54 protein-coding genes (2 of these 54 cut by a window edge) are annotated in these 56,832 nt (G+C 71.5%); 35 read left to right on the top strand and 19 right to left on the bottom strand.

What is annotated here, in order from left to right; translation table 11 throughout:
• Positions 1–628: the start of an amino acid deaminase gene (locus tag F1615_RS03540; protein WP_149547380.1), read on the bottom strand. 644 nt of this gene lie to the left of the window's left edge; the window shows 628 of its 1,272 coding nt (coding positions 1–628); its start codon is at positions 626–628; the stop codon falls past the left edge of the window.
• A gap of 202 nt (positions 629–830) precedes the next feature.
• Between F1615_RS03540 and F1615_RS03545 the strand changes: the two genes are divergently transcribed.
• From F1615_RS03545 to F1615_RS03565, 5 genes are all read left to right on the top strand, one after another.
• Positions 831–1,991 (top strand): sugar kinase, encoded by a 1,161-nt coding sequence (locus F1615_RS03545; RefSeq protein ID WP_244328644.1) that lies wholly within the window; start codon positions 831–833, stop codon positions 1,989–1,991.
• The gene (locus F1615_RS03550) at positions 1,988–2,746 is read left to right on the top strand and encodes an IclR family transcriptional regulator (protein WP_149547381.1); all 759 of its coding nucleotides are present in this window, start codon (positions 1,988–1,990) and stop codon (positions 2,744–2,746) included. Before F1615_RS03545 ends, F1615_RS03550 begins: the two co-directional genes overlap by 4 nt.
• Positions 2,747–2,759: 13 nt before the next feature.
• Entirely contained in the window at positions 2,760–3,170 is a 411-nt protein-coding gene (locus F1615_RS03555) for a RidA family protein (RefSeq protein WP_149547382.1), read from the top strand.
• A gap of 119 nt (positions 3,171–3,289) precedes the next feature.
• The gene (locus F1615_RS03560; protein WP_149547383.1) at positions 3,290–4,777 is read left to right on the top strand and encodes a GntP family permease; all 1,488 of its coding nucleotides are present in this window, start codon (positions 3,290–3,292) and stop codon (positions 4,775–4,777) included.
• 84 nt (positions 4,778–4,861) lie between these two features.
• A complete protein-coding gene (locus F1615_RS03565) occupies positions 4,862–5,470 on the top strand; it encodes a hypothetical protein (protein WP_149547384.1) in 609 nt (202 codons plus the stop codon).
• Between the two features lie 67 nt (positions 5,471–5,537).
• Here the strand turns inward: F1615_RS03565 and F1615_RS03570 are convergent, their stop codons facing one another.
• Entirely contained in the window at positions 5,538–6,188 is a 651-nt protein-coding gene (locus tag F1615_RS03570) for a TetR/AcrR family transcriptional regulator (protein WP_149547385.1), read from the bottom strand.
• Positions 6,189–6,294: 106 nt separating this feature from the next.
• Here F1615_RS03570 and F1615_RS03575 point away from each other — a divergent pair, with 106 nt between their 5' ends.
• Complete coding sequence (locus tag F1615_RS03575) at positions 6,295–7,347, top strand: aldo/keto reductase (RefSeq protein ID WP_149547386.1); 1,053 nt, start codon at positions 6,295–6,297, stop codon at positions 7,345–7,347.
• Between the two features lie 54 nt (positions 7,348–7,401).
• On the opposite strand, the gene F1615_RS03580 is transcribed toward F1615_RS03575, so the two are convergent.
• Positions 7,402–8,739: a M14 family metallopeptidase gene (locus F1615_RS03580; RefSeq protein WP_149547387.1), complete on the bottom strand. Its 1,338-nt coding sequence runs from the start codon at positions 8,737–8,739 to the stop codon at positions 7,402–7,404.
• A gap of 184 nt (positions 8,740–8,923) precedes the next feature.
• Here F1615_RS03580 and F1615_RS03585 point away from each other — a divergent pair, with 184 nt between their 5' ends.
• Entirely contained in the window at positions 8,924–10,246 is a 1,323-nt protein-coding gene (locus F1615_RS03585) for an Nramp family divalent metal transporter (protein ID WP_149547388.1), read from the top strand.
• Positions 10,247–10,262: 16 nt separating this feature from the next.
• Here the strand turns inward: F1615_RS03585 and F1615_RS03590 are convergent, their stop codons facing one another.
• The 3 genes from F1615_RS03590 to F1615_RS03600 all read right to left on the bottom strand — a co-directional run bounded on the left by F1615_RS03590 (position 10,263) and on the right by F1615_RS03600 (position 13,959).
• Positions 10,263–11,519, bottom strand: coding sequence for a hypothetical protein (locus F1615_RS03590; protein ID WP_149547389.1), 1,257 nt, complete (start codon positions 11,517–11,519; stop codon positions 10,263–10,265).
• Positions 11,520–11,580: 61 nt separating this feature from the next.
• On the bottom strand, positions 11,581–12,090 hold the full coding sequence (locus tag F1615_RS03595; protein ID WP_149547390.1) for a SigE family RNA polymerase sigma factor: 510 nt from the start codon (positions 12,088–12,090) through the stop codon (positions 11,581–11,583).
• 165 nt (positions 12,091–12,255) lie between these two features.
• Positions 12,256–13,959, bottom strand: coding sequence for a chitinase (locus F1615_RS03600; RefSeq protein ID WP_149547391.1), 1,704 nt, complete (start codon positions 13,957–13,959; stop codon positions 12,256–12,258).
• 437 nt (positions 13,960–14,396) lie between these two features.
• On the opposite strand from F1615_RS03600, the gene F1615_RS03605 reads away from it, so the two are divergent.
• The 14 genes from F1615_RS03605 to F1615_RS03665 all read left to right on the top strand — a co-directional run bounded on the left by F1615_RS03605 (position 14,397) and on the right by F1615_RS03665 (position 25,921).
• Positions 14,397–15,230 carry a hypothetical protein gene (locus F1615_RS03605; RefSeq protein ID WP_149547744.1) on the top strand — a complete coding sequence of 278 codons (834 nt, stop codon included), beginning with the start codon at positions 14,397–14,399 and terminating at the stop codon, positions 15,228–15,230.
• Between the two features lie 69 nt (positions 15,231–15,299).
• Complete coding sequence (gene cpaB, locus F1615_RS03610; protein WP_149547392.1) at positions 15,300–16,007, top strand: Flp pilus assembly protein CpaB; 708 nt, start codon at positions 15,300–15,302, stop codon at positions 16,005–16,007.
• A gap of 9 nt (positions 16,008–16,016) precedes the next feature.
• On the top strand, positions 16,017–17,270 hold the full coding sequence (locus F1615_RS03615) for an AAA family ATPase (RefSeq protein ID WP_167533652.1): 1,254 nt from the start codon (positions 16,017–16,019) through the stop codon (positions 17,268–17,270).
• A gap of 20 nt (positions 17,271–17,290) precedes the next feature.
• Positions 17,291–17,677: a pilus assembly protein gene (locus F1615_RS35535; protein ID WP_167533653.1), complete on the top strand. Its 387-nt coding sequence runs from the start codon at positions 17,291–17,293 to the stop codon at positions 17,675–17,677.
• 1 nt (position 17,678) lies between these two features.
• Positions 17,679–18,056, top strand: a complete 378-nt coding sequence (locus tag F1615_RS03620; protein ID WP_149547393.1) for a TadE/TadG family type IV pilus assembly protein — start codon at positions 17,679–17,681, stop codon at positions 18,054–18,056.
• A gap of 57 nt (positions 18,057–18,113) precedes the next feature.
• Positions 18,114–19,451, top strand: coding sequence for a CpaF family protein (locus F1615_RS03625; RefSeq protein ID WP_149547394.1), 1,338 nt, complete (start codon positions 18,114–18,116; stop codon positions 19,449–19,451).
• An 11-nt stretch (positions 19,452–19,462) separates the two neighbouring features.
• Positions 19,463–20,407 carry a type II secretion system F family protein gene (locus tag F1615_RS03630; RefSeq protein ID WP_149547395.1) on the top strand — a complete coding sequence of 315 codons (945 nt, stop codon included), beginning with the start codon at positions 19,463–19,465 and terminating at the stop codon, positions 20,405–20,407.
• 21 nt (positions 20,408–20,428) lie between these two features.
• The gene (locus F1615_RS03635) at positions 20,429–21,316 is read left to right on the top strand and encodes a DUF5936 domain-containing protein (RefSeq protein WP_149547396.1); all 888 of its coding nucleotides are present in this window, start codon (positions 20,429–20,431) and stop codon (positions 21,314–21,316) included.
• 16 nt (positions 21,317–21,332) lie between these two features.
• Complete coding sequence (locus tag F1615_RS03640) at positions 21,333–22,868, top strand: sensor histidine kinase (protein WP_149547397.1); 1,536 nt, start codon at positions 21,333–21,335, stop codon at positions 22,866–22,868.
• Entirely contained in the window at positions 22,865–23,728 is an 864-nt protein-coding gene (locus tag F1615_RS03645) for a response regulator transcription factor (RefSeq protein WP_149547398.1), read from the top strand. The genes F1615_RS03640 and F1615_RS03645 overlap by 4 nt, the downstream gene beginning before the upstream one ends.
• Positions 23,729–23,888: 160 nt before the next feature.
• Entirely contained in the window at positions 23,889–24,083 is a 195-nt protein-coding gene (locus F1615_RS03650) for a Flp family type IVb pilin (RefSeq protein WP_149547399.1), read from the top strand.
• Entirely contained in the window at positions 24,080–24,682 is a 603-nt protein-coding gene (locus tag F1615_RS03655) for a pilus assembly protein TadG-related protein (protein ID WP_167533668.1), read from the top strand. Before F1615_RS03650 ends, F1615_RS03655 begins: the two co-directional genes overlap by 4 nt.
• Before the next feature lie 34 nt (positions 24,683–24,716).
• On the top strand, positions 24,717–25,298 hold the full coding sequence (locus F1615_RS03660) for a hypothetical protein (RefSeq protein WP_149547400.1): 582 nt from the start codon (positions 24,717–24,719) through the stop codon (positions 25,296–25,298).
• A gap of 8 nt (positions 25,299–25,306) precedes the next feature.
• Positions 25,307–25,921 carry an OmpA family protein gene (locus tag F1615_RS03665; RefSeq protein WP_149547401.1) on the top strand — a complete coding sequence of 205 codons (615 nt, stop codon included), beginning with the start codon at positions 25,307–25,309 and terminating at the stop codon, positions 25,919–25,921.
• Between the two features lie 61 nt (positions 25,922–25,982).
• Here F1615_RS03665 and F1615_RS03670 read toward each other — a convergent pair whose 3' ends face one another.
• Positions 25,983–26,384 carry a DUF192 domain-containing protein gene (locus F1615_RS03670; RefSeq protein ID WP_149547402.1) on the bottom strand — a complete coding sequence of 134 codons (402 nt, stop codon included), beginning with the start codon at positions 26,382–26,384 and terminating at the stop codon, positions 25,983–25,985.
• A 290-nt stretch (positions 26,385–26,674) separates the two neighbouring features.
• Between F1615_RS03670 and F1615_RS03675 the strand changes: the two genes are divergently transcribed.
• The 12 genes from F1615_RS03675 to F1615_RS03730 all read left to right on the top strand — a co-directional run bounded on the left by F1615_RS03675 (position 26,675) and on the right by F1615_RS03730 (position 40,356).
• Entirely contained in the window at positions 26,675–29,098 is a 2,424-nt protein-coding gene (locus F1615_RS03675; protein ID WP_149547403.1) for a Tox-REase-5 domain-containing protein, read from the top strand.
• Positions 29,099–29,177: 79 nt separating this feature from the next.
• Positions 29,178–29,912, top strand: a complete 735-nt coding sequence (locus F1615_RS03680) for a hypothetical protein (RefSeq protein ID WP_149547404.1) — start codon at positions 29,178–29,180, stop codon at positions 29,910–29,912.
• Positions 29,909–30,418, top strand: coding sequence for a hypothetical protein (locus F1615_RS03685; protein WP_149547405.1), 510 nt, complete (start codon positions 29,909–29,911; stop codon positions 30,416–30,418). Before F1615_RS03680 ends, F1615_RS03685 begins: the two co-directional genes overlap by 4 nt.
• A gap of 93 nt (positions 30,419–30,511) precedes the next feature.
• A complete protein-coding gene (locus F1615_RS03690) occupies positions 30,512–31,165 on the top strand; it encodes a hypothetical protein (RefSeq protein WP_149547406.1) in 654 nt (217 codons plus the stop codon).
• On the top strand, positions 31,153–32,184 hold the full coding sequence (locus F1615_RS03695; protein WP_149547407.1) for a hypothetical protein: 1,032 nt from the start codon (positions 31,153–31,155) through the stop codon (positions 32,182–32,184). The genes F1615_RS03690 and F1615_RS03695 overlap by 13 nt, the downstream gene beginning before the upstream one ends.
• A gap of 19 nt (positions 32,185–32,203) precedes the next feature.
• A complete protein-coding gene (locus F1615_RS03700; RefSeq protein ID WP_149547408.1) occupies positions 32,204–33,079 on the top strand; it encodes an LLM class flavin-dependent oxidoreductase in 876 nt (291 codons plus the stop codon).
• Positions 33,080–33,148: 69 nt separating this feature from the next.
• Positions 33,149–33,958, top strand: coding sequence for a class I SAM-dependent methyltransferase (locus F1615_RS03705; protein ID WP_425385618.1), 810 nt, complete (start codon positions 33,149–33,151; stop codon positions 33,956–33,958).
• Positions 33,959–34,502: 544 nt separating this feature from the next.
• Positions 34,503–35,123 (top strand): hypothetical protein, encoded by a 621-nt coding sequence (locus F1615_RS03710; protein WP_149547409.1) that lies wholly within the window; start codon positions 34,503–34,505, stop codon positions 35,121–35,123.
• A gap of 169 nt (positions 35,124–35,292) precedes the next feature.
• On the top strand, positions 35,293–36,066 hold the full coding sequence (locus F1615_RS03715) for an isoprenyl transferase (RefSeq protein WP_149547410.1): 774 nt from the start codon (positions 35,293–35,295) through the stop codon (positions 36,064–36,066).
• A gap of 315 nt (positions 36,067–36,381) precedes the next feature.
• Positions 36,382–37,707, top strand: a complete 1,326-nt coding sequence (locus tag F1615_RS03720) for a PhoH family protein (protein ID WP_149547411.1) — start codon at positions 36,382–36,384, stop codon at positions 37,705–37,707.
• A gap of 419 nt (positions 37,708–38,126) precedes the next feature.
• Positions 38,127–38,825, top strand: coding sequence for a transglycosylase SLT domain-containing protein (locus tag F1615_RS03725; RefSeq protein WP_149547412.1), 699 nt, complete (start codon positions 38,127–38,129; stop codon positions 38,823–38,825).
• Between the two features lie 142 nt (positions 38,826–38,967).
• Positions 38,968–40,356 carry an AI-2E family transporter gene (locus tag F1615_RS03730; protein ID WP_149547413.1) on the top strand — a complete coding sequence of 463 codons (1,389 nt, stop codon included), beginning with the start codon at positions 38,968–38,970 and terminating at the stop codon, positions 40,354–40,356.
• Between the two features lie 76 nt (positions 40,357–40,432).
• On the opposite strand, the gene F1615_RS03735 is transcribed toward F1615_RS03730, so the two are convergent.
• Together F1615_RS03735 and F1615_RS03740 are read right to left on the bottom strand one after the other, a co-directional pair.
• Entirely contained in the window at positions 40,433–40,966 is a 534-nt protein-coding gene (locus F1615_RS03735) for an alkyl hydroperoxide reductase (RefSeq protein ID WP_149547414.1), read from the bottom strand.
• A 6-nt stretch (positions 40,967–40,972) separates the two neighbouring features.
• Complete coding sequence (locus F1615_RS03740; protein WP_149547415.1) at positions 40,973–41,527, bottom strand: peroxiredoxin; 555 nt, start codon at positions 41,525–41,527, stop codon at positions 40,973–40,975.
• 133 nt (positions 41,528–41,660) lie between these two features.
• Between F1615_RS03740 and F1615_RS03745 the strand changes: the two genes are divergently transcribed.
• Positions 41,661–42,605, top strand: coding sequence for a LysR substrate-binding domain-containing protein (locus tag F1615_RS03745; RefSeq protein WP_425385619.1), 945 nt, complete (start codon positions 41,661–41,663; stop codon positions 42,603–42,605).
• A gap of 25 nt (positions 42,606–42,630) precedes the next feature.
• On the opposite strand, the gene F1615_RS03750 is transcribed toward F1615_RS03745, so the two are convergent.
• The 5 genes from F1615_RS03750 to F1615_RS03770 form a co-directional block, all read right to left on the bottom strand.
• Entirely contained in the window at positions 42,631–44,979 is a 2,349-nt protein-coding gene (locus F1615_RS03750; RefSeq protein ID WP_149547416.1) for an ABC transporter permease, read from the bottom strand.
• The gene (locus F1615_RS03755) at positions 44,976–45,671 is read right to left on the bottom strand and encodes an ABC transporter ATP-binding protein (protein WP_149547417.1); all 696 of its coding nucleotides are present in this window, start codon (positions 45,669–45,671) and stop codon (positions 44,976–44,978) included. The genes F1615_RS03750 and F1615_RS03755 overlap by 4 nt, the downstream gene beginning before the upstream one ends.
• The gene (locus tag F1615_RS03760) at positions 45,668–46,192 is read right to left on the bottom strand and encodes a PadR family transcriptional regulator (RefSeq protein WP_037939462.1); all 525 of its coding nucleotides are present in this window, start codon (positions 46,190–46,192) and stop codon (positions 45,668–45,670) included. The genes F1615_RS03755 and F1615_RS03760 overlap by 4 nt, the downstream gene beginning before the upstream one ends.
• A 156-nt stretch (positions 46,193–46,348) precedes the next feature.
• A complete protein-coding gene (locus F1615_RS03765; RefSeq protein WP_149547418.1) occupies positions 46,349–46,603 on the bottom strand; it encodes a hypothetical protein in 255 nt (84 codons plus the stop codon).
• Positions 46,600–47,535 carry an SPFH domain-containing protein gene (locus tag F1615_RS03770; protein ID WP_149547419.1) on the bottom strand — a complete coding sequence of 312 codons (936 nt, stop codon included), beginning with the start codon at positions 47,533–47,535 and terminating at the stop codon, positions 46,600–46,602. Before F1615_RS03770 ends, F1615_RS03765 begins: the two co-directional genes overlap by 4 nt.
• A gap of 271 nt (positions 47,536–47,806) precedes the next feature.
• On the opposite strand from F1615_RS03770, the gene F1615_RS03775 reads away from it, so the two are divergent.
• Positions 47,807–50,095 (top strand): transglycosylase domain-containing protein, encoded by a 2,289-nt coding sequence (locus F1615_RS03775; RefSeq protein ID WP_167533654.1) that lies wholly within the window; start codon positions 47,807–47,809, stop codon positions 50,093–50,095.
• A 61-nt stretch (positions 50,096–50,156) separates the two neighbouring features.
• Here the strand turns inward: F1615_RS03775 and F1615_RS03780 are convergent, their stop codons facing one another.
• The 5 genes from F1615_RS03780 to F1615_RS03800 all read right to left on the bottom strand — a co-directional run.
• The gene (locus F1615_RS03780; protein ID WP_167533655.1) at positions 50,157–52,304 is read right to left on the bottom strand and encodes a SpoIIE family protein phosphatase; all 2,148 of its coding nucleotides are present in this window, start codon (positions 52,302–52,304) and stop codon (positions 50,157–50,159) included.
• A gap of 274 nt (positions 52,305–52,578) precedes the next feature.
• Positions 52,579–53,271, bottom strand: a complete 693-nt coding sequence (fomD, locus tag F1615_RS03785; protein WP_149547421.1) for a cytidylyl-2-hydroxypropylphosphonate hydrolase — start codon at positions 53,269–53,271, stop codon at positions 52,579–52,581.
• Between the two features lie 72 nt (positions 53,272–53,343).
• Entirely contained in the window at positions 53,344–54,747 is a 1,404-nt protein-coding gene (locus tag F1615_RS03790) for a class II fumarate hydratase (protein WP_149547422.1), read from the bottom strand.
• A 113-nt stretch (positions 54,748–54,860) separates the two neighbouring features.
• Positions 54,861–56,351, bottom strand: a complete 1,491-nt coding sequence (locus F1615_RS03795) for a M28 family peptidase (protein ID WP_149547423.1) — start codon at positions 56,349–56,351, stop codon at positions 54,861–54,863.
• A gap of 260 nt (positions 56,352–56,611) precedes the next feature.
• Positions 56,612–56,832: the final stretch of a fumarate hydratase gene (locus tag F1615_RS03800; RefSeq protein ID WP_149547424.1), read on the bottom strand. 1,459 nt of this gene lie beyond the right edge of the window; 221 of the gene's 1,680 nt are visible here — the last part of the coding sequence; its start codon lies off the right edge, out of view; its stop codon occupies positions 56,612–56,614.

Below are 56,832 nucleotides of genomic sequence, written 5' to 3' on the forward strand. Positions count from 1 at the left end.
CGACCAGTCGCAGCGACCGCGCGCCGGCCACCGCGTCGGCGACGGCGGCGCACTCCGCCTCCGTCCGGACACCGGTGCGCGCATCCTCGCCCGCGGCGAGTTCGACGACCACGTCCACGGGCCGGGAGGCGCCGCCCAGTGCCGCGTCCATCAGCTCGACCCCGCGCACGGAGTCGACGTAGCAGACGAAACGGAAGGCGGGATCGGAGTTCAGCTCGTCCGCGATCCACCGCAGGGCCGCCGCGTCCACCAGTTCGTTGGCCAGGAAGACGCGCTGGATGCCGAAGGCCCGCGCCACCCGCACCTGATGGGGGACGGCCAGGGTGATGCCCCACGCGCCGTGCTCGACCTGGCGGTGGAAGAGCTGCGGGGCCATGGAGGTCTTGCCGTGCGGGGCGAAGGCGAGCCCGTGCCGGGCGGCGTACGTCTCCATCAGCCTCAGGTTGTGCTCCAGGCGCTCGGCGGACAGCGCGAGCACGGGGGTGGTGAAGCCGCCGGTGAAGAGGTTGCGGCGCTGGGCGGCCAGCTCACCGACGGTCAGCCCTTCGGCGTCCGGCGGGAGGCCCTTGAAGCGGTGGTCGACCCGTTCCTCGGTGAGACGGACGAGAGCGTCGGTGCCGGAGACCATCGGGGAACCTCCCTGATCGGGCGTGTTGCACTATTTGCAACACTCATTGCGTATATCGCTTACCGCTGTCTAACATCTCGGCCACGCGGGGTCAACGGACACCGCTTCCGCCCCGCCGCAGACGAGGAGCCCCGCCATCGTGACCGTCACCGGACCCTGCAACGCCCCCGACGTCGTGGACGTCGTCGCGCTCGGCGAGTCCATGGTGACGTTCCTGCCCTCCCGGCCGGGCCGCCTCGCCGACGTCCCGTCCTTCGACCGCGGCATCGGCGGCGCGGAGTCCAACGTGGCGTGCGTGCTCGCGGCGGCGGGCCACACCACCCGGTGGATCAGCAGGGTCGGCGCCGACGGCTTCGGCGACCACCTCGTCGAAACGATCGGCGGATACGGCGTCGACGTGTCGTGCGTCCGCCGCGACCCGGACCGCCCCACCGGCATCTACTTCCGCACGGCCGGCGACCGCTCCACCGACGCCCACGAGGTCGCCTACTACCGGGCGGGCTCGGCGGCGTCCGCGATGTCGCCGGACGGCGTGGACCTGGACGCCGTACGCGCCGGACGCGTCCTGCACCTGTCCGGCATCACGGCGGCGCTCTCCGCCGGCTGCCTGGACCTGCTGCGGGAGCTGACCGCCCCCCGCCCCGGCCGCCCCTTGATCTCCTTCGACGTGAACCACCGCCCGGGCCTGTGGCGCGACACCCACGGCCCGGAGATCCTGCTGGACCTGGCCCGCGGCGCGGACATCGTCTTCGTGGGAGAGGACGAGGCGGAGGAGGTCTGGGGCATCACGGGCGGCCCCTCGCCGATCCGGGAAGCCCTGCCCGAACCGGACACCCTGGTGGTGAAGCAGGGTGCACGCGGAGCCACGGCCTTCTGCCGCCCACCTGCGGGCAGCACTGACACCAGCCGCGGGCAGTCGTGCCTCCCCCAGAGCCCGAAAGGGCCCGGGAGGTGCCCCCAGGGCGATGGGGGTCCCCCCGCTCGAGCGAAGTCGAGAGTGGGGGCGGGCGGGCGCGACGGGACCCCGCAAGCGCCGGGCCGTGCGACACCCCCCCACCCGGCACCGGCACACGAACCCGCCCTGGAAGTCGACGTGGTCGCACCCACCGGGGCCGGCGACGCCTTCGCCGCCGGCTTTCTCTCCGCGGCCCTCCGCGGCCTGCCCGTGCGGGACCGCCTCCGTCACGGCCACCTCATGGCGGCCGCCGCCCTCACCACCCCCGGCGACCTCGCCCCGCCCCCCACCCGAGCCCACGCGGACCGCCTCGCCGCCCTCGACGACACCGCGTGGGGGAGACTGCGACTCGGCCCCGGCTGGACACAGGCCGACGCAGAGGCCGACGAGGAGGTACGCACCCCATGAGCCAGACCGTAGACCGCGCCCTGAGCATCCTTCCGCTGCTCGCGGAGGGCCCCGCCGACCTCGGACAGGTCGCCGACCGCCTCGGCGTGCACAAGTCCACGGCCCTGCGCCTCCTGCGCACGCTCCACGAGCACGGCATGGTCTACCGCCAGTCCGACCAGCGCTACCGCCTCGGCGCGCGTCTCTTCGCCCTCGCCCAGGAGGCGATGGAGAACCTCGACGTCCGCGAGATCGCCCACGCCCACCTCGTACGCCTCAACGAGAGCTGCGGACACACCGTCCACCTCGCCGTGTACGAGGAGAACGAGGTCCTCTACATCGACAAGGTGGAGAGCCGTTACCCGGTACGCATGTACTCGCGGATCGGCAAGCCCGTCGCCATCACCGTCGCGGCCGTGGCCAAGCTCCTCCTCGCCGACCTGCCCGAGCACGAGCGCCGCGCCCTCGCGGAGAAGCTCGACTACCCCATGTACACGTCCCGTTCGACACCCAACGCCACCGCGTTCCTCCAGGAACTGGCCAAGGTGCGCGAACAGGGCTGGGCCACCGACCTCGGCGGCCACGAGGAGTCCATCAACTGCGTCGCCGCGCCGATCCGCGGCGCCGACGGCCGGGTGGTCGCCGCGATGTCGGTGTCCGCGCCGAACGTCGTCGTCACCGCGGACGAACTCCTCACCCTGCTCCCGCTGGTGCGCCGTACGGCGGACACGATCAGCGGCGAGTACTCCGGCCGGAACCCGGCAGAACTGAAGTGAAGGAAACACCCGCATGACCGAGAAAGTCGCGCTGACCCCGGCGACCCACACCACCCCGCCCGCGAAGTTCTCCCACGGCGTCCGCAAGGGCGACATCCTCCAGGTCGCCGGCCAGGTCGGCTTCCTCCCGCACGAGGAGGGCAGGGCCCCCACCCCCGCCGGGCCGACCCTGCGCGAGCAGACCCTCCAGACCCTCGCCAACGTCAAGGCGATCCTCGAAGAGGGCGGCGCGGGCTGGGACGACGTGATGATGATCCGCGTCTACCTCACCGACGTGGACCACTTCGCGGAGATGAACGAGATCTACAACGCCTACTTCGAGGAGCAGGGCCTCACCCAGCCGCCCGCCGCCCGCACGACCGTCTACGTCGGTCTCCCCGCCGGGCTCCTCGTCGAGATCGACGCGCTCGCCGTCCTCGGCTGACCCGCGCCCGTCCCCTCACCGCCGTACGCCCTCCCGGCACGGTGTCCCGCACCCCTGGGACGCCGTGCCGCGATCCCCCCTGCCCGAAAGCCGCATGCACTTACCCAGAGGACCCCCGCATGTCCCATCCGTCCCTCCCGCTCGCCGCCTCCGCACCCGCGGAGACACCACCGCACACCGGAGGACTGCTCCTCCTCGTCGACGGCACGGCGGGTCTGCTGACCGTCGCCGCCATCGGCATCGCGCTCCTGCTCTTCCTGATCATCAAGGTCCGGCTCCAGCCCTTCGTCGCCCTGCTCGGCGTCTCCATAGCCGTCGGCCTGATGGCCGGCCTGTCGGTCACCGAACTCTTCGGCACCGTCCAGCGTTCGGACGCGGTGTCCACCATCGAGTCCGGCATGGGCGGCATCCTCGGCCATGTCGCGATCATCATCGGCCTGGGCACCATGCTCGGCGCGATCCTCGAAGTCAGCGGCGGGGCCGAGGTGCTGGCGGGCCGGCTGCTCGGCATGTTCGGCGAGAGGCGCGCCCCGCTCGCCATGGGTCTCACCGGTCTGATCTTCGGCGTCCCGGTCTTCTTCGACGTCGGCATCTTCGTCCTCGCGCCGATCGTGTACGCCGCCGCCAAGCGCTCCGGCAAGTCGATCCTCCTCTACTGCCTCCCCCTGCTCGCCGGCCTCTCCGTCACCCACGCCTTCCTGCCCCCGCACCCGGGTCCGGTGGCCGCCGCGGGACTGCTCCACGTCGACCTGGGCTGGGTCATCCTGATGGGCGTCGTCTGCGGTCTGCCGGCCGTCGTCGCCGCCTGGGTCTACTCCGCCTGGATCGGCAAGCGGATCTTCGTCCCCGTGCCGCAGGACATGGTCGAGGCCGCGCAGGAGGCCAAGGACGCCGTCGTCGCCGAGCAGCGCGCCTCCGGGGCCGAACCGCGGGAGACGCCGGTGCCGCTCGGCACGGTCCTCGGCATCATCGGTACGCCGCTGCTGCTCATCCTCGCGGCGACCTTCTCCTCGATCGCCCTGGACCCCTCCACCCTCCGCTCGGTGATCGAGTTCTTCGGCCACCCGTTCGTGGCGCTCACCCTCGCCCTGTTCCTCGCGTACTACCTGCTGGGCATCCGGCGCGGCTGGTCCCGCAGGTCACTGGAGACGGTCTCCACGTCCTCGCTGAAGCCGGTCGGCAACATCCTGCTGGTGGTCGGCGCGGGCGGCGTCTTCGGCGCCGTCCTCAAGGCCAGCGGGGTCGCCCAGGCGCTGTCCGACACCTTCAACGACGTCGGCCTCCCGGTGATCGTGCTGTCCTACCTGATCTCCGTGGTACTGCGGGTCGCGCAGGGCTCGGCGACGGTGGCGATCGTGACGACGGCGGGCATCGTGGCCCCGCTGCTGGCCGAGGGGGACCACTCCCAGGCGTTCGTGGCGCTCGTCATCATGGCCATCTCGGCGGGTTCCATCTTCGCCTCGCACGTCAACGACGGAGGGTTCTGGATGGTCGCCAAGTACTTCGGCATCAGCGAGCGGGACACGCTCAGGACGTGGACGGTGCTGGAGAGCGTGCTGTCCGTGGCCGGGTTCGCGGTCGCCGCGGCACTCAGCCTGGTCGTGTGAGCCGGGGTGCCTGTGTAGGCGTCTGATAACGAAGTTGGGGGCTGGCTGTGTCCGGCACAGGTTTGTCGACCATACTCCTGCGGTGTGGAGCAGCGCATAGGTTCGAGCAGCCAGCCCCTGGAAGGCGCCGGATTCGACCCGGCATTCATCCCCGGGCTCACCTCGCCCGCGTCCGCCCGGGGGGAGGACGCCAAGACCGGGACGGACGAGCCCGAGGACGACACGGCACCCGGGACGGAGCCCGGTGAGGAGAGCGCCGGGGTCGCCGAGGCCGTGGACGACTCCGGGAAGTCGAAGGACCCGCAGGAGGACTCCGAGCCCTCCGAGGAGGACCCGCGGCCCGTCGTCGACGGCCCGGTCTTCGAGGCGTCCGACCGCCGGGCCAGAATCGTCGCCGACCACAGCGGTGTCCGTCTGCGCCTGGACGACCAGGAGTGCGAGTTCCGCTGGGACGAGATCGGCGCGGTGGAGACGGAGACCGCCCGCTTCGGCAAGCGCTACACGGTCACCGTCCACACCACCGAGCGCCGCTGGTACCCCCTCGAGATCGAGGCCCCGTCCAGGAGCCGCTTCGCCGAGTGGGACTCGGCACTGGACGCGGTCCTGGACGAGTACTTCGAGGAGGACGGCGCCACGTCCGCGGAGGACACCGCCGCCGGGTCGCCCGAGGACGCCGGGGACCAGCCGTCCTGAGCGCGGCCGGGTGGGACCGGACCGGCCGGCATCAGCGGCGCGGTCCGGTCCCACCCGGCATCAGTGATCACTGATCGGACAGGCGCGTCCCGGTCACCTCGCCCGCCGCCCGCACGTACGCTCCCGCACGCGCCGCGGCCGCGGCGGCCTCGGCGGCTCGGTCCGCGGCGGCTTCGTCGAGACGGTCGCCGGTGGTCAGCAGGCGGTAGTAGAGCGGGGCGGAGACAGCACGGATGACCTCGTGGACATCGGTGCCCTCGGGGACCTCGCCCCGGTCGACGGCCTGCTGGACGCAGGGTGCCCACTCCCTGACGCGGATGTCGTAGAAGCGGTGCAGGGCCTCGGCCGTCTTCGCCTCGCAGGTGGCGGCGGCGATCACTGCCTTGAACAGCGCTCCTTGCCGCGGGTCGGCCAAGGTGCGCTGCACGAGCCGGGCGTTGGCCTTGAGGTCGCCGAGCAGCGAACCGGTCTCCTGCCGTGGCAGCGACTGCTCGGCCATGTCCAGCAGCAGATCGGCCACCAGGCCGGTCACCGTTCCCCAGCGGCGGTAGACGGTGGTCCTGCCCACCCCGGCACGGCGCGCGACGTCGGCGAGGTCCAGGTGGGCGAAACCATGCTCCGCCAAGGCGTCCCCAGCCGCTCGCAGCACCGACGCCCGTACCCGCGCCGTGCGCCCTCCAGGGCGGACGGTCCCCGGATCCGCACCCTCAAACCCCATAACGGGACTCCAGTTTCGTTAATCACTCATAGCTGCTACGTTGGGGTCCATACTAACGGAACTCCAAGCCCATTAGTCGGGGGCGGACGACGGGAGAGGAACAGCCATGGAATACAGGCGGCTGGGTGCATCCGGCCTCAAGGTCCCCGCACTGAGCTTCGGCGCCGGCACCTTCGGCGGACAGGGACCGCTGTTCGGCGCCTGGGGCACCACCGATGCGCGGGAGGCACGCCGTCTCGTGGACATCTGCCTCGACGCCGGGATCACGATGTTCGACACCGCCGACGTCTATTCCGGCGGGGCCTCCGAGGAGGTGCTGGGCGAAGCGATCAAAGGCCGCAGGGGCCAGGTGATCGTGTCCACCAAGACGGGCCTGCCGATGGGCGACGGCCCAGGTGATGCGGGCTCCTCCCGCTCGCGCCTGATCACCGCATGTGAGGACGCCCTGCGCCGGCTCGGCACCGACTACATCGACCTGTTCCAGTTGCACGCCTTCGACGCCGGTACGCCGATCGAGGAAGTCCTGTCCGCCCTCGACGATCTCGTGCGCGCGGGGAAGGTCCGCTACCTCGGCATCTCCAACTTCTCCGGCTGGCAGGCGATGAAGTCCCTCTCGATCGCGGAGAGATACGGTCACCCGCGCTATGCCGCCCATCAGGTCTACTACTCCCTCGTCGGCCGCGACTACGAATGGGAGCTGATGCCCCTCGGGCTCGATCAGGGCCTCGGAGCCCTCGTCTGGAGCCCCCTCGGCTGGGGACGGCTCACCGGTAAGGTCCGCCGCGGGCGGCCGCTGCCGGCCAACAGCCGACTGCACCGCACCGCGGACCACGGCCCGCCGGTCGAGGACGAACACCTCTACCGCGTGGTCGACACCCTCGACGAGATCGCGCAGGAGACCGGCAGGAGCATTCCGCAGATCGCCCTCAACTGGCTGCTGCAGCGGCCGACCGTCTCCTCCGTCATCATCGGGGCCCGCGACGAGGACCAGCTTCGCCAGAACCTCGGTGCCGTCGGCTGGACGCTCACACCCGGCCAGATGGCGAGACTCGACGCGGCGAGCGGCAGGACGGCGCCCTACCCGTACTTCCCCTACCAGCGCCAGGAGGGCTTCGCCCGCCTCAATCCCCCGGTTGTCGCGCCTCCGTCCGCCGCATGACGTCGAGGCGGCAGGGACGCCGTCGAGCGGTGTCCCCGCCGCCTCACGCAGAACCTAGCCGCAGTACTGCCCCGCCTTCCCGATGGAGCGGTACATGCAGTCCGCGTTCTCCAGGAGCTGGAGCACGGCGTCCCGGTTGCGGGACGTCTCCCGCTCGATGACCTCGTCGGGCGGGTAGAAGCCGCCGCCCGAGGACGACCTCGGGTACATCTCGAAGGTGTAGCCGAAGATCTTGTGCGTACCCCAGAGGTAGTCGTCGATCGACCCGTCCGTGATGTACAGGTCGCTGGACTGCTGGGGTGTGTACCCGTTGCTCGCGGCCATCTTCTGGCCGACGGCCTTGAACGCGGCGTGGTCGTCGGCCGTCATCCCGGTGGTGGTGTCGGAGTAGGTGTAGCCGAACGGCCACAGCACGAGCTCGCTGTAGGTGTGGAAGTCGATGCCCGCCTTGATCTGCTGCACCCCGCCCACGACCCGGCTGCGCACGAAGTCGGCGACGACCTTCACCTCGGGCGCGGACTCCGGGGCGGAACCCCGGTAGGTGTCGGAGGACTTGGAGCCCGAGGAGCCGCCGCAGCAGCCCCAGCGGTAGTCCCAGTTGCGGTTCAGGTCGGTCCCGACGTACGACGAACCGGAGTTGGGCTGGCGGTTCTTGCGCCAGGAGCGGTAGGAGCCCGAGGCGATGTCGTACTCGCCGCCGTCCGGGTTGAGGTCCGGGATGATCCAGATCTCCCGTCCGTCGACCATGTTCCTGATCCGGGAGTCGCTGCCGTACCCCGCGCCGAGTTCGCGCAGCAGGTACAGGGCCATCTCCACGGTGAGGTGTTCGCGGGCGTGCTGGTGGTGGGTGAAGAGGACCTCGGGCTCGTTCTCGTCCGTGGCCACGTTGTCGCTGATCTTGATGGCGACGATGTCCCGGCCCTGGTAGGACTTGCCGATCACCCGCTTGCTCATGATGGACGGGTACGCCGACAGCCGCTGGTCGATCTCCGCGTTCATCTCGGCGTAGTTGTGGTACCGGGAGTCGGCCGAGGGGAAGTCGTACAGCCGCACGCCGTCGGCGGCCGAGGAGCGGTCCGGTGCCGCGCCCAGCGGCGTGACCTCGTAGCCCTGCCGGCGCAGCGCGCTGATCTGGTCGGCGCGTCCGGAGACCACCACGGTCTCCTCGTCCGCCTCGTCCACGGTGACCCCGGAGCGCTGGATGGCCGTACGGGTCACGGGAGTGGTGTGCTGGTGGATCTCGTACTGGCGGATGTCGTCGGCCGAGGGGGCCGGCCGGCCGGCGCTGTCGGCACCGGCCTGGGAGGCCGTCATCGACAGGGGTGCCGCCAGGGCGAGGGCGAGGAGGGTGGCGAGCGCGGCGGAGCGTCTGCCGCGTGGGCGGAGTCGCATGAAGTCTCCTTGTGGGAGGTGGGGGTTGTCCATGGCGACGTGCGTGGTGCGGTGCGGTCATCCTCGGGGGATGGCATGATCAGGTCAAGTCACAGTTTCCGGTCGGCGGCCGGACCGGGCGCATCCCGTGAAGATCCCGGCACGCCCTCTTGTCCGACGGGCGGCCGTCCGCTTTCTTGACCCCATGGCGGACACCACGGGAAACATCCAGGACACCGGGACGGCGAGCGTGCCCGGTCCCGACCCGCGCAAGTCCAGTTGGCGGTACATCGGCCCCGGCATCGTCGTCGCCGCGACCGGTGTGGGCGCCGGCGACCTCGTGGCCACACTCATCGCCGGCAGCAACTTCGGCTACACGCTGCTGTGGGCCGCGGTCGTCGGCTGCCTGGTGAAGATCTCCCTCGCCGAGGCGTGCGGCCGGTGGCACCTGTCCACCGGCCGCACGCTGTTCGACGGCTGGGCGAGCCTCGGCCGCTGGACCACGTGGTTCTTCGCCGTCTACGCCGTGATCTGGGGCTTCGTCTACGGCGCGGCGGCGATGTCGTCCAGCGCGCTGCCGCTCCAGGCGCTGTTCCCGGACGTGATGGACCTCGAGTGGTGGGGCATCGCCTGCGGTCTGGTCGGCCTGGTGTTCGTCTGGTTCAACAAGTACGCCGTCTTCGAGAAGGTCATGACGGTCCTGGTCGGCGTCATGTTCGTGGTGACCGTCTACCTGGCGATCCGGGTGACGCCCCACCTCTCGGACGCCTTCGCCGGCCTCCTGCCGGTCCTCCCGGACGAGAAGGACTCGGTCCTCAACACCCTCGGCCTGATCGGCGGTGTCGGCGGCACCATCACGCTGGCGGCGTACGGCTACTGGGTCAACGCCAAGGGCTGGACCGGCACCGGCTGGATGAGGATCATGCGGCTGGACAACCGCGTCGCCTACGCCACCACCGGCATCTTCGTCGTCGCGATGCTCTTCGTCGGCGCCGAGCTGCTGCACTCGGCGAACATCGCGATCGCGAGCGGAGACAAGGGCCTGGTCCAGCTCGGCGGCATCCTGGAGGAGCAGTACGGCACCGCGACCGGCAAGCTGTTCCTGATCGGCTTCTTCGCCACCTCCTTCACCTCCCTGATCGGTGTCTGGCACGGTGTGAGCCTGATGTTCGCCGACTTCCTGGCCCGGCAGCGCGGCGAGCGGGAGGCGCGGGGCGACGCACTGGCCTCCGGGCGCCGCGAACGCTCCTGGGCCTTCCGCGCCTACCTCCTCTGGCTCACCTTCCCGCCCATGGTCCTGCTCTTCCAGGGCCAGCCCTTCCGCCTGATCATCATCTACGGCGTCCTGGGCGCCGCCTTCATGCCGTTCCTGGCCCTGACGCTGCTGTGGCTCCTCAACTCCGCCCGCACACCCCGCGAGTGGCGCAACGGGCCGCTCTCCAACACCATGCTCGCCCTCGCGGGCCTGCTGTTCCTGGTGCTGTGCGTCAAGCAGGTCTGGGACCAGCCCTGGTCGGAGTTCTTCTGACGGGCGGCCGGTGGTCCTACCGCAGTGCCTCCCACTCCGGGCTGAGCGCGATCTCCCTCAGCTGACCCACGGTCAGCGCGGGTGCGCCGCGGGTGGCGTCCTGATGCTGGGCCCCGGTGTTGAAGGCGCTGATCACCACACGGAACCCGCCGGGCCGCATGGTGTCGGCGGTCCACATCACGACGCCCTCGGCGCCCTTCTCGCCCGGCCCCTGCCGCGTGGCGACCAGGGTGCCGTCGGCGAGGGTCTCGGCCTCGCCGTAGAGCTGGTCCGCGACATCGGACATGTCGGGCTGCACATTGATCTGGACGAGGCTCCTGCCCTTGCCGTCGTCGACGACGACATAGGCGTACTCGGTCTCCTGACCGCCCCGGTCCACCACGGTGAGCCCTTCCGGCAGCAGGCCGGCGAGCGTCGTGCCGATCGAGTCGCCCGCGGCCCGCGGCGGCGGGGCGTCCGGGGTGCCCGTGGCCGGCGGCTTCCGGTCCTCCGGCATGGCGTCCACGACGCGCCGCCACGCACCGGCGGTGACGACGCCCTTCAACTCCTCCAACGACAGCGGAGGTTCCGCGCGGGTGACCGGGGCCCCCTTCTCCGCCGCGGCGTTCCACTCGCTCAGCGAGACGTGCTGCCCCTCGGCCGTCACCAGCTCGGCGGTCCACCGCTTCGTGTCCTCGCGCCGGTCGGGGTACTCGTAGCCCCGGTACAGCATGAGCAGTGAGCCGTCGGGCAGCCGGCCGGAGGTGCAGTCGTCGTACGGTACGAGCGCCCTGTCCGGGCACCGCGTCAGCTCGCGGACCTCCTGGCTGCCGGGCTCCACCCGGCGCAGGCTGATGCCGATGGCCGCCGCGCCCTTGCCGTCGTCGTACACGACACGCGCGAACGGGGGCGTCCGGGTCTCCGTGCCCTGCGCCGCCTCCTCGCTGAACTCACCCTCGGGAAGCAGCACCTTGAGGGTGCGCAGGAGGTCGTCACCGGAGAAGGACGCGGCGGCGGTGGCGGACGCGGACGCGGCCGGCCCCGCGGCGGCGGACGACCGCTGGGGGCCGGAGGAGTCACCGCCCGGCACGAGCAGCGCCCCGCCCACCCCGACGAGGGCGATACCGGCCGCGCCCCCGAGCAGGGCCGTCCGCCGCAGCAGCAGGGCCCGCCGCCCGCGGACCCTTCCCCCGGCGGCGAGGGCGGCCGGGTCGGCGTCGAAGCCGTCGCCGGTGTCGCGCAGAGCGGCGGCGAGCCGGTCCTCGAAGGGGTCGTGGTGCTGACTTCCGGGCATGACGAGCCACCCTTTCGGCAAGGTGTGAGTGATCGGGTCCTGAGGGGCGGGGCGGCCGGCGTCAGGGTCTGGAGTACTCCGCGAGATCCTCGCCCAGCAGCTCCCGCAGCCGGCCGAGCGCACGGACACACCGCGTCCGCACGGCCGCCGAGCTGACGTTCAGCACGTCGGCGGTCTCCTCGACCGAGCGGTCCTCCCAGTACCGCAGAACGATGACGGCCCGGTCCTTGGCGGGCAGCCGGGCGAGCGCGGCCATCAGGGTCAGCCGCAGGGGCGCGTCCCCGTCGGCGGCACCCGGCAGGTCGGGGAACACGTCCGTCGCCCGCTCACGGCTGCTGCGCCGCCGCTGGTGGGCGAGGAACGTCCGGGTGAGCACGGTCTGCGCGTACCCGGCGGGATTCCCGACCCGGCAGACACGTCCCCAGCGGACGTACAGCCGCCCGAAGGTCTCCTGCACGAGATCCTCGGCCAGATGCGTGTCCCCCGCGGTGAGCAGACACGCGGACCGGTACAAGTGGCCAGCCCGCGCCGCCGCGAACTCGGCGTACTCGTCCGCCCGCCCCTGCCTCATGCGCCGCGCCCCCGTGTCCGTCCTGCCGCCCGCTGCCTTCACCTCATTGATGCGGTGGGGCGGGGAAAATGTTTCACACGGACTTCGGGGCGGCGGCCCGGCGGACGGAAGGGGCCCCGCCCACGGTGCTGTGGGCGGGGCCGAGGGGCGGGGGAGCGGCCGCGGTTACGGCAGGGCGTGCACGTGCGGGCCGACCGCGTTCGACCAGGCGTTGCCCGCGGTGGCGTCCCAGTTGGTGGACCAGGTCATCGCGCCCCGCAGGGACGGGTAGGTCCGGGACGGCTTGAAGGTGCCGCAGTTGGTGCCCCTGGTCAGGCAGTCCAGCGCGTTGTTCACCACGGACGGGGAGACGTAGCCGCTGCCCGCACCCCGGGTCGAGGCCGGCAGGCCCAGGCCCACCTGGGACGGGTCGAGGCCGCCCTCGAGCTGGATGCAGGCGAGCGCGGTGAGGAAGTCCACCGAGCCCTGGCTGTAGACCTTGCCGTCGCAGCCCAGCATGGAACCACTGTTGTAGTACTGCATGTTGACGACCGTGAGGATGTCCTTCACGTTCAGAGCGGTCCGGAAGTAGGAGTTGGACGTCGACTGCATGTCGATGGTCTGCGGGGCCATCGTCAGGATCATCGACGGGCCCGCCTTCGCCGACAGCGAGCGCAGCGCCTGCGTCATGTACGTCGCGTTGAGGCCGTTCTCCAGGTCGATGTCGACGCCGTCGAAGCCGTACTCCCGCATCAGCGCGTACACCGAGTCGGCGAAGTTCGCAGCGGAGGCGGAGTCGTTCACCGAGACGGTGCCCTTCTCGCCGCCGACCGAGATGATGACTTTCTTCCCGGCCGCCTGCTTGGCCCGGATGTCCGACTTGAACTGGTCCACGGTGTAGCCGTCCAGACCCGCCGAGTCCAGGTTGAAGGTGACGGCGCCCGGAGTGCCGGTGGCGTCGGCGAAGGCGACCGCGATGATGTCGTAGTGGGAGGGGACGTCCGAGATCTTCTGGACGGCCGCGCCGTTGTCGAAGTTCTGCCAGTAGCCGGTCACCGCGTGCCGGGGCAGGTCGCCGCCCCCGCCGCCGCCCTCGTTCGTCCGCGCCGACACCGCCGCCGACTTCGGCGACTCGCCCGCCGCGTTGGTCGCCGCGACCTGGAAGGAGTACGACGTCGAGGCCGCGAGCCCGGTCACGGTCGCCGAGGTGCCGGTCACGGCCGTCACCTTCGTGCCGTCGCGGTAGACGGTGTAGCCCGTCGCGCCCGACACCGGGTTCCACGCCAGTGACACCGACGAGGACGTCGTCCCGGAGACGCCGAGCCCGCCCGGGGTGCCCGGGATCGTGGGCTCCGGGTCACCGCCGCCGCCCCCGTCGGGGCCGAACACCGACAGGTCGTCCACGTGGTACGCCGCCTGGCCGTACCAGCCGTGGGTGTAGACCGTCACCGAGGTGGTGGAGGAGCCGGTGGTGAAGCTCGTCGACAGCTGCTTCCAGCTGCCGGAGTCCGGGGTCCAGGTGGACACGTCGGTCGTGCCGGTGCCGGTCACGCCCAGGTAGGCGTACCCGCCCTGCACCCAGCCGCTGAGCTTGTAGGTCGAGTCGGGCCTCACCGCGACCGTCTGGGTGCAGCGGGCGTTGTCCTGCCCGGCCGGGGTGGCCCTGAGGGCGGCCGTCCCGCCGTGCACCGGGGAGGAGACGGTGCTGCCGCTGTTAGCCGAGCAGGTCCAGTTGCTCAGGCCCGCCTCGAAGCCTGCGTTCCTGACGTTGTTGACGTCCGCCGCGGACGCCTGGCCGGCGCCGGCGAGGGGCAGGGCGAGGGCGAGGGCGGAGACGAGGGCTCCGGCCCAGACGCGTCTGCGGCCGGACGTTCGTGCTGCGCGGTCCACTGGGGCCTCCGGTGGGGGAGTCGGGGAGGGGGGAGCGACGGTGGCCACCGTTGGAGGACCAAGGTGGTCCAGACCAATAATCTTGTCAATAGGTCCAGACCGGAAATGCCGCTGCCCGGCGGGGAGTAGGCCCGCCGCCCGGGGGGAAGCGTGGGTCCTGGGACCCGGGGCGGGGTCCGGCGTCAAGTCGGTGCACAGGACCCACACCACTGGGTCCGGATCGAGACCGGCGAGATGCTCAACCTGCCCCGGTTTGATGCACCTTGTGTACCAGTAGTTGCTGTTCAGCTACACAAACGCTGTTCTCCGGTCATGGACCCGCGGTTACAGTGCTCACGTAGTCACGCAGTGAAGTCACCAGGGTCATCGTCAGTGAGGCCCGGTGGGCTGCCGGGCATGGGGAGAACGGGGAGCCGCGCGTGCCAACTGCCATTGCCGTGACCGGCGCCGACATGGCGCTGCCGGCGCAGGACGAACGAACCCTGCCTGCCGTCGTGCTGCGCGACATCGACACCCGCCCGCTCGAACAGGCCGTGACCGAACTGCAGATGCTCATCGAGCAGCACGGCCACGTCATCGTCGTCTGCTCCCGGGCCGCCCCCACCGCCGTCCAGCGGCGGCTGCACACCCTGCGCTCCCTCCTGGAGAGCGACCGGATAGCGCTCTTCCGCCCCGATCTGCCGCCGCTCGGACTGGCCGTCCTGGCGCGCCAGTTGCGCCAGCTCGCCTCCTGCGACCTCAGCCCCGGCGTCCTCGCCTCGGCCGGCCGCCTGCTGATCCACTACATCCACTCCGGGGCGCTGCTCGGCTCCGTGGCCCGGCTCGACCGCGTCCCCGTGAACCTGAAGCAGCACGCCAAGTCCTGGATGCCCGGCAGCCAGTTCGCCGTACTCGCCCACCCCCAGCCGCAGCTCGTCCGCCTCGGCCCGGAAGCCACCCTCGACGGACCCGAGTTCGGCACCTGGATGCTGGTCGCCAAGGGCCAGCTCCAGTCGGACTGGGTCGGGGCGACCCTGGCCCCGGCCTGGAACGTGCAGGGCCTGCGCGAGACGCCGCTGCCCGCCGCGTCCCCGGGCTGGTGGGGGACCGGGAAGATCATCGAGTTCTGCACCTACCTGCCCGACCTGTCCGTCCTGTACCAGCTGGTCACCTCCGTGCGACGCGGCACCTGCCACTGGTGCGGCATCGACGTCATCGGCGACCGGTGCGTGTTCTGCTCGGCCGTACCACCCGCCCCCGAGGGCACACCGGTTCCAGCCCGGCGCACCTGATCCGTCCGCCCACCGCACCAGCCCGCCCGATCCCGCTCGACCGATATCCCCGATGAGGTTGTACGGTTCATGAACTCCCGTCAGCGCCGCGGCGTGATACTCCTGCTCCTGTCGGTCCTGTGCGCCCTCGGCGCGTTCGCCGGCGTGCTCTCCGTCATCAGCGACGTGAAGTCCAAGGTCGGCCCCGAGGTCACCGCGTACCGGCTGAAGTCCGACATCGCGCCCTACACCGCGCTCGGCACGGACCAGTTCGAGAAGATCGAGATGCCCGAGCGGTGGCTGTCGGAGAACGCCGTCACCGACCTCGGCGACATCCGGGGCAAGATCGCCGTGACCACCCTGCGGGAGGGCTCCCTGCTGCAGAGCGACATGATCGTGGACCAGCCCGCCCTCCAGCCGGGGCAGCAGGAGGTCGCCATCATGATCGACGCGGCCACCGGTGTCGCCGGCAAGATCACCCCCGGCTCGTCGGTCAACGTCTACGCCACCTTCGAGGGCGAGCGCGAGGGCGATCCCGCCCAGTCCAGGGTCATCGTGACGAACGCCAAGGTCCTGGACGTGGGACGGCTCACCGCGCTCCAGCCGGACGAGAACGACCGCGGCCGGGAGACCACCGACGCCGTCCCGATCACCTTCGCGCTGTCCGCCATCGACGCCCAGCGCATCACCTACGCCGAGTCGTTCGCCCAGCGGGTCCGGCTCGCGCTGGTCGCGCCCGGAGGCGACACCGCCGTCCCCGAGAAGGACCGGACGTACGAACTCGCGAAGGACAAGTGAGAGGCCCGCATGCCCACCAGGATCCTCCCGGCAGTCGGCGACGCGGACGCGGTCCGGTCCATCACCACACTGCTCAGCCAGCTCCCGGACGCCGAGCCGGTGGCCCCGGTGGCCGACTCCACCCAGCTCATCGACACCCTCGCGCGCCTGGCCGCCGAGTCCGTCGACGAACTGCCCGAGGTGGTGGTCGTGCACGAGCGGATCGGCCCCGTCCCCGCCCTGGAGCTGATCCGCGAGGTCGCCCTGCGCTTCCCGTCCGTCGGCGTCATCCTCGTCACCTCCGACGCGAGCCCCGGCCTCTTCCAGGCCGCCATGGACTACGGCGCCCGCGGACTGGTCGCCCTCCCCCTCAGCTACGAGGAACTCGCCAGCCGCGTCCAGGCCGTCGCCCAGTGGTCGTTCGGCGTGCGCCGCCATCTGGGCGCGGGCGGCGACGTGTTCACCGGCGTCGGCGGCACCGTCGTCACCGTCAGCGGATCGAAGGGCGGCGTGGGCGCGACCCTGACCGCCATCCAGCTGGCCCTCGCCGCCCAGGCGTCCGGCCGCCCCGCCGCCCTGGTCGACATGGACCTCCAGACCGGCGACGTCGCCTCCTACCTGGACGTCCAGTTCCGGCGGTCCGTCGTCGACCTCGCCGCGGTGGGCGACATCTCCCCACGCGTCCTGGCCGACGCCGTCTTCCGCCACGACACCGGCGTCGCCCTGCTGCTCGCCCCCGCCGAGGGCGAACGCGGCGAGGACGTCACCGACCGCGCCACCCGCCAGATCGTCAGCGCCCTGCGCTCCCGCTACGAGGTCGTCGTCATCGACTGCGGCGCCCAGCTCGGCGGGGCAGGCGCGGCGGCGGTCGAGATGGCCGACCGGGCCCTGCTGGTCACCACCCCCGACGTGATCGCCGTGCGGGGGGCCAAGCGGGCCGTGCGGATGTGGGACCGGCTGCAGATCCGCAAGGCGGAGGAGACCACGATCGTCGTCAACCGGCACACCCGGTCCACGGAGATCCAGCCCCCGCTCATCCAGAAGATCACCGGCACGACGGTGGCGGCCACCACGGTCCCCGCCCACTTCAAGGAACTCCAGGGCGTCGTGGACGCCGGCCGCGTCCACGAACTCGAGAGCAGGAGCACGGTGAAGCAGGCCCTGTGGGGCCTGGCCGGCGAACTCGGCCTGGTCAAGGCCGCCGAGGGCGCCCACAAGGGCGGCAGACCGCGCGGCGACCGGGGGTCGGTGAACTTCCGGCGGCGGAAGGACGGCGGGGGATGAGGCGGACGAGGGGGACGACCATGACGGACTTACGCCGTCACCGGGACCGGGGCCAGGTCACCGTCGAGTTCCTCGGCATGACCCCGACGATCCTGGTGACGCTGGTGGTGCTGTGGCAGCTCGTGCTGGTGGGGTACACCTTCACGCTCGCGGGGAATGCTGCGGACGAGGCCGTACGGGCGGCCACGGCGGCGGCACCGGGCGCGCGCCAGGGCGCCTGCCAGGAGGCCGGTCTCGACAAGCTGCCGGGAGCGTGGGCGGGGGGAGCGACGGTGAACTGTGCGACGGCGGGCGGCTTCGTCACCGCCGACGTGACGCTTGACGTCCCCCTCCTCTTCCCCGGCACGGTCTCCTTCCCCTTCGACGTCGAGGGCCACGCGGGCGCGGTCGAGGAAGAGGTGGACTGACATGCCGTACCGGCGCGGCCGGCACCTCGCGAACCGGCGGGACCGCGACCGCGGCCAGGCGGCGCTCGAGTACCTGGGCTTCCTCCCCGTACTCCTCGTCGTCGCCATGGCCGCCGTACAGCTCGGCCTGATCGCCTACACCGCCCAGCAGGCGGGCACCGCCGCGCGGGCGGGAGCGCGCAGCGCCTCGCTGGACCAGGGTGCCCAGGGCGCCTGCACGGCAGCCGTCAGCGCCTGGCTGGCGGACGGCACCGACTGCGGGGTGGCGCAGGGCGGCGACGAGGTCACCGTCACCGCCACGGTCGACATCCCGTCGATCGTCCCCGGCTGGGACTTCGGCCCCGCGAGCAAGAGCGCCACGATGCCGATGGACCACTGACCGGCCCCGAGGACCGACGAGAACGCGCGACACGGACGAACGAGGAGCACGCGACCCATGAGCCTGCGGGCACGCATCAACTCCCCCGAGGAGACGGCCGGACGGGGCGAGGACGGCCATCTGGTCGCCTCCTACCGCGCCAAGCTCCTCGAGGAGATCGACCTCGCGGAGATGAGCTCGCTGGCCGCGGCCGAGCGCCGGGCCCGGCTGGAACGCGTCCTCGGCCACATCATCAGCCGCGAGGGCCCGGTCCTGTCGACCGTCGAACGGTCCCAGCTGATCCGCCGCGTCGTCGACGAGGCGCTGGGCCTCGGCATCCTGGAGCCGCTCCTCGAGGACGCGTCGATCACCGAGATCATGGTGAACGGCCCCGACGCGATCTTCGTCGAGCGCGGCGGCCGGGTGGAGCAGCTCCCCATGCGGTTCGCCTCCAACGACCAGCTCATGCAGACGATCGAACGCATCGTCTCCACGGTGAACCGCCGCGTCGACGAGTCCAACCCCATGGTCGACGCCCGGCTCCCCTCCGGCGAACGCGTCAACGTCATCATCCCGCCGCTGTCCCTGACCGGCGCCACCCTCACCATCCGCCGCTTCCCGCGCTCCTTCACCCTCCAGGAACTCATCGGCCTCGGCTCGCTCGACGAACACATGCTGTACCTGCTCGCGGGACTGGTGCAGGCGCGCTTCAACATCATCGTGTCGGGCGCGACCGGCACCGGGAAGACGACGCTCCTCAACGCCCTCTCCGGCCTGATCCCCGAGGGCGAGCGCATCATCACCATCGAGGACTCCGCCGAACTCCAGCTCCAGCAGCCGCACGTCATCCGGCTCGAGTCCCGCCCGCCGAACGTCGAGGGCAAGGGCCAGGTCACCATCCGCGACCTCGTCCGCAACTCCCTGCGCATGCGCCCCGACCGCATCGTCGTCGGTGAGGTCCGGGGTGGCGAGTCGCTGGACATGCTCCAGGCGATGTCGACGGGCCACGACGGCTCCCTCGCCACCGTCCACGCCAACAGCGCCGAGGACGCGCTGATGCGCCTGCAGACCCTCGCGTCCATGTCCGACGTCGAGATCCCCTTCGTCGCCCTGCACGACCAGATCAACAGCGCCGTCGACGTGATCGTCCAGCTCACCCGCTTCGCCGACGGCGCCCGCCGCATCACCGAGATCGCCCTGCTGGAGAGCCACGGCGGGGAGCCCTACCGGCTGGCCACGGTCGCCCGGTTCAACGCGCGGCCGATGACCGCGGACGGCCGCGTCCACGGCGCCTTCGACCACCACCCCCTCCCGCGCCGCACCGCCGACCGCCTCTACATGGCGAGCCAGCCCATCCCGCAGGCGTTCGGCATCGCCCACTCCGCCGACCAGCTCGCCACCAGAGAAGCCAGGTAGGAACCGACCCCATGGATCTGCAGAACCTGATCACGCTGACCACCGGCGTCACACTGCTGACCTGCGTCCTCGCGGTCGTCGGCGTGCATTCCTACGCCTCCGGCAGGGCACAGCGCCAGGCACTGGTGGACCGCCTGTCGGCCACCGGCCAGATCCCCGTCGCCGGCCGGCGGCGTCACTTCCCGGCCCTGGACCGCCGCCTGCGCCGCACCAAGCCCGGCCGCAGGCTGGAACTGCGCCTGCTGGCCACCGGCCTGGACATCACCCCCGGCGAGTTCTTCGCCGCCATGCTCGCCGGCGTCGCCGGCCTCTGGCTCGTCGGCCAGGCGACCCTCGCCCCGTTCTTCGGCCCGATCGCCGGCCTGCTCGGCGTCTGGGCGGCGCTCCAGTTCCTCAACTGGCAGCGCCAGAAACGCATCGAGAAGTTCATCAACCAGCTCCCGGAGCTCGCCCGCATCCTCGCCAACGCCACCCAGGCCGGCCTGGCGCTCCGCACGGCCATCGGCATGGCGGCGGAGGAACTGGAGGCGCCCGCGGGCGAGGAACTGTCCAAGGTCGCCAACCAGTTGGCGGTGGGCGCGTCCATGGACGACGCCCTCGGCGAACTCGCCGACCGCCTCCCCTCCCGCGAACTGGTCGTCCTGGTCACCACGCTGGTGCTGTCCAACCGGGCGGGCGGCCAGGTGGTGAGCGCCCTGCGCAACCTCACGGAGACGCTGGAGGAGCGCAAGGAGACCCGGCGGGAGGTCCGTACACAGCTCTCCCAGGTCAGCATGACGTCGTACGCCGTCCCCGTCCTCGGCGTCGGCTCGCTGTTCCTGATGAACGGCGTGAAGGACGGCGCCCTGGAACGCATGACCGGCTCCCCGGCCGGCCAGGCCGCGGTGATCATCGCCTTCGGGCTGTACGCCGTCGGCTTCGTCCTCATCCGCCGACTGTCCCGCATCGACGTCTGACCGGCGAGGAGGCTGACTGACATGGGACTTCTGCTCGCCCTGCTGATGGCCCTCGGCGTCTGGGGGGTCTTCGCCGGCATCCGCATGTACCGGGCCGAGGCGAAACTCCCCGGCGACCTGATGCTCGCGCTGGAGGTCGGCTCCACCCGCACCGGCGCGGTCGACTCCCTCGTCGACCGCATGGGCATGCGCTACGCCCCCGCCGTGCTGCGCGCCATGGGCCCCAAGCAGGTCGCCAAGTACCGCCGCAAGATCGACCTGGCGGGCAACCCCGGCGGCCTCACCATCGACCGCTACGCCGCCCGCCGCGCGGTCTACGGCGCCCTGGGCGGCGTCGGCTTCCTGGTCTTCCTCATGCGTGGCCAGCTCTTCGTGGCCCTGCTGCTGCTCGCGTTCGGCGCGTTCTGGACGGAGGTCGGCATCTGGTCGGCGATCCGCATCCGCAAGGACGTCATCGAGCGGACGCTGCCGGACTTCCTGGACGTCCTGGCGGTGGTGGTGAGCGCGGGCCTGGGCTTCCGGCAGGCCCTGGACCGGGTCTCGTCGAAGTACGAGGGCCCGTGGGCGGACGAACTTCGCATCACCCTGCGCCAGATGGACCTGGGCATGAGCCGCAGGCAGGCGTTCGCGGAACTGCGCCGCCGCAACGACTCCGAGCAGGTGGCGATGTTCGTCACGGCGTTGCAGCAGGGGGAGGAGCTGGGCGCGCCGATCGTCGACACGCTGGTGTCGCTGGCCAAGGACATGCGCCGCACGGACGCGCAGAACGCCCGCCGGAAGGCGGCCCGCGCGGTCCCCAAGGCCACCATGATGATCACCACGTTCATGGTCCCGGCCACGATGATCCTCCTCGGCGCCGGCCTGATCCTCGGCTCCGGCACCGACTTCGGCTCGATCACGGGCGAGTAGGACGGGGCCGGACGCGATGACGACGACCAGGGAACGCACGAGGCTGCTCCGCCGCCCGGCCAAGCCGTCGGAGATCACCACACCGCCGGCCGGCACGGTCCTCCCGCCCTACGCCAGGACGGGCGCCCCGGACGTCCCGGTGACCTCGGTGACCCCGGCACTGCCCCCGGGCTGGGAACCGGCAGCCGCCGACGGCGCCGAGCCCCGACAGGGGCCACCCGCAGCCGACGACGCGTCCCGCACGGGTGATGCGGGCCCCCGTCCCGCCGAAGGCGGGACGCACCCCCCACACCCCGCCCCCGCACCGGACGTGCAGATCCAGGTCAACGCACTCCAGGCACTGTGCCGGCAGGCATTCGGCTTCCGCCTGGCGATGATCGCGCTGGCGTCCCCCGCCGCACTCCTCAACGCGGGCCCGGGCTGGGGCACCCGACTGGTCGCCATGGCCGTGGTGGTCACCTTCATGGCGTCCTACGTCCTCTTCCGCGACTGGGAACGCTTCGGCCCCCTCCTCCTGCGCCACCCGACCCTGCTGGCCGTGGACATGCTCTTCGGAGCCCTGCTCCTGGTCTCGGCGGGCCCGGACACCACCCTCGCCTACGTCAGCGTCTGCACGCCCCTGCTCGCCGGCCTGGTCTACGGCTGGCGCGGTGCCGCGGTCTTCGCCTCCCTCCAGGGCCTGATCCTCCTGCTGGTCTACGCGACCCTGGAGGACCCGCACGCGGACCTGGCGCAGACGCTGCTCCTGCCCGGCCTGTGTGTGATCGCGGGCGCGGTCGGCTCGAGCCTGCGCAACCTGATGCTCCGCCTCGGCGCGGCGACCCAGGCCCTGACGACGGTCCGGGCCCGCCTGGCGGTCACGGAGGCGGTCGGCGCGGAACGGGCGCGACTCGCCCGCGAGATGCACGACTCGGTGGCCAAGACCCTGCACGGAGTGGCCCTGGCGGCCGACGGCCTGGCCGGCTCGGCGGGCGCCCCCCGCATGGACCCGGCCCGGGTGCGACAGCAGGCGGAACTGGTGGCCCGGTCGGCCCGCAGGGCCGCCGCCGAGTCCCGTGAACTCCTGGCCGACCTGCGCAGGGAGTCGGACCCGGACCAGGGCACGGACGTCCTGGTGGAACTCGCCGCCCGCACGAAGGACTTCAGCAGGCGCACGGGCCTGCCGGCGTCCTACAGCCCGACCGGCGAGGACACCGTCCCGCCCGTTCCCCCCGCGGTGGCACGCCAGCTCCTCACCATCGCCTCGGAGGCCATGGAGAACGCCCACCGCCACGCCGAACCGACCCGGGTCGACGTCCACGCCGGTGTCCACGGCGATCTGCTCCGCATCAGCGTCTACGACGACGGCACGGGCCTCCCACCGGGCACGGACCTCGAGCACCTGCGCAGAGCGGGCCACTTCGGCCTGGTCGGCATGGTCGAGCGGGCGGCCTCGGTCGGCGCCCGCATCCGCATAGGCCGGGGCACCCGCGCCCGGGGCACGGAGGTCCGCCTGGAACTCCCGCTCGCGGCGGTGACACCGACAACCCCCACGGAGGCCACCACCCCATGAACACACTGCCGAACCCCTTCGGACACGTTCCGCCGCCGTCCCCCCTCCGCGTGGTGGTGGCGGACGACAACCCGGTGGTCCGCGCCGGCCTGACCGCCCTGCTCACCGGCCGTGCGGACATCACGGTCGTGGCGGAGGCGGCGGACGGCAGGGAAGCCTACGAGGCGGCCCGCGCCCACCGCCCCGACGTGGTCCTCCTGGACGTCCGCATGCCGGGCGTGGACGGCATCTCGGCCCTTCCGTACCTGGTGGGGATCGCCCCGGTCGTGATGCTGACGTACAGCAGGGAATCGGAGATCGTCCAGGAGGCGCTGCGCAGGGGAGCGGGCGGCTACCTGGTCCACGGCGAGTTCACGGCGGACCAACTGGTGTCGGCGGTACGCGACATCAAGGAGGGCCGGCCGCACTTCACGCCGACGGCGGCGGGGGCGTTGCTCGCGCAACTGCGACAGGAGTCCGGTCCGGGGCGGTCGTTGCCGGAAGGGCTGGGCGCGGCGCACACAACCGGCCCTCTGCAGAACGGACTCGGCCTGCCGCACGCGCCACCTCCACCTACTTCTGTGGAAAACCTTTCGCATCTGCAACCGGATGTGGCACAGTCGTCGTCTGGGTGGACGAGCGGCCGCCCGGCCGCGCCCGACAGGTCGAGGTTCCAACTGAGCGCGAGGGAGGCGGAGATCATGGACCTCATCGCATCCGGCATGAGCAACCAGCAGATCGCCGCCACGTGCTTCATCAGCGAGAAGACCGTCAAGAACCACATCAACCGCATCTTCGCGAAGCTCCACAGCACGAGCCGCTCCGAGGCCGCGGCGAAGTGGCTCGGTACGGCACCGGGTCCGGGTCGAGGGGTGGGGTGACGTCCGGTGACGGCAGGGGGGACGAGGAAGTGGGCCTGCGATTGGGCCCGGGATTGGGCCCTGGGGCCCTCTGACGCACGGGGCGCCCGACCGTACGGTGCTCGTGTCGAAAGCGGCCCCGCGAAGGGCGCCGCCACCGCGTCAGCCGGAGGGGACCACCATGAGCAACTGGATCAACACGACTGTCAGCTACCTCCACTCCCGCGCCGCCCGCAACGACAAGGGCCAGACCGCGGTCGAGTACCTGGGCATCATCGCGGTGGTCGTGGCCATCGTGCTGGCGATCACGGGTACGGACATCGGGCAGTCGATCTACGACGCCATTGTGGAGCAGATCGACGAGGTCACCGGCTGATTCGGCGTCTTCGCTGCAGTGACGCAGGGCAGGCTTTCCCCATCTACATCACGGTGGTGGGGGGCCTGCTCTTTCTCGCGTTCGCCTACTTCGCGGTGGGCCAGGCAGCGGCGAACCGCAACGACGCACAGACGGCCGCTGACGCAGCCGCCCTCGCGGCAGCTCAGGACAGACGCGAGCAGCTTGCTGGCGCGTGGATAGAGAACCTCCTCGATCCGGTCAAGTGGCGGGCGATCTTCGGCGGCAACGCGGACGGGCTGGGCCCTTCATGCTGGCGGGCGGACCAACTCGCGGCACAGAACGATGCCGTTGTGCTGAGTTGCCTTCCTGACGGGCTGCTCGGCTACACGGTGGTGGTTGAAACGAATGACACCGTGGGTGACTCCGTCGTGCCTGGCACGGAGGACAAGAAGTCCCAGGAGGAAGCCACCGCCGTGATCGAGCCGCGTTGTGAGTTCGAGATCCCAACAGCGGATCCAGAGGAGGGCATCCTGCCTCTGCTCTTCTGTGAGGGCAAGGAGTGGAAACTGGACCCAAAGGGTCCCAAGGAACTGCTCCCGAAACCGGAAGAACTTTTCGACGTCCACCTGGCCGACTGACAAGCGAACGACGAGTGATGAAGGAAGCAGAGGCATGAGCATGCGGTTCACTACGAAGGCCCGCAGGGGGATGGTCGTGCTGACCGCTGCGGCTGCACTGGCCACCAGCGTGGCCGGGTGCGGGGGTGGCGGTGACGAAGACAAAAAGCCGCAGACGTCGGCCTCTGCTCCCAAAAACGGTGGCGGGTCCGACCCGAGTGCTCAGGAAGGCGCCGACGAGGCCCTGGCAGAACTCAAGGGCGAGGACGGTCTGATGCTCAAGATCACCTCCGCTACTAGGGACGCGGGCGGTTTCGTCACGGTGAGTGGTGAGCTGAAGAATGACGGCGCTGACTCCGTACGTGTTTCAGTCCGAACCGCGGGTGACGAGACGGAGATCATCAGGCACGGGTCGTCGCTCGGCGGGGCCACGCTCGTCGACTCGAAGAGCAAGAAGCGCTACTACGTATTGCGGGACACGGATGGACGCCCTCTGACCACGACGAATATGCCGAGGATCAAAGCCGGCGCGTCAATTCCTGTATTCATGCAGTTTCCATCGCCCCCAACGGGGACCACCGAGGTTGCCTTCCAACTGCCCACCTTCGCCAGCGGCACCATCCAGATCTCTGGGTGAGGCAGAAGATGACGCATACTCGCTCGATCCTCATCGGAACCGTCGTCGCTCTCCTGGCTGTCAGCTCGGGAGTGGCCCACGCCGAAGACGGCCCCAGCATTCCCCCAGGCACCGAAGCCAGCGCCTCGGCCCCCGTGGAGCTCGACGCCAACGACCCCGATCTCAAGCTCCCCGACGGCGCCACCCTCGCCGAGCCCAAGGTGCTGGACATCAAACAGGTCGTCGAAGACCAGAGCGGTGACGAACGCCGCGAGGACACCAACTCCGACGTGAAGTTCGCCCTCCAGGCCGAGGTGCTGTTCGGCAAGGACAGCGCCAAGCTCGGTGCGGCGGCGAAGTCCCGTATCGCCGCCATCGCGGACGAGATCAAGACCCAGAACGCCACGAGGATCCGCGTCTTCGGCTTCACGGACAACCTGGGCTCCTCCGCCCACGGCGACGTCCTGTCCCGCAAGCGTGCCAACGCCGTGCACGGCGTCCTCGTCCAGGAGCTGAGCGACTCGAACGTCACCTACGAGGTCAGGGGCTACGGCGAGCAGTACCCGATCGCCGACAACTCCACCGAGGCCGGCCGCAAGAAGAACCGGAGGGTGGAGATCTCCTTCCCACGCACGGACAGCTGACCGCATGGGGCCGAAGGGGAAGCCCCTGGCAGACACGCCGGCCAGGGGCTTCCGCAGCCCGTCAGCCCTCTCGCCCCTCCGTGGCCGTGGCCCCTTCCCACACCACTTCCACCCGCGCCCCGACCCGAAGCCCCCACCCTGCCATCGCCCCTGCCTCCGCCTCGATCACATGACGGGCCCTGACGCGCGGCAGGCCGAGCCGCCCGGGCGGCATGGTGCGTACGGAGATGACCCGGAGCCGCCTGTCGAGGTAGGCGACGTCGATGGGCATGCGCATACGGAACGTGTGGACGCTGTTGGCGGGCGACAGCAGCAGTGCCCCGTCGAGGGAGTCCCGCCCCAGCAGCCCCTTCGTGCGGGCCCGGTAGGAGGTGGCGACCTCCAGGGGAACGTGCACGGCCGGGCGCTCCCCGGCGTCCCCCCGCACGGTCAACTGCCCACGCCCGTCCCGCCAGCGCCCCATCACGGACCGACCCCTTCGCCCACCGAACCATCGCGAACCGTCTCCGGTGAACGTATCCCCGGCCGGCTCCGGTGCGTCAGCCCGTCCCGTAGGCGACGACCGTGACCCGGACCCCGGTGGGCCGCACCGACAGCGCCCGTGAGTCCCATGGGCCCCCGTGGTGAACGGGCGGGATTGGGTGCGGTTTTGGGCCCACGGGCCCATGCCCCGACCGACCGCCCCTTCCTACCCTCGGGGCCTGCCGTGAACCAAACACGGGTGCGAACCGGGGGACTTGAGGAGGGGCGGGCATGGCCTCGAACGGGGGAGGAGCGGAGTCCGGGGCGGTGCGTGCGCCCGGATACGGGGGAGGGCGGCGGGACATGCCGCGGCCCCTGTCCCGGGCCCTGCTGCTGGTGCACGCGCTGTTCGCGCTCACCGCGCTCGGTGGCCTGGGCCTCCTGCTGACCGCGGCGTCGCTCGACGCGGTGGACGGCACACTGCTCGCCCAGGTGGCCTACGCCGCCGCTCCGGGTGTGGCCGGCTGGTGGCTGGCCCGCCGCGCCTGGCGGGGCGGAGCCCGCGTCCGGCTCGGGCTCGTCGTCGTCCAGGCATGGCTGGTCCTCGGCTCGGTGTCCAACCTCGCCGACGGATCGGCCCGCGGCTTCACCCAGCTGCTGCTCCCCCTCCTCGTCCTGTACCTCCTGACCCGTCCGGAGAGCCGCGACTGGTACCGGCTCGCCGAACCGGAGCGGCGGGAGCGCCGCCCTTTCTCGCTGCCCCGGATGATCCGCTGGCGCCGCGACGACGGACAGACGGCGGTGGAGTACGCGGGCCTGGTCGCGGTCGTCGCGGCGATCGTCACCGCCCTCGTCGTCAGCGGCCTGGGCGGGCAGCTCCTCACCGGCATCCAGGCGCAGGTGTGCCGCGTCACCGGTGCGGCCTGTCCCGCGCCCGGTGACGGCGGTGACGGCCAGGTCACGGCGGAGGACGGCGACGGCGGCGGCACCGGGAACGGCACCGGGGACGCGACGACCGGCGGTACGGGGAATTCCGGGGGCGACGCGGACGGCCCGGGTGACGCGGACGGCACGGGCCCCGGCAACCAGGACCCCGGCAACCAGGACCCCGGCAACCGGGACCCCGGCGACCCGGGCTCCGGCGACGGCGACGGCGACGGCGGCGGCACGGACCCCGACGACCCGCCCGCCGATACGGCGGACGACCCCTCCGTCGTGGACCCGGTGGCCGCCGAGGACGAGATCGACGAGCCGCCGTACGAGGACCCCACCGCCGACGGCGGGACCGAGGACGGGGGCGACGGGGGCGACGAGGGGTGCTTCTCCGGCTTCGGCGCCTTCTTCGGATGCGCCGGCGACCAGCTCAAGCAGGTCGGCGAGGGGCTGTTCGTCGACGGCATCTGGGGTGACCTCACCGGCATCTGGGACGTGGTGACCAACCCCGTCGACACCTGGAACGGCCTGATGGACTACGGCCGGTCCCTCGGTGACGACTGGTGGAACGACACCGCCGACGCCCGCGAGAAGTGGGACGACGGCGACTACCTCGGCGCGGTCCTGGACTGGGGCGGAGCCTCGCTCGGCACCGGCGGGACCGTCCTGTTCGACTCGTTCATCGGCGACGACGTCGTGGACCAGTGGAACAGCGGCAACGAGACCCGCGCCGTCACCACGGTCGTCTGGAACGTCGGCTCCCTCTTCATCCCCGGTTACGGCGAAGCGAAGATCGCCGAGAAGATCGGCTCGCTCGGCCGGCTGAGCAAGGTCGTCGACGACGCCACAGAGGCCGCCCAGGACGCGCGGCGCGCGGCCGAGGCGGGCGACCTCGACGCGCTGGACGACGCCGTCCGGCGCGCCGACGAGGCGGCGGACGAGGCGGAGGACGCGGCGCGCCGCACCGGCTGCACCATCTCCGCGCCCGCGCGGGGGATCCCGTACGGCGAGGGCCCGCACCCGGGCACGAGCGGCGGACCCGGCACGGGCACCACCGTGCTCGCCGTCGGCCCCGTCGCGCGCAGCCCCTACGTCGTGCTGGCCGAAGGGGGCTGCGACGAGGAGGCCAGGCAGCAGGCCGAGGAGGCGCGCGCCGCGGAGCGCCAGGCCTACCTGGAACGCAAGCGCGCCGCGGAACCGGACCGCGCCCGGGAGGCGCTGGCGAACAGGAAGCAGTACCCCGAGCCGGAGCACGGCGACACGAGCGACCCGCGCAACTACAACCCGCCGGACTGGGCCGACGACCTCGCGAGCCGCACGTACGGCGACGCGGACGACGGCGACGGCTTCTGGGCGAGCCGCGACCGCAACCCCAGCCCCAACTGGCGCAACGAGTCGTGGCTGCGCTACCAGGAACAGGTCACCGGTACGCAGCGCGGTCACGAGTACGTCGTCCCGCACCCCGACCCCGACGTACCGGACGTCGAGTTCGACGGCTGGGACTCCTCCCGCCAGACCTACCTCGAGGCCAAGAACGGCTACGACAGCTTCCTGGCCGCCGACCGCACGGAACTCACCCCGTCCGGCCGGGAACGGCTGCTGACCGAGGCGCGCAGGCAGGCGAGCGCGGCGAACGGCAAGGACATCGAGTGGCACTTCTCCAACCAGGAGGTCGCCGACGCGGCCCGCGACGCCTTCGAGGACGCGGGCCTGGACATCGAGGTCGTCCACACCGCGCCGGAGCGGGTCGCCGGCGACAGGCGGCCCGAGGCGTTCGACTGACGGGGCGCCGGCCGGACCGCGGCCCTAAGGTGGTCGCGGCGGCGGATGTGGGCGAGAGGCGAGAGAAGAGGGACGGGACATGCGACGCGTGGTGCGGGGCTTCTGGGGCCCCCGGCAGGAGTCGGCGGAGGAACTCGCCGCACGGTGGAGCACGACGCTGGACCGGTTCGCGTTGCTGCTGCCGGAGGCGGCGGGCGGTCCGGGGGAGACGGCCGGCGCGCCGTCCTGGGAGTGGCGTACCGTCCCCGCGGCCGGGCCCGCAGAGACGGTCCGGTCGGACGAGTCGTCGCTGCGCGGCGCGTTGCGCACGGCCCGGGAGGCGGACCCCTGGGCGGCGGCCAACGGCACGTCACTGCGGCTGCTCGCCGACAGCCCCGCCGCCGGCTGGAAGGTGGAGATCGCCGGGCTGGCGGGCGGCACCCCGGACTCCCTGCTCCAGTCGCTGGTCGCCACGATCACCTCCCCCGACGAGGCGTCACTTCCCGACGCCGCGCTCCTCACCGTGGTGGCGGAGGCCTGGCAGCCGGACTACGGCGACGTGAGCGACCGGGCGGTCACCTCCGCCCTGAAGGAGGAGGCCGGCTTCAGGATCGGCACGCCGTCGGTCGGCTGGATCGGCTACCTGTCCGCGGGCCGGGCCGCGCGCGTCCCCGCCGACCTGACGGCCGACCGCGTCGAACTGCCCACCGAGGGCCTGCTCCTCGCCATCACGTCCCCCGGGGACACCGCGGCCGTCGTCGAGGCGTACGAGACCCTCAGGAAGTCCGGCGCACTGGAGCCGCTGCCCCGCCCGATGAACAGGCCCGCGCTGTGACAGCCCGCGCGGGTGAACCCTTCGACACGCACCGGGCGGTGTCCGACATCGAGGCCGCCCTGTCCGTCCCCCTCCCGGCGTCCGGTCCGGCGGCCGACGAGGGGGAGCCCGGCACCGGCGAGTGGACGTCGACCCGGGGTGAGGGGTTCCTGCTCCTCCCTTTGTGGGAGAGCGAAGCGCTCACGGGCGTGTACGGCCGCGAATGGAACGACGCGGAGGCGGCGGCGGAGGCGAACCTGGCCGCGCTGGTGTCGGAACTGGACCGCCGCTGGGGGCCGCACCGGACGGTGACCATGGGTCCGGCCCTGCTGCGGCGTCCGGCCGCGGAACCCTTCCGCACCCTCGTCGCCAAGGACTGCAACGGTGACCTGACCCTCTGGGGTCCGGTGCCCGACCCGGGCGGCCGCCTGGCCGCCGTCTCCCTCAACCAGTCCGACGGCGACGCCCCGCTGATCCTCACCGCGCTGATCACGGACCGGCCGCTCCCCGATGTGACCGTGTTGTAGCAGGAGTTGACACCCTTCACTCTGGTGCCGTGCCGCGTGCGCTGGATAACTTGGGTTCGCTCAGGAGAAGCCTTGCCCCACCGGGAGCCGACCGTGAACCGCCGCCCCACCCTGCTCGCAGCGCTCGCGCTGACCGCCACAGCGGCGTTGACGCTGTCCGCCTGCGGAAGCGACGACGCCCCCGCCAAGGCCGGCGACGAGATCGCCGGCGCCGACACGGACGGCAAGAAGTCGCCCCCCGCAACCACTCCGCCGGCCTCCGAGGAACGGCCGAAGATCACCTTCCCTGCGGACGCGAAGAACGTCTTCGAGGGAGGGAAGACGGGCGATCCGGCGAAGGACGCCGTTCTCGCCGACAGCGCCCTCAGCGTCAATGCCGTCGACGAGGCGATCTTGAAGGGCACCACGGACACGCAGGCGCTCGGCTTCTACAACGCCGAGAAGGCACTCAGCTCGTCGATCGCGTACGCACAGCGCTACATCGACGGCAATGACACCTGGGCCGGCGTGACGCGGTACTTCAACCGCAAGGCAACGCTGAGCGGTGAAAAGAAGGCCTATGTCACCTACTGCTCCGACGAGACCAAGTCGCACATCAAGAACAGGAAGACCGGCAAGGTCGACAAGTCGGCTGCGAGCTCGGACAGTTACGTGCTGTACAACACCGCGCTGACCAAGAACGCCGAAGGTGTCTGGCAGACCACCGACATCGTCTCGAAGAGGGGGGCCAAGGAGTGCCAGCCGTAAGAAACGCGGGCAGGACGGCGACGGTCCTCGCGGTCGCATGTGCCTGCGTCTTCGCTTCCCAGGCAGCCTTCGCCGACCGGGGCAAGTACGGAAACAACGGTGACACGGAGCAACGTGCCGAGACCGGTGCCGACGGTACCGTTTCCGTGACCGTCGGCGGGGTTGTCTTCGACCGTTCGAAGAACGGCACCGGTGGCTCCGCGGGTGCGCTGACGTCCTCCACGTCGTGGACCCCGCCCGCCTGCTGGTACGCCCCCAAGTACACGCCCGAGCAGTTGCAGGACTACCTGGAGCCCATCTGGGAGGCCGGGTCGACGGGCCACGAGTGGGACGCCAAGCAGCGGGAGAAGTACACGAACCCGGACGACCCGAAGAAGGACTTCAACAAGGACAAGTCCGGCAAGGGCTACTGGTGGGGCTCGTACGTCAACGAGAGCTTCCCGCCCGGCTGGGACTCCTGCACCAGGGACTACTTCTGGGTGGACGAGGGCGAGGCCCCGCCCGCCGACATCGAGAACGCGGTCACACCGGAGATCCTCGCCGAACTCGCCTACGCGGAGATCCGCGTCCCGGGCACCGAGGTCACGCTCGCCCCCGCGGAGGCGACCAAGGTGAACCTTCCGACCTGGGCGTGGCTGGACGGCGCGGAGTTCAAGCCGGTCTCGGTCACCGCGTCCGTCCCGGAGATCGGCATCCAGGCGACCGCCACGGCGGAACCCGTCTCGCTGAAGATCGAGCCGGGCACCCCGGACGCCGAGACCTACCCGGCCTCGGGCGTCTGCGCGCTGGACGGCGGCCGTATCGGGCAGCCGTACGCGAAGGGCAAGGCGGACGAGGCGCCACCGTGCGGGGTGAAGTACCTGCGTTCCTCGGGCGACGGCACGTTCCCGCTCCAGGCCACGGTCACCTGGGAGATCCACTGGACGGGCACCGGCGGCGCCGGCGGCGACCTCCCCGACGGCGAGTTCGGCGCCACACAGGACGTCGTGGTCCAGGAAATCCAGGCGGTCAACCGCTGAGCTCGGGTAGGAAGTTCCCATGACCACACTTGGCGCAGTCTTCCGTCCCCAGCTCGCCCCCGAGCGGCTTCGCGCCGTCGCGCGGACCGCGGACGAGTCCGGTCTCGAGGAACTCTGGTTGTGGGAGGACTGTTTCCGGGAGGGCGGGATCTCGACCGGCGCCGCCGCGCTGGCCTGGACCGAGCGGGTGCGGGTCGGGGTCGGACTGCTTCCCGTGCCGTTGCGGAACGTTGCCGTCACCGCGATGGAGGCCGCGAGTCTGCACCGGATGTTCCCCGGCCGCGCGATCCTCGGGGTCGGGCACGGGGTGCAGGACTGGATGGGGCAGGTCGGGGCGCGCGTCGAGTCGCCGGTCACGCTGCTGCGGGAGCATCTCCTCGCGCTGCGCGCCCTGCTGGGCGGGGAGCGGGTCACGACCGAGGGGCGGTACGTCATGCTCGACGACGTCGCCCTCGACTGGCCGCCACAGGGCCCGGTCGAGGTACTCGCCGGCGCCACCGGGCCCCGCACCGTGCGGCTCACGGGTGAGGCCGCCGACGGGACCATCCTCACCGCCAGCACCTCCCCGGACGGGGTACGGCGTGCGCGCCGGCTCGCCGAGGAGGGGCGGGCCGCGGCGGGACGCACCGGCACACCCCACAGGGTCGTCGTCTATCTGCTCGCCGCCACGGGGAAGGGAGCCGACGAGCGGCTGCGGGCCGAACTGGTCGCCGAGGGGGTCGCCGGAGAGGCAGGTCTCGGGGTGGCCGGGGACGCCGCCGCCGTCGCCGGGGCGGTGCGGCGGCTGGCGGACGCCGGGGCCGACTCGGTGGTCCTCCAGCCGACCGGCGACGAGCCCGACCCCGAGGGCTTCGTGCGGTTCGTGGCGGAGGACGTGCGGCCCCTGGTGCCGTAGCGCGCCCTCGTGCCGTGGCGAGCCGATAAACGAGCGACAGGCGGTGCCGCGTTCGGGCATGGTCGGTGCATGTCCGACGAGTGCATGTCCGACGAGCGCACGCGCGCATTCGAGGAGCTCCTCGCCGAAGGCGCCTCCGTACCGACCGAGGGATGGGACTTCTCCTGGTTCGAGGGGCGGGCCACCGAGGCCCGGCCCTCGTGGGGGTACGCCGGCACGCTGGCCGGGCGGCTGAGCGGTGCCGGTGCGGCGCTCGACGTCCAGACCGGGGGAGGGGAGGTCCTGGACTTCGCCCTCGCGCGGGCCGGCCGGCGCCCGGCGCTCACCGCCGCCACCGAGGTCTGGCCGCCCAACGTCGCGAGAGCCACGGCGCTGCTGCGGCCCCGCGGCGTCGCCGTCGTCGCCTGTCCCGAGGACGCGCCGCTGCCGTTCGCCGACGAGACCTTCGACCTGGTCGTCAGCCGGCACCCCGTGCGGGCGCACTGGGACGAGATCGCGCGCGTGCTCCGGCCCGGCGGTACGTACTTCGCGCAGCACGTGGGACCCGGCAGCGCCCGGGAGCTCGTCGAGTTCTTCCTCGGACCGCGGCCGGGGGAGCAGTGGGAGGCGCGCCACCCCGACCGTGAGCGGCGCGCCGCCGAGGCCGCCGGGCTGGAGACCGTCGACGTGCGGGCCGAACGCCTGCGCATGGAGTTCCACGACATCGCCGCCGTCGTGCACTTCCTGCGCAAGGTGGTCTGGATGGTTCCGGACTTCACCGTCGACGCGTACCGGCCGCGGCTGCGGGCGCTGCACGAGCGGATCGAGGCCGAGGGCTCGTTCGTGGCGCACAGCAGCCGGCACCTCTTCGAGATGCGACGGGGATCGCGGACACCGTGAGGACCCCGGCCACCGGGGGCGTCCGGCGGGTTTCCGCATCGTTACCGGGTGCGGCTGGCCCCGGAGCGGCACTCTCGCGTAAGTTCGGACCAAGGTAATTCGCGTAAGCAAAGCTGCGCGGGGTGGCACCGCGCGGTGGAGGGGGCTGCGCGGTGCCCGGCCCGGGCGCCCCGGGTGCCGCCGCCGGGTCAAGCGGGCGGCGCCGCCGGGGTCACCCGTCAGGGGGACGACCGGAAGAGTGGCCCTGACGAGGGGGTGGCGGTGCCACATCCTGCACACAGTCCCCCCAAGCCTAGGTTTTTCGCAGGATTTGGCTGCGTTTCGGCCATGTGAAGCCCTTGGACGGCGCTTTCCGAAGCCATCGGGGCGTCGCCGGACGATTCCGGAGAGTAGTTGTGGCCCGCCGATGCGCGCAGCATCACTTACGAAGGGTTATGGTGGGAACCCCCCCTCGGGCCGGTCCGTCTCCCCCCCACGGACCGGCCCGTTTTTTCATGCCGCCCGGGCTGTGCCGTCCCCGACGCCCCCTGGCTAGAGTCCACGCATGTCGAACGAACAGCCGACACCACCTCAGCAGCCCCCGGGCGGGCCCGGGCAGCCGGGCCCGTACGGTTCCCCCGCCGCGTACGGCCCGTACGGTCAGCCGCCCGGCCCTTACGGCTCCCCGCCGGCACCCCAGCCGCCCCAGCCCGGGACCTATCCCCAGCCCGGGACCTATCCCCAGCCCGGTGCCCACCCCCACGGCTGGACCGGCGCCCCGCCGTACTACGACCCGTCCCGGCCCCCGGCCATGCCGGGCCCCGTGCGCGCCGCCCAGATCGTGATCTTCGCGACGTTCGGGCTCGGCGTCCTGCTCACCGTCCTGGTCGGCGTCGCCGTGGGGGCCGAGCCGGCGGGGCGGTTCTTCAGCACCTATCTGATGACCGTCGTGCTGTTCGTCCTGGCGTTCCGGTACCCCAGGGCGGGCAACGGCGTCCGCATCGCCTCCATCGTGCTGGCATCCGTGCAGATCCTGCTGGCGCTCAGCGCGACGGCGCAGGGCGTCCCGCTGGGGATCCTGCCGCTCGGCACCGCCGTCGCCGTCGTCGTCCTGCTCAGCCAGGGCTCCGCGGGACAGTGGTTCCGGCGGCCGCGCGCAAACGGCGTGCCGCCGCAATACAGCTGACAAACGCACCACGGCGGACTTTGGGGACCCCCGCCCCGGCGGGGGTACGCTTCGCCTTCGGGGACCGCCATACGGACAGGGGCCGCCCGTGGCCGAGACCGGGCCGCATGCCGCGCGACGCGGCGGGGTGCCGCGCCTGTCCGATCCGTACGGAGGGGCTGACGATCACGTGAACCTGCGCGACAAGCTGCGGAGCCTGCTGGTCAGGCTGTACGCACGCCGGGTGGAAGGCCACCTGGACACCGCTCAGGTGCCCAAGCACATCGGCGTCATCATGGATGGCAACCGCCGCTGGGCGAAGGCCGCGGGTTCCAGCACCGTCCACGGTCACCGGGCCGGCGCGGACAAGATCGAGGAGTTCCTCGGCTGGTGCAGTGAGACGGACGTCGAGGTCGTCACCCTCTGGCTGCTGTCGACGGACAACTTCGACCGGCCGAAGGAGGAACTCGTCCCGCTGCTCGGCATCATCGAGGACGTCGTGCGCACCCTCGCCGCCGACGGGCGCTGGCGGGTCCATCACGTCGGCACGCCCGATCTGCTGCCGTCCGGGATGCAGACCACCCTGAAGGAGGCCGAGGAGGCCACCGCGCACGTCACCGGGATAGTGGTCAACGTGGCCATCGGATACGGCGGCCGTCAGGAGATCGCCGACGCGGTGCGGTCCATGCTCGTCGACGCCCACGAGAAGGGCACCTCGATGGAGGAGCTCGCCGAGGCCGTCGACGTCGACATGATCGGGCGTCACCTCTACACCCGCGCCCAGCCCGACCCGGACCTCGTGATCCGCACCAGTGGCGAGCAGCGGCTGTCCGGATTCATGCTCTGGCAGACCGCGCATTCGGAGTACTACTTCTGCGAGGTCTTCTGGCCGGCCTTCCGCAAGGTCGACTTCCTGCGGGCGCTGCGCGACTATGCCGCCCGACACCGGCGCTACGGCGGCTGACGCGCCCGTCCCCGCGCCTCCCGCACCGCTGGTCACACACTGTTCACCGGCACGCCGTCATATGCCGTGGCATGGCCGTGCTCGTTCGAGGGAATAAGCCAGGCAGGTCGACACCCGAACCACGGGTGTCGGATCTCAGCGGGCGGCACGGAAGCCGTCCGCCCGGGAGGCCCTGTTGCAGCAGCCCGACCGTGCGGTCACGGCACGGACGAAGCAGCGGAGGGCCGGTTCCCGGCCCGCCGTGCACGGGGGCCGTCGACCGGTCCAGCTCCGCTCCGTCGCTCCCCGACCTCATCCGAGGGGGTACGTCCTTCCGTGGTGACCAGCGCAAAGCGCCACAAGCCAGACCGGCGCACCTATGTTCTCGACACCAGCGTCCTGCTGGCCGACCCCAATGCCCTGAGCCGCTTCGACGAGCACGAGGTCGTGCTCCCCGTCGTCGTGGTGACGGAACTGGAGGCCAAGCGGAACCATCCCGAACTCGGCTATTTCGCCCGGCAGGCACTCCGTCTGCTGGACGACTACCGGGTGCGGTACGGCCGCCTCGACGCCCCCATTCCGACCGGGGACCTCGGCGGAACCGTGCGGGTCGAGCTCAACCACTCGGACCCCAGCGTGCTGCCCAGCGGCTACCGCCTGGGGGACAACGACTCCCGCATCCTCGCGGTCGCCCGCAATCTGCAGGCCGAGGGGTTCGACGTCACCGTCGTGTCGAAGGACCTTCCGCTCAGGATCAAGGCGTCCTCCGTCGGTCTCCTCGCCGAGGAGTACCGCGCGGAGCTCGCCATCACGGACTCCTCCGGCTGGACCGGAATGTCCGAACTGACCCTGCCGGGCGAGCAGGTGGACATCCTCTTCGAGGAGGGGCGCGTGCATGTGCCCGAAGCGTCCGGGCTCCCCGTGCACACCGGTCTGACCATCCAGTCCGAGCGCGGCAAGGCGCTCGGGCGGGTCACCGCCGACGGCAACGTCCGGCTGGTGCGCGGCGACCGGGAGGCGTTCGGCATCAAGGGCCGCAGCGCCGAGCAGCGGATCGCGCTCGACCTGCTCCTCGACCCGGACGTCGGGATCGTGTCCATGGGCGGCCGGGCCGGCACCGGCAAGTCGGCGCTGGCGCTGTGCGCGGGCCTCGAGGCGGTCCTGGAGCGCCGGCAGCACCAGAAGGTGATGGTCTTCCGTCCGCTGTACGCGGTGGGCGGGCAGGAACTGGGCTATCTGCCCGGTTCCGAGGCGGAGAAGATGAGCCCCTGGGCGCAGGCGGTGTTCGACACGCTGTCGGCGGTCACCAGCCGGGAAGTCATCGAGGAGGTCACCGCGCGCGGCATGCTGGAGGTCCTGCCGCTCACCCACATCCGGGGCCGCTCGCTGCACGACGCGTTCGTGATCGTGGACGAGGCGCAGTCGCTGGAACGGAACGTCCTGCTGACCGTTCTGTCCCGGATCGGGGCCAATTCGCGGGTCGTTCTGACCCATGATGTCGCCCAGCGGGACAATCTGCGGGTCGGGCGGTACGACGGTGTGGTCGCCGTCGTCGAGAAACTGAAGGGGCATCCGCTGTTCGCGCACGTCACACTGACGCGGTCCGAGAGGTCCCAGATCGCTGCCCTTGTGACCGAAATGCTCGAAGACGGTCAGATCTGACCCTCGTTCTCCAACAAGGGTCGATTGCGCAGTAATTGGCGCCGTCCGGAAAGGTGTAGAGCCTAGCCGGGCGGCGTCGGCGCGTGTACCGATTTCCGGGAATCCCCGGGAGCAAACGGGATGTGAGCTTTCACACGCAACGGAGAATTGCCTTGCCCCGTCGGGTTACGGCAGAGTCTCACTCCTGTCAGGCCCCGCATACGACACAGCTGTACCCCCAGCGGTGCAGAACCACAGCAGGACCCCGTTCCAACTCCATAGCGTCGTCGTATGCCGCCCGAGCATCACGCGGCGCTCCCCTCGTGGGAGTTGCCCACCGGGCCCGCGCCTTCCGTGACCCGTAGTTGGGGAGGCCAGTGCCAGGGGCACGATTGCGTCCGCGAGGGTCACCGAAGCGGGCGATGCTGGAAGGAAACCGTGTGAGCCGGATCTCGGTCCGGGGATTCGCAGTGGCCTCGGCCACGGCGGTCACCGCTGTCGGAAGCGTCGTCGGCGTTGCCTCGGGCAGCACCGCGCAGAACAACGACGTCGAAGCGACGGCAAGCGGCACCACGCTGCTCGCGGACATCCCCGCGGGCCAGCAGGCCCAGGTGCAGACCGCGTCCCTGACGCAGCAGGCCGAAACGATGGCCATCGCGGCGGACGCGAGCGCCAAGAAGGACGCGGAGGAGGCCGCCCGCAAGGCCGCCGCCGAGACCGCGGTCGCCAAGAAGAAGGAAGCGGCCGAGAAGGCGGAGCAGGAGGCCAAGGAGCGCGCCGAGGCCAAGGCCGCCGCCAGCCGTTCCGCGGTCCGCGACGCGTCCAGCTTCCCCGTCCAGGCGTCCTACACCGTCGCCGAGGTCCAGGCGATGGCCCGGCAGATCGTCCCCGCGGACCAGTTCCAGTGCTTCAGCAACATCGTGGAGCGCGAGTCGAGCTGGAACTACCGGGCCGACAATCCCACCTCCGACGCCTACGGCCTGGTGCAGGCCCTCCCGGGGTCCAAGATGGCCTCCGCCGGAGCCGACTGGATGACGAACCCGGCCACCCAGATCAAGTGGGGCCTCGGCTACATGGACGGCCGCTACGGCAGCCCCTGCGGCGCCTGGAACTTCTGGCAGGCCAACCACTGGTACTAGAGGCACCGGGGCTCCGCCCCCGGCCACCGCTCAACCCCGGCACAGCCCCGCACCGTCCTACGGTGCGGGGCTGTCGCCATGTACGGTCTGACCGACGACTCCAGGGGGAGTGGTGGGGAGAAACGGGGGAAGAGGACGGATCATGTCGCGAGTGCCAGGGTGGCTCGGCCGTGCCGGGGCCCGACTGACCGAGGTCAGCAAGCGGCTGGAGGAACGCCGCGCCGAGGTGACGCGGGACAGCCGGCCCGACGACCTCCACCACGAGGACACCGGGCGGGAGGCCGCCGCGCGCCCCGACCAGGTGCCGCCGGCTGCCGAGTACGCCGCCTCCGAGGCCGTCCCCCTCCGCCCGGACCCGGCGCAGGCCGTGCCTTGGGGGGTGCGGGTCGCCGCCGAGGCCGGCTGGCGGCTGCTGGTGCTGGCCGGCACGGTCTGGGTGCTCATGCGGGTCATCAGCGCCGTACAGCTCGTGGTGCTGGCCTTCGCGGCCTCGCTGCTGATCACCGCGCTGCTCCAGCCGACGGTGGCGCGGCTGAGGCGGATCGGCGTGCCGCACGGTCCGGCCACGGCGCTGACGGCGTTGTTCGGGTTCGTCGTGCTCGGCCTCATGGGCTGGTTCGTGACCTGGCAGATCATGGAGAACATCGACAACCTCTCCAGCCAGATCCAGGACGGCATCGACGAACTGCGCAACTGGCTGCTCAACAGCCCTTTCCACGTCACCGACAAGCAGATCAACGAGATCGCCAAGAACCTGCGTGAGGCGGTCGGCGCCAACACCGAGCAGATCACCTCGGCGGGCCTGGAGGGCGTGACGGTCGTCGTCGAGGCGCTCACCGGCATACTGCTGGCGGTCTTCTGCACGCTGTTCCTGCTCTACGACGGCAAGCGGATCTGGCAGTGGTCGCTCAAGCTCGTCCCGGCCGCGGCCCGTCCGGGTGTCGCCGGTGCCGGGCCGGCCGCGTGGCGGACGCTGACGGCGTACGTACGCGGCACCCTGATCGTGGCTCTGATCGACGCGATCTTCATCGGCCTCGGCATCTACTTCCTCGACGTGCCGATGGCGGTGCCGCTGGCCGTCTTCATCTTCCTGTTCTCGTTCATCCCGCTCGTGGGCGCGGTGGTGTCGGGAGCGCTGGCGGTGGTCGTCGCGCTGGTCACCCAGGGTGTGTTCACGGGCGTCATGACGCTCGTGGTGGTGCTGGCGGTGCAGCAGATCGAGGGGCACATCCTCCAGCCGTTCATCCTGGGCCGGGCGGTGCGGGTCCATCCGCTGGCGGTGGTGCTGGCGGTCGCCTCGGGCGGCATGGTGGCCGGCATCGGCGGCGCGGTGGTCGCCGTACCGCTCGTCGCGGTCACCAACACCGTCGTCGGCTATCTGCGCGCGTACTCCCTCGAGACGGCCGTACGCCATTCCCCCCGGCCCCGGGGCGCCACCGCCCTGTCCGCGCCGGACGCCCCGCTGCCGGTGCCTGCCGAGCCCGCGGCGCCGGACGAGGAGAAGCGCCCCGGGCCCCCGCGCGAGGAGTAGCCCGCCCGTCACGCACGACGGGCCCGCCCACCGGCCGGGGTGGACGGGCCCGTTGTGCGTGACGGGACGCGCGGTGTCACTCCGCGAGGGCCGCCTCCGCGTCGAGCGTGGCGGCGACCGCCTGGATCACCGCGGCGATCTTGAAGGCCTCCTGGACGGCCTCGCGCTCCAGGCCGGCCTTGCGCAGCACCTGCTCGTGGGAGTCGAGGCACATGCCGCAGCCGTTGATCGCGGAGACCGCGAAGGACCAGAACTCGAAGTCGACCTTGTCGACGCCGGGGTTGCCGATGACGTTCATCCGCAGACCGGCGCGCAGGTTGCCGTACTCGTGGTCCGACAGCAGGTGGCGGGTGCGGTAGAAGACGTTGTTCATCGCCATCACCGCGGCGGCGGCCTTGGCGGCCGTGTACGCCTCCGGCGACAGGTTCGCCTTCGCCTCCGGCTCCAGCTCGCGCAGCACGACGGCCGAGCGCGAGGCGATCGCCGTCGACAGCACCGTGCCCCACAGCTGCTGGGCCGGCAGGTCGGAGTTGCCGATGACCGAGCCCAGGTTGAGCTTCAGGTCCTTGGCGTAGTCCGGTATCCGGGACTTCAGGGAGTCGAGCGACATGTCAGGTCACTCCCCGGCCAGCAGCGCGACCGGGTCGAGGGTCTCGTCGCCCTTGCTCCAGTTGCACGGGCAGAGCTCGTCGGTCTGCAGGGCGTCCAGGACCCGCAGGACCTCCTTGGGGTTACGGCCGACGGAGCCGGCGGTCACCATGGAGAACTGGATCTCGTTGTTCTGGTCCACGATGAACACGGCGCGCTTGGCGAAGCCGTCCTCGCCCTCGATGCCGAGGTCGCGCATCAGCTCGTGCTTGGAGTCCGCCATCATCGGGAACGGCAGGTCGCGCAGGTCGTCGTGGTCCTTGCGCCAGGCGTGGTGGACGAACTCCGAGTCGCCGGAGAAACCGAGGACCTGGGCGTCACGGTCGGCGAACTCGTCGTTCAGCTTGCCGAAGGCGGCGATCTCGGTCGGGCACACGAAGGTGAAGTCCTTGGGCCACGCGAACACGATCTTCCACTTGCCCTCGTAGGTCTTGTGGTTGATCGTCTCGAACTCCTTGCCCTTCTCCAGCGAGACGCAGGCGGTCAGTTCGAACTCGGGGAACTTGTCACCGACAGTGAGCACAGGCTCTCCTTGCAGCGAGGAAACACCCATTGTGCGGGGGTTTCCCATGGGTTGGACCTTGTTGATGTTGGCACAGGGTGCATTGATTAGTGAAATAGCTACACTCGGTCGTGTTGATCGGAGGGACCTATTAGTGACCGTGGGTAATAGGCGCAGGCAGCCCAGCCTCGCGCAGCTCCGCGCGTTCGCCGCGGTGGCCGAGCATCTGCACTTCCGGGACGCCGCGGCGGCGATAGGGATGAGCCAGCCGGCGCTGTCGGGGGCCGTGTCGGCGCTGGAGGAGACACTCGGTGTCACCCTGGTGGAGCGTACGACGCGCAAGGTGCTGCTCTCACCGGCCGGTGTGCGGCTCGCCGTCCGCGCCAAGGCCGTACTGGCGGAGGTCGGTGCGCTGATGGAGGAGGCGGACGCGCTGCGGGCGCCGTTCACCGGGGCGCTGCGCCTCGGCGTCATCCCGACCGTGGCGCCCTACCTGCTGCCGGCGGTCCTGCGGCTGGTCCACGAGCGCTACCCGGCCCTCGACCTGCAGGTGCACGAGGAGCAGACGGCCAACCTGCTGGAGGGACTGGCCGGCGGGCGGCTCGACCTGCTGCTGCTCGCCGTGCCCCTCGGGGTGCCAGGGGTGACCGAAATGCCCCTCTTCGACGAGGACTTCGTCCTGGTCACCCCGCTCGGCCACCGGCTCGGCGGCCGGCAGGGCATTCCCCGCGAGGTGCTGCGCGAGCTGAACCTGCTCCTGCTCGACGAGGGGCACTGCCTGCGCGACCAGGCCCTGGAGATCTGCCGCGAGGCCGGCCGCGCCGGAGTCCCGGCGACCACCACGGCGGCCGGACTGTCCACGCTGGTACAGCTGGTGGCGGGCGGCCTCGGTGTGACGCTGCTGCCGCGCACCGCCGTCGACGTCGAGACCACCCGCGCCGGCCGCCTGCTCACCGGCTGCTTCACCGACCCGGCCCCCACCCGCCGCATCGCCCTCGCCATGCGCACGGGCACGGCGAGGGCGGCGGAGTACGAGCAACTGGCGGTGGCCCTGCGCGAGGCGATGCGGGGCCTGCCGGTGCGGATCCTGGGGAGCTGAGCGTCCCCCGTCGTCCGTCCCGGTCCTACTCGGTGCGCAGCCCGTCCGGGCGCATCATGCGCAACAGCGGGGGCAGGCTCAGCAGGGTCACCGCGAGGACCACGCCCGCGCCCATGCCGGTCATCCGGAGCACGCTCGGCCAGTCCACGCCGACCGGTGTCGAGGTCATCTTCAGCAGGACCGCGCCCAGGGTCATGCCCACCACCGAGGCCAGCAGCAGGCCCAGGCCGATCGGGATCGCCGTCTGCCACAGCACGGACAGGCTCAGCGTCCGCCGCCGGGTGCCGAAGGCGACCAGGGCCGACAGGAGCTTGCGGCGCTCCCGCAACTGCTCCAGCTGGGAGACCAGCAGACTCGCCCCGATCAGCACCAGTACGGCCGTGGCTCCGACGAACAGGCCCGTGCGGATGGACTCGTAGCGGTTGCTGCGCTCGGTGGCGTACCAGGTCATCGGCTCGGACAGCGGGTCGACCGCGTACGCCGTGTTGCGCACGTACTCGCGGGCGTGGGGCACCGAGTCGTCCACCGAGACGTACAGCTGCCCGGTGACCGCCCTGCCGACGGCCGCGTGCATCGCGCCCGGGGTCAGCAGGAAGCCGCCGCGCAGGGTGCCCGTCGGGTCCTTGACGGAGTCGGCCTGCCGCAGGCTCTCCGGGACGGTCCAGACGACGTCGCGGCTCTCGCCGTCCTCGTTCGTCTCCAGGTACAGCTTCTGGCCCGGCCTGCTCAGGGACGGGGTGTCGGTGTCGTACTCGCCGCCCCGGACGGCGAACACGTCGCCGTCCTCGCACGAGGGCAGCTTCGCCACCTCGCGCAGGGTCGCGCAGTCGCCGACGGTCAGTTCCGCGGAGCGCTGCGGCTCCTGGTCCCAGGGCCGGTCCGAGAAGTAGCCCTCGGACAGCGCGTAGACCTCGCGCACGCCCTCGGTCCTCTCGAACTTCGCGGCGGCCGCGGCGGTGTTCACGCCCTCCGGGATGCGCACCTGCATCTGCGCCCGCGCCACGTCGTAGCCCGTGTCCTCGGTGTAGGTGTCCTCGACGCCGGCGAACAGCATCTGCAGGGCGATCGCGCCGGCCACCGCCACGGCGATGCCGTTGACCAGGCGGGCCGCCGCTCCGCTGCTCAACTGAAGGCGCCGGACCGCCAGTTGCCAGGACACACTGCCCGAGCCGAGCCGGGCCACGACCGTCTCCACCACCCACGGCAGCAGCGCGGTGACCCCGACCAGCAAAGAGATGACGCCGCCGGTGACGAGGTACTGGTTGAAGTCCCCGTTCTCCCGGCCCTGGCCGATCATGGGGGCCAGCATGCCGAGCCCGGCCAGCGGCAGCAGCAGACGCCACCACAGCCGGCGGCGGGCGGGCCGCGCCGTGCGCACCACGCCGAGCGGTTCGATGACCACCCCGCGCAGCGCGAGCAGGGTCACCAGCACCGCGGCCGCCGGAACCGCCACCGCGACCAGCAGCGCCAGCAGCGGCGAGGGGTTCAGATAGCTCGGGAAGACACTGATGCCGTACACCTCGAACGACGCGGCGACCTCGCGTCCCGCCAGGAAGAACCCGGTGCCGAAGACCAGCCCGAGCAGTGCCCCGGCGAGTGCCTCACCCGCGGCGATCCGCCGGGTCATGGCGCCGTCGGAGCCGACCAGCCGCAGCGCGGCCAGCCTGCGGTCGCGCCGTTCGCCGCCGAACCGTACGGCCGCGGCGATGAACACGGCGACCGGCATCAGCAGCACCACGAAGACGACCAGGACCAGCAGGACGAGGACCGGATCGGTCTTCTCCTCCGTGGGGTTCGGGTCGCCGAAGGAGTCGATGCGCTCCGCCGCCGAGTTGCCGACCCGCTCCGCGAGGTCCCTGCCGCCCGCGTAGTAGGCGAGTTCCTGCGAACCGATGAGCCCCTGCTCGCCGATCGTCCCCACGATGTCGTAGGGCAGCCGCTCGCGCAGCAGCGCGCCGCTGCCGGAGTCGAGCAGTTCCTTCAGCGCGGGGGAGACCACCATGTCGCCCGCCGCCGGGAACTCCCGCAGGCCCGGCGGCAGCGGGGCCTTTGCGCCCTCCGCCTCCAGCAGCCGGCCGCGGACGTCCCGGTCGTCGAACTCGGTGTCGGTCCTGGCGATGACCAGGGTGTCGTCGGTCCTGTGCTCGATCGGCCGGCCGAAGGTGTAGTCGAGACGCGCCTCCTCCCGCCGGTGCCGCTCCGCCAGGGCGCCGGGCAGGGCGGTGGTGAGCAGCAGCAGCGCCACCCCCAGTCCGACACCGACGGCGGTGAGCAGGGCCCTGATCCAGCCCTCGCGTCCGCCGGCGAAGGCGAACCGGGTCCCCATCCCGAGATCCCGTGCCCACTGGCCGGCACTCGACCGACCGGCACTCATACGGCGCGCTCCATGTCCCGGGACCTGCCGTCGCGCACCACGATCTCGCGGTCGGAGTACGCGGCCACCCGCGCCTCGTGCGTGACGAGGACGACGGCGGCGTTGGCGGACCGGGCGGCGTCGGTGAGCAGTTCCATGACGCGCTCGCCGTTGAGGGAGTCCAGCGCGCCGGTCGGCTCGTCGGCGAACAGCACCCGCGGACCGGTGACCAGGGCCCGGGCCACCGCGACCCGCTGGCCCTGACCGCCGGAGACCTCGCCGGGCCGCTTCGTGCGGACGTCGTCGACCTCGAGGCGCTCCATCCACGTGAGCGCGGCCCGTTCGGCCTCCTTGCGGGGCGTGCCGTTCAGCCGCAGCGGCAGGGCGACGTTCTCCACGCAGGTGAGCTCGGGCACGAGCTGCCCGAACTGGAAGACGAAGCCGAACTCCGAGCGCCGGAGAGCGCTGCGCTCGGCGTCGCTCATGGTGGTCAGCTCGCGCCCGTCGTACGTGATCGAGCCGGAGTCGGGGGTGACGATCCCGGCGAGGCAGTGCAGCAGGGTCGACTTGCCCGAGCCGGAGGGGCCCATCACGGCGACGACCTCGCCGGGGTGGATGGAGAAGCCGGCACCGTCCAGCGCGGTGGTCGGTCCGTAGACCTTGCGCAGGTCCCGGGCGGTGAGCAGGGAGCCGGGAGGAACGGGTGTGCTCATCGGGTCACCGCCGCACGGAGCTTGTCGAGACGCGCCGCGGTCAGCTCCAGCCAGCGCAGGTCGGCCTCGAGGTGGAACAGGGCGTGGTCGCAGATGAGCTGGTCGGCGAGATCGCCCTTGCGCTTGCGGTCGGTGAGGATCCGCATGCCGCGCAGATGCTCCGAGCGCTGCGTGTCGAGGATGTCGGCGGCGTCGCGGCTGGTGAGCAGCGCCAGGACGACCTTGGTGTAGAGCGTCGACTGGAGGTACGGCTCCGGCTTCTCCGGGGTGGCGAGCCACCGCTCGACATCGGTGATGCCGGCCTCGGTGATCGCGTACCGCTTCCGCTCGGGGCCGCCGCCGGCCTCGATGCCGTCGACTTCGACGAGCCCGTTCTTCAGCAGGCGCGACATCGTCGAGTAGACCTGGCCGTAGTGCAGCGGCCGGTCGTGACCGAACTTCTCGTCGAAGGCCCGCTTCAGGTCGTAACCATGACGCGGGCCGGACTCCAGGAGCCCCAGGAGGGTGTGACCGATGGACATGCCGAGCACTCTACACAGTGTGTATACGCCGTGTGTATACGCGGAGTGTGCAGTTCATGGCGGGGTGTACGGAGGTGCAGGTGAGGGTCGATTGTCACGGTTCTGCTACCGAGGCCGAGAGCCATCGGCCCGCCCGGAGTCCGGGGAGGAGGCCGTTCAGGCCGGCGGGGGTCCGGGGGCGGAGCCCCCGGGCGGGCGCCCGCGGCGGGGCAGGGGCCCTGCGTCGCCGGGCAGCCGCCCCGCCTCCGCGAGCGCCCGCCGCAGCAGGAACTCGATCTGCGCGTTGGCCGAGCGCAGCTCGTCGTTCGCCCAGCGCGCCAGCGCCTCGTACACCGACGGGTCGAGCCGCAGCAGCACCTGCTTGCGCTGCGGCCGACCCTGGGGGGCCTGGCCCCCGGACGGGGCCGTCACTGGTAGAGGGTCCCGGTGTTGAGGACCGGCTGCGCCGAGCGGTCACCGCACAGCACCACCATCAGGTTGGACACCATCGCCGCCTTCCGTTCCGGGTCCAGCTCCACGATGTCCTGCTCGGCGATCCGGGTCAGCGCCGACTCGACCATGCCCACGGCGCCCTCCACGATCTGCTGCCGCGCCGCCACGACCGCGCCCGCCTGCTGCCGCTGGAGCATCGCCGAGGCGATCTCGGGAGCGTACGCGAGGTGCGTGAAGCGGGACTCGATGATCTGCACACCGGCCGCGTCCACGCGCGCGTGCAGCTCGACGGCGAGCTTCTCGGTGATCTCCTCGGCGTTGCCGCGGAGCGAGAGGCCGTCCTCGTCATGGGCGTCGTAGGGGTACTCGATGGCGATGTGCCGCACGGCCGCCTCGGTCTGGGTGGAGACGAACTCTATGTAGTCGTCCACCTCGAAGGTGGCCTGCGCGGTGTCCTCCACCCGCCACACCACGACCGCGGCCAGCTCGATCGGGTTGCCGTAGGCGTCGTTGACCTTCAGGACGGCGGTCTCGTGGTTGCGCACGCGCGTGGAGATCTTGGTGCGCGAGGTGAAGGGGTTCACCCAGCGCAGTCCGTCCTGCCGGATCGTGCCGCGGTAGCGGCCGAAGAGCTGCACCACCCGGGCCTCGCCCGGGGCCACCATGTTCAGCCCGCACATCGCGAGGAACGCGGCGATCGCGACCAGGATGCCGCCGATGATCAGCACCGCCTTGGCACCGGTCCCGGTGACCGCGGTGGCGGTGACGACCAGCGCCGCGCCGATGAGGAGCCCGGCCAGTCCGAGCAGCAGCGCAAGGCCGCCGCCGATGCTGTGCGCCGCGAACTCCCGCACGCGTGGGGCCGGCATCTCGGGCACATCGGCCGTGACCTGGGTGTCGTGTGTGGACATGGGTGATCCCCCGTTTCTCCGGGCGCCGTCCGCGCGGATCCCGCGCCGCTAGCGCCTGCCTAGCAAAGTGATAACAGATTACCCCTTCATGGCAACCTCGCACCCCTCCCGCACGTCGTTTCCTTCGGGGCGGGTGCTGATTGTCACGTCCGTAACGACCGCATCAGCAGTCCTTTGTCATAGCTCCCGGTGTTAGCTTTCTGAGCTGACCTGAGCGGCGAACCTGTGTGGCAGTCGAGCGCACATGAACGAAGCGGAGCGGAACGGGCGTATGGGACGAGCGGAAGAAAGACGCGCACGACAGCGCGGCGGGCACCGTGGGGCACCCGCGGGCCACCGCTCGTCGGGCGCGGCCGGCCGCACCGGCATACGCCGGCTCTTCACCTGGAAGAAGATCATCGGCACGTTCTTCGGCCTCTGCCTGCTCGGCATGGGCGCCTTCATCGTGCTCTACATGGTGATCGACATCCCCGAGGGCAACGCCGAGGCCGAGTCGCAGGGCAACGTCTACAAGTACAGCGACGGCTCGGTCATGGCCCGCAGGGGCTTCAACCGCGAGATCGTCGACCTGGCCAGGGTCCCCAAGGACGTCCAGCGCACCTTCGTCGCCGCCGAGAACAAGACGTTCTACAAGGACTCCGGCGTCGACATCAAGGGCACCGCGCGCGGCCTGCTCAACACGCTGTCCGGCAAGGGCGCACAGGGCGGTTCGACGATCACCCAGCAGTACGTCAAGAACTACTACCTGACGCAGGAACAGACCGTCACCCGCAAGATGAAGGAAGTGGTCATCTCCTTGAAGCTGGACCGGGAGAAGTCCAAGGACTACATCCTCGCCGGATACATCAACACCAGCTACTACGGCCGCGGCGCCTACGGGATCCAGGCCGCCGCACAGGCCTACTACCGCGTCGACGCCGAGGACCTGACGGTCGAGCAGGGCGCGTACCTCGCCGCGCTGCTCCAGGCACCGAGCCAGTACGACTGGGCGGTGGCCGGCGAGACCGGCAAGAAGCTGGTCCAGGAGCGCTGGAACTACGTCCTGGACAACATGGTCGAGCAGAAGTGGCTGGACGCGGCCGACCGCCGGGGCATGGAGTTCCCCGTGCCCAAGGCGCCCAAGGCCGCCCCCGGGATGGAGGGCCAGACCGGTTACCTGGTGGAGGCGGCCGACAACGCGCTCAAGCGGCAGTTCGTCGACCAGGGCATCGCCGAGGACATGAAGCAGGCCGACGCCCTGCTGGACGTCGGCGGCTACACCATCACGCTCAACATCGACAAGAAGAAGCAGGCCGCGCTGGAGAAGGCGGTCAAGGCCAAGCTGACCAGCAAGCTCGACCCGGACCAGCGCGACGTCGACGCCGACGTCCAGGCCGGCGCCGTGTCCGTGGACCCGAAGACGGGCGAGGTCGTGGCCATGTACGGCGGCGTGGACTACGTGAAGCACTTCACCAACAACGCCACCCGCGACGACTACCAGCCCGCCTCCACCTTCAAGCCGGTCATCCTCGCCGCGGCCGTGGACCAGGCCGCCGAGACCCAGGACGGCGTGCCGATCACGGCCGACACGATCTACGACGGCACGAGCAAGCGCCCCGTCATGGACGGCGGCCGCAAGGTCGGCTTCGCGCCCCCCAACGAGGACGACGTCGACTACGGCGACATCACCGTCCAGGAGGCGATGAACAAGTCCGTCAACTCGGTCTTCGCCCAGATGGGCATCGACGTCGGCATGCCCGAGGTCGTGAAGGTCGCCGGCGACCTCGGCATGGAGACCGAGGGCATGGAGGCCGTGCCCGCACAGACCCTGGGCAGTATGGGCGCCAGCCCGCTGGAGATGGCGGGCGTCTACGCCACCCTCGCCAACCACGGCGAGAAGGTCACCCCGGCCCTCGTGAAGTCGGTCGAGCACAAGGACCGCAGCGTCGAGTTCCCCGAAGCGGTCGGCGACCGGGTCATCAGCCGCGCCGCCGCCGACACGGTGACCTCCGTGCTCACCGGTGTGGTCGACGACGGTACGGCCAGGAGGTCCGTGCGGGAGAACCCGCTGCGCGACAGCCAGCAGGTGGCCGGCAAGACGGGTACGTCCGACAACAACAAGTCCGCCTGGTTCACCGGTTTCACGCCCGAGCTGGTCACCTCGGTCGGCCTGTTCGGCGAGGACGCCAAGAACGGCAAGCAGGTCCCGATGTACGAGGCGGGCGGCGTCGACTACCGCGTCAACGGCGGTGGCTTCCCCGCCGAGATCTGGGCGGCGTACACCTTCGGTGTGATGGACGAGGTCAGCAGGTTCGACCTGGACACCGACCAGGGCGCGGCCGTCAGGCCCACCCGGACGCCGTCGGCCACGCAGACGCCCTCGCAGCCCCCGAGCCAGGAGCCGACGACCGAGGCGCCCACCACCGAGGCGCCGCCGGAGACCTCGTCCGCTCCGCCGACGTCCGAGCCGCCGACCCAGACGCCGACGTCACCGCCGCCGACGAACACGTCGCCGTCGGGCTCGCCGACCTTCGGGATCCCCGGCGACCCGGACGACCCGCAGTTCGGCGAGGACCAGTAGACCGCACCGCACGAGGGGCGCCCGGTGACCGCACCGGGCGCCCCTCCCGCCGTACGACGGCTCAGCCGTGGTTCAGCTCGAACCACACCACCTTGCCGGTGCTCAGCCGGGTCGCGCCCCAGCGCCGCGCCAGCCGGTTCACCAGGTACAGCCCGCGCCCGCCCTCGTCCGTGGCGCGCGCCTGCCGCAGCCGCGGCAGCTGCGGCACGTCGTCACCGACCTCGCAGCGCAGCACGTCCGTGCGCAGCAGCCGCAGCGTGACCGGCCGCGTCGCATAGCGCACGGCGTTGGTCACCACCTCGCTGACCAGCAGCTCCACCGAATCGCTGAGCTCCTCCATGCCCCAGCGGGACAGCGCCCGCCGGGCCAGCCGGCGGGCCCGGCCGGGAGCCGCGTCCTCCGGCTCAAGGAACCAGTACGCCACGTCGCTGGGGGCGATGCCGTCGAAGCGGGCGGCGAGCAGCGCGATGTCGTCGTCCCGGTCGCCCGGGCCGAGCATGTCGAGGACCTCGTCGCACAGGGCCTCCAGCGGCGGCGGATGGTCCGGGCCGGTCAGCTGCGCGGTCGCGGCGAGCTTCTCGCGCAGCTGCTCGATCCCGGTCCACACGTCCCGCAGCCGGGACTCCACCAGGCCGTCCGTGTAGAGCAGCAGCGTCGCCCCGGCGGGCGCGTCCAGCTCCACGGCCTCGAAGTCCACCCCGCCCACGCCGATCGGCGCGCCCGCGGGCACCCGCAGCACCTCGGCCCGGCCGCCCAGCTCCAGCAGGATCGGCGGCGGATGGCCGGCGTTGGCGATGGTGATGCGGTGGGAGACCGGGTCGTACACCGCGTACAGGCAGGTCGCCATGCGGTCCACGCCCAGCCGCTGCGCCTGCTCGTCGAGGTGGTGCAGCACCTCCTGCGGGGGCAGGTCGAGACCGGCCAGGGTCTGCGCGGTGGTGCGCAGCTGGCCCATGATCGCCGCCGACGTCATGGAGTGACCCATCACGTCACCGACCACCAGCGCCACCCGGCTGCCCGGCAGCGGGATCGCGTCGTACCAGTCACCGCCCACCCGCGCCGTCTCCGCGGCCGGCAGATAGCGCGACGCCAGCCGTACGCCGGTGCAGCGCGGCAGGGTCTCCGGCAGCATCGTGCGCTGCAACTCGTCCGCGATGTACGCCTCCCGCCCGTACAGCACCGCCTTGTCGATGCCGAGGGCGCTGTGCGTGGCGAGCTGCGCGGCGACCAGCAGATCGTCGGCCTCGAACGGGATGCGTTCCGGACGGCGCAGGAACAGCGCCGCGCCGATCACCCGGCGCCGGCCGCGCAACGGCGCGAGAATCGCCCGCTGCCCGTCCGGGACGGCCGACGCGCCGTTCTCGCCGAGGAGTTCGGGCAGCGCGGCCCGGGCGGCCGGCGCGTCCGTGAACACCGGCCGCACGCCGCGCAGCACCTCGGCGAGCGCGCTGCCCGGCCGTACCGTGCACAGCTCCTCGCCGACCGAGTCCAGCTCGGACGGCTCCGGCTGGGCGACCGGCGCGAACCCGCCCTCGGTGTCCCGCTCCGCCGGGATGCGGTCGCTGCGGCGCAGCCGCAGCACCAGCGGGCCCGTGGGCCGCTCGTCGCCGACCGGCAGCGGATCGCGCAGATAGACCAGGATCGCGTCGGAGAAGGTGGGCACGGTGGCCCGGCACAGCCCCATCACGATCTCGTCCAGGTCGATGCCGCGGGCGATGCGCCGGGTCGCGGCGCCGACGAACCGCAGCCGGTCACCGTCGCGCCGCATCGGCGTCGGCCGCCCGGGCTGTGTCACCTGCCCGGTGCGGCGTTCCTGGCCCTCGGGCGCCTGCGCCGGGATGCCCTGTCCCGCGGCCGGCTGCACCGGGATGCCCTCCGGGGCGGGACGCGGCCGGTGCGTGGCCGGTTCGCCGCCGTGTCCGGCGCCCGGCTGGGAGTGCTCGGAATCCGGTCCGGGCGCGGGGTCCTGGCCGGTGCCGCCGGGCGTCACGGTGTCCGGTGAGGCGGCACCCGACGACCCAGGGGACGCGGCCCCCGGCGCGGGCGGCTCACCGCCGGAGCGGCCCTGTACCGGTAAGGCGGCCCCGGTGCCCGGCACGCGGGCCGGTGACGGGGTACGCAGGAGCGCCCCGCGGGGATCCGCGGGGTCCACGCCCGGCTGCGGGCGCTCGAAGGAGGTCGGCTGCTCCGTCACGCGTGTCGAGTCCATCCGTCCGGCGCACGCCGTGCGCGCGGTTCGTCCCGCCGAAACTCCGATACCCGGAATGCGTGCCCCCGGAACGGATTTCGCGTGTGGTCAGAGGTTGTTGCTGCGCGGCCGGCCGGCCGTTCCCGGCCGCTCCCGGTGTTTCCGTACCCCTCGCTCACGTCCTGCCGCCCCTCGGTGACGTTCGGTCAAGCCCGGCGCGTGCTCCGGTGGTTGCTGCCCCGCGCCCTTGCGGACGACGATCCTACGTTTCCCGCCCGGGGACTCAGCAAGGGTCTCACGAGGACACATGCGCGGGAGTGCGGTCCCAGTCCTGTGGCAGCGACGGTACCGTCCAGGACGGATCCGGGCGCCAGTTCTCCCAGCCGTCCGAGAAGGGCGGCCCCCAGGCGCCGATCACCCCGACCGCGGCCCGCCCGGCCTCCCGCACCCTCCCGGCCAGCGCGGGGTCCACCAGCCCGTCCCGCCGGGCCTGCGCGAACTCGTCCTCGTCACGCCAGTACCAGGCCCGGTCCGGGTGCACGGAGATGTCCAGGAAGTGGTCCTCGGAGTCCACCCCGCCCGCCCAACGGGCCAGCGGCTCCTCCAGGTTCACGTACCAGTTCTTGAACTGCCAGCCCGGCTCCCAGAACAGCCACACCGACCAGGGGTCGCCGGGCCGGGCCAGCTTCAGCACACCGGTGCCGGACCAGCGGTCCCGCAGCACCGTGCGCGGCTTGGTGTACCGGGTGGCGAGCGGCTCGCGGTGCACGGGCGTGCCGTCGGCGAGCACCGGTTTCACGCATTCGGTCCCGGGCGCCATCCACACGGCGAGCAGCTCCGGGTCGTCGCGCACGACCGTGACGGGGCGCGCGATGTGGATGCGCGCACCGCCGTTCTCCCGGTAACGCCACAGGATCTGCGTCCCGGGCACCCAGTGGCCGGCGCCCCGGCCCGCTTCCTCGCGCATCGTCGCTCCACCCTCTGCCATGGCCAGATGTTAGGTGCCCCAGGCATACGACGCTGCGGCCCCGGTCACGGTTCACCTCCGGGGCGGCGTGTTTTACGGCCGCGTCATCCGCAGGACGTCCAGCGCCTCGTCGAGCTGCTCGACGGTGAGGTCGCCGCGCTCGACGTAGCCGCCCTCGAGGACCACCTGCCGGATGGTCTTCCGCTCCGCCAGGGACTTCTTGGCGACCTTGGCGGCCTCCTCGTAGCCGATGTACTTGTTGAGCGGGGTGACCACGGATGGCGAGGACTCGGCGTACTCCCGGGCCCGTTCACGGTGCGCGACGATGCCGTCGACGGTGCGGTCGGCGAGCAGCCGGGAGACGTTCGCGAGCAGCCGCACCGACTCCAGCACGTTCTTCGCGATGACCGGGAGCATGACGTTGAGCTCGAAGTTGCCGGAGGCGCCCGCGGCGGCCACGGTCGCGTCGTTGCCGGTCACCTGCGCGCAGACCATGAGCACGGCCTCCGGGATCACCGGGTTGACCTTGCCGGGCATGATCGAGGAGCCGGGCTGGAGATCGGGGAGGCTGATCTCCGCGAGGCCGGTGCGGGGGCCCGACGCCATCCACCGCAGATCGTTGGCGATCTTCGTCAGGCCCACGGCGACGGTCCGCAGCTGCCCGCTGGTCTCCACGACGCCGTCCCGGGCGCCCTGCGCCTCGAAGTGGTCGCGCGCCTCGGTCAGCGGCAGTCCGGTCGCGCGGGCGACCTCCTCGATGACGGCGGCGGAGAACCCCGGCGGGGTGTTGATGCCGGTGCCGACGGCGGTGCCGCCCAGCGGCAGCTCGGCGAGGCGCGGCAGCGAGGCGTTCAGCCGCTCGATCCCGTACCGCACCTGGGCCGCGTAGCCGCCGAACTCCTGACCCAGCGTCACGGGCGTGGCGTCCATCAGGTGCGTGCGCCCGGACTTCACCACGTCGGCGAACTCCACGGCCTTGCGCTCCAGGGCCGTGGCGAGGTGATCGAGGGCCGGGACCAGATCACGGGTGACGGCGGCGGTCGCGGCGATGTGGAGGGACGACGGGAAGACGTCGTTGGACGACTGCGAGGCGTTCACGTGGTCGTTCGGGTGCACGTCCCGTCCCAGCCGCTCGGTGGCGAGCGTGGCGATGACCTCGTTGGTGTTCATGTTGGACGAGGTCCCCGACCCGGTCTGGAACACGTCCACCGGGAAGTGCTCGTCCCACCGCCCCTCGGCGACCTCGCGGGCCGCCTCCTGGATCGCCTCGGCGATGTCCTCGTCCAGCACCCCGAGCCGGGCGTTCACCTTGGCCGCGGCGCCCTTGACCCGCGCCAGCGCCTCGATGTGGGCGCGCTCCAGGCGCTGTCCGGAGACCGGGAAGTTCTCCACGGCGCGCTGGGTCTGGGCGCGCCACTTGGCGTCGGCGGGTACCTTCACCTCCCCCATGGAGTCGTGCTCGACGCGGTAGTGCCGGTCGTCGTCCGTGGTCGTCATCGTCGTACCTCCGAAAGTGCACAGCAGCGGCCCGGGACGAGCGTATTCCCGGCGCGGCCGTCCGCCCCGCCGCGCGGGGAGCGCGGCGGGGCGGAGCACCCGTGGGGGGTCGGTCAGCCGCTCTGCAGGGTCACGTCGTCCAGGAGGAAGCTGGTCTGCAGGCTGTAGTCCTCGCTGGCGGTGAAGGTCAGGGTCACCGTCTGCCCGGCGTACGCCGACAGATTCACCGACCGCTGCACGTAGCCGCTGCCGGCGTTGGCGTTGGACAGGGTGGCGAGCGTGCTGCCGCCGGCCTTGACGGTGAACCGGTCGTAGGCGGTCGAGCCGGACTCGTCGGTGTCGATGTGCAGCCAGTAGCTCAGTGACGCCTGGGTGCACCCGGACGGAACGGTCACCGTCTGGCTGATCGACTCGGTGCTCGTGGACCCGTTGCCGCCGAGCCAGGCGAACCGGGTCCCGCTGTGCGCCGGCCGGCCCGAGTGGGCGCCGATGGTGCCGGTGTTCCCGGTCCACGGCGAGGTCCCGCTCTCGAACCCGCCGTTGCCGACGACACCGGCGGTGTCGCAGCTGCCGCCGGTGCCGGTGTCCACGGCGCGCTGCCAGAGGGTGTACGCGATGCCGTCGGACGCGCGGTCGAGACCGGTGGTGTTGATGTTGGTGAGGGTGTCGCACGACCGGTGGTAGCAGGGGTCGTACGCGGACCCGGCGGTCCCGCCCCACTTGGCGGCCTGCGCGGAGGTCTTCCGGGCGCTGGCCCCCATGGCGTACCCGGAGGTCGGGATGCCGTACTGCTCGAAGGAGTAGTCGTCGCTGCGCCCGGCGCCCTCGGTGTTCTCCTCGGGCTGGAGACCCAGTGAGTCCCAGTACGCCTTCATCGGGGCGGCGGCGGACGAGGTGATGTGGTTGATGAAGTAGCCGCCGTTGGTGGAGGCGACCATGTCGAAGTTGTAGTACGCCTTGATCTTGGCGCGCTCGGTCGAGGACAGCGAACGGACGTAGAAGTCGGACCCGTTGAGGCCCTGCTCCTCGTCGGTCCACCAGGCGAAGCGGACCCGGTTGCGCATGGCGGGGTTCGTCTGCGCCAGCGTCAGGGCGTTCTCGAGCAGGGCGGCGGAACCGGAGCCGTTGTCGTTCATGCCGGGCCCGGCGGAGACGCCGTCGAGGTGGGCGCCGAACATGATCACGTTGTTGGCGTCGCCCTTGGGCCATTCGGCGATCAGATTGGGCCCGGCGCCGCTGGTGCAGCCGGAGGTGCACGGCTGCTCGGTGACGGTGTAACCGGCGGCCTGGAGCTTGCCCTTCACATAGGCGACGGAGTCGCGGTACCCCTGTCCGGTGGACCGGCGGTTCCCGCCGTTCCGCCCGGCGATGGCGCTCAGCTCGTTGAGATGCGCCTTCACTTTGTTCACGTCGACGTCGGGCGCGGCGGCGGCGGTGGGCGCGGCGGCGGCGGTGGTCGCGGCGGGCACGGAGCCGGCGGCCACGGCGGGGAGTGTTCCGCAGCCGAGCACGACAGCGAGCGAGACGCCCGCGACGGCGAGTCTTCGTTTCACCTGGGTCTCCTCCGGGAGGTGGCTGTGGGGTGAGCCACGCAGGATTGACATGGCATGTGCATGTCGGAGCGACGAGAAGACTCACAGCGATGGTTGAGCCAGTCAACGGAAAGGGCAGGACAGAGGCCAGATTGTCCGAAAGCAGCACACGAAGTCCGCTATGCGGACACGCCGGACAGAGCTGAATCAGCCTGTCCGGCGTGTGAGGACAAGGCCCGTCCAGAGCCGAAGGGGGCTGGGGGCGCGGCCCCCGGGGACGGGACGGGAAGGGGCGGCGGGGGCGGAGGAAACGCCCCGCCGCACCGCGGGGGCTACGCCTGCCCCGGCCCCCGCACCGGGATCGACGTGAACGTCGGCTGCTGGGGCGAGGGGTCCTGGAAGAAGTCGTTGCCCTTGTCGTCCACGACGATGAACGCCGGGAAGTCCTCGACCTCGATCTTCCAGACCGCCTCCATCCCGAGCTCCTCGTACTCGACGACCTCGACCTTCTTGATGCAGTCCTGGGCGAGCCGGGCCGCCGGCCCCCCGATGG

The sequence above is a fragment of the Streptomyces marokkonensis genome (genome assembly GCF_008312835.1).
In the GTDB taxonomy this organism is placed as follows: Bacteria; Actinomycetota; Actinomycetes; order Streptomycetales; family Streptomycetaceae; genus Streptomyces; species Streptomyces marokkonensis_A.

Coding starts and splice junctions, on each gene's coding strand:
- F1615_RS03545 (WP_244328644.1), top strand. CDS start 831: ATGGTGACGTTCCTGCCCTCCCGGCCGGGCCGCCTCGCCGACGTCCCG.
- F1615_RS03550 (WP_149547381.1), top strand. CDS start 1,988: ATGAGCCAGACCGTAGACCGCGCCCTGAGCATCCTTCCGCTGCTCGCG.
- F1615_RS03555 (WP_149547382.1), top strand. CDS start 2,760: ATGACCGAGAAAGTCGCGCTGACCCCGGCGACCCACACCACCCCGCCC.
- F1615_RS03560 (WP_149547383.1), top strand. CDS start 3,290: ATGTCCCATCCGTCCCTCCCGCTCGCCGCCTCCGCACCCGCGGAGACA.
- F1615_RS03570 (WP_149547385.1), bottom strand. CDS start 6,188: ATGGGGTTTGAGGGTGCGGATCCGGGGACCGTCCGCCCTGGAGGGCGC.
- F1615_RS03575 (WP_149547386.1), top strand. CDS start 6,295: ATGGAATACAGGCGGCTGGGTGCATCCGGCCTCAAGGTCCCCGCACTG.
- F1615_RS03580 (WP_149547387.1), bottom strand. CDS start 8,739: ATGCGACTCCGCCCACGCGGCAGACGCTCCGCCGCGCTCGCCACCCTC.
- F1615_RS03585 (WP_149547388.1), top strand. CDS start 8,924: ATGGCGGACACCACGGGAAACATCCAGGACACCGGGACGGCGAGCGTG.
- F1615_RS03590 (WP_149547389.1), bottom strand. CDS start 11,519: ATGCCCGGAAGTCAGCACCACGACCCCTTCGAGGACCGGCTCGCCGCC.
- F1615_RS03595 (WP_149547390.1), bottom strand. CDS start 12,090: ATGAGGCAGGGGCGGGCGGACGAGTACGCCGAGTTCGCGGCGGCGCGG.
- cpaB (WP_149547392.1), top strand. CDS start 15,300: ATGAACTCCCGTCAGCGCCGCGGCGTGATACTCCTGCTCCTGTCGGTC.
- F1615_RS03615 (WP_167533652.1), top strand. CDS start 16,017: ATGCCCACCAGGATCCTCCCGGCAGTCGGCGACGCGGACGCGGTCCGG.
- F1615_RS35535 (WP_167533653.1), top strand. CDS start 17,291: ATGACGGACTTACGCCGTCACCGGGACCGGGGCCAGGTCACCGTCGAG.
- F1615_RS03620 (WP_149547393.1), top strand. CDS start 17,679: ATGCCGTACCGGCGCGGCCGGCACCTCGCGAACCGGCGGGACCGCGAC.
- F1615_RS03625 (WP_149547394.1), top strand. CDS start 18,114: ATGAGCCTGCGGGCACGCATCAACTCCCCCGAGGAGACGGCCGGACGG.
- F1615_RS03630 (WP_149547395.1), top strand. CDS start 19,463: ATGGATCTGCAGAACCTGATCACGCTGACCACCGGCGTCACACTGCTG.
- F1615_RS03635 (WP_149547396.1), top strand. CDS start 20,429: ATGGGACTTCTGCTCGCCCTGCTGATGGCCCTCGGCGTCTGGGGGGTC.
- F1615_RS03640 (WP_149547397.1), top strand. CDS start 21,333: ATGACGACGACCAGGGAACGCACGAGGCTGCTCCGCCGCCCGGCCAAG.
- F1615_RS03645 (WP_149547398.1), top strand. CDS start 22,865: ATGAACACACTGCCGAACCCCTTCGGACACGTTCCGCCGCCGTCCCCC.
- F1615_RS03650 (WP_149547399.1), top strand. CDS start 23,889: ATGAGCAACTGGATCAACACGACTGTCAGCTACCTCCACTCCCGCGCC.
- F1615_RS03660 (WP_149547400.1), top strand. CDS start 24,717: ATGAGCATGCGGTTCACTACGAAGGCCCGCAGGGGGATGGTCGTGCTG.
- F1615_RS03665 (WP_149547401.1), top strand. CDS start 25,307: ATGACGCATACTCGCTCGATCCTCATCGGAACCGTCGTCGCTCTCCTG.
- F1615_RS03670 (WP_149547402.1), bottom strand. CDS start 26,384: ATGGGGCGCTGGCGGGACGGGCGTGGGCAGTTGACCGTGCGGGGGGAC.
- F1615_RS03675 (WP_149547403.1), top strand. CDS start 26,675: ATGGCCTCGAACGGGGGAGGAGCGGAGTCCGGGGCGGTGCGTGCGCCC.
- F1615_RS03680 (WP_149547404.1), top strand. CDS start 29,178: ATGCGACGCGTGGTGCGGGGCTTCTGGGGCCCCCGGCAGGAGTCGGCG.
- F1615_RS03700 (WP_149547408.1), top strand. CDS start 32,204: ATGACCACACTTGGCGCAGTCTTCCGTCCCCAGCTCGCCCCCGAGCGG.
- F1615_RS03705 (WP_425385618.1), top strand. CDS start 33,149: ATGTCCGACGAGTGCATGTCCGACGAGCGCACGCGCGCATTCGAGGAG.
- F1615_RS03710 (WP_149547409.1), top strand. CDS start 34,503: ATGTCGAACGAACAGCCGACACCACCTCAGCAGCCCCCGGGCGGGCCC.
- F1615_RS03730 (WP_149547413.1), top strand. CDS start 38,968: ATGTCGCGAGTGCCAGGGTGGCTCGGCCGTGCCGGGGCCCGACTGACC.
- F1615_RS03735 (WP_149547414.1), bottom strand. CDS start 40,966: ATGTCGCTCGACTCCCTGAAGTCCCGGATACCGGACTACGCCAAGGAC.
- F1615_RS03750 (WP_149547416.1), bottom strand. CDS start 44,979: ATGAGTGCCGGTCGGTCGAGTGCCGGCCAGTGGGCACGGGATCTCGGG.
- F1615_RS03755 (WP_149547417.1), bottom strand. CDS start 45,671: ATGAGCACACCCGTTCCTCCCGGCTCCCTGCTCACCGCCCGGGACCTG.
- F1615_RS03760 (WP_037939462.1), bottom strand. CDS start 46,192: ATGTCCATCGGTCACACCCTCCTGGGGCTCCTGGAGTCCGGCCCGCGT.
- F1615_RS03770 (WP_149547419.1), bottom strand. CDS start 47,535: ATGTCCACACACGACACCCAGGTCACGGCCGATGTGCCCGAGATGCCG.
- F1615_RS03775 (WP_167533654.1), top strand. CDS start 47,807: ATGGGACGAGCGGAAGAAAGACGCGCACGACAGCGCGGCGGGCACCGT.
- F1615_RS03780 (WP_167533655.1), bottom strand. CDS start 52,304: ATGGACTCGACACGCGTGACGGAGCAGCCGACCTCCTTCGAGCGCCCG.
- fomD (WP_149547421.1), bottom strand. CDS start 53,271: ATGGCAGAGGGTGGAGCGACGATGCGCGAGGAAGCGGGCCGGGGCGCC.
- F1615_RS03790 (WP_149547422.1), bottom strand. CDS start 54,747: ATGACGACCACGGACGACGACCGGCACTACCGCGTCGAGCACGACTCC.
- F1615_RS03795 (WP_149547423.1), bottom strand. CDS start 56,351: ATGTCAATCCTGCGTGGCTCACCCCACAGCCACCTCCCGGAGGAGACC.